We start from the raw sequence: 56965 nt of genomic DNA on the forward strand, positions 1-56965 counted from the left end.
GGCCACAGGCGCCGATCGTTGTGCCGGTGCCGCCTTGATCGGTGGGGCGGCCACCACGGCCACTTCTACGCGAGCTTGAGGGGCGGCTTTTACTGCGGCGACCACAGGTTCCGCTGCAGGGCCAGCTTGCGCACTTTCACGCAGGTTGCCGGCGCCTTCGACTTCGATGCGGATCAGTTCGCTGCCCACGGCCATGACTTCGCCAGGCTGGCCACCCAGGGCCAGGACCCTGCCGGCCACGGGGGAGGGGATGTCTACCGTGGCCTTGTCGGTCATCACATCGGCGACCACCTGGTCTTCGCTGACCATGTCACCGACTTTGACAAACCATTCCACCAGTTCTACTTGCGCAATGCCTTCGCCAATGTCCGGCATCTTGATAACGTGCGTACCCATTCAGACCTCCATAACCCGTTGTAGTGCAGCACCCACTCGCGCCGGGCCGGGGAAATAGGCCCACTCCTGGGCATGGGGATAGGGGGTATCCCAGCCGGTTACGCGCTCGATCGGCGCTTCCAGGTAGTGGAAGCAGTGCTCTTGAACCAGTGCGATCAGCTCGGCGCCAAACCCGCAGGTACGGGTGGCTTCGTGAACAACAACGCAACGGCGGGTCTTTTTTACAGAGGTGACAATGGCGTCCAGGTCCAGCGGCCAGAGGCTGCGCAAGTCGATGACTTCAGCGTCGATGCCGGTTTCTTCGGCGGCGGCCTGGGCCACATAAACGGTGGTGCCGTAGGTCAGGATGGTGACTTCAGTACCGGGCCGCACAATGGCGGCGCAGTCCAGCGGGACGGTGTAGTAACCGTCGGGCACGGCGCTGGCCGGGTGCTTCATCCAGGGGGGTACCGGACGGTCGTGGTGGCCGTCGAACGGGCCGTTGTACAGGCGTTTTGGCTCGAGGAAGATCACCGGGTCATCGTTCTCGATGGCGGCAATCAGCAGGCCCTTGGCGTCGTAGGGGTTGGATGGCATCACGGTACGCAGGCCGCAGACCTGGGTAAACATGGCCTCGGGGCTCTGGCTGTGGGTCTGGCCACCGTAAATCCCGCCGCCGCAGGGCATGCGGATGGTCATTGGCGCGATAAACTCGCCGGCAGAGCGGTAACGCAGGCGCGCCGCTTCAGAAACAATCTGGTCGGACGCCGGGTAGAAATAGTCGGCAAACTGGATTTCGGCCACCGGGCGCAGGCCATAGGCGCCCATGCCCACGGCGGTACCGACGATGCCACTTTCCGAGATCGGTGCGTCGAACACCCGCGAACTGCCGTACTTGGCCTGCAGGCCTTCGGTGCAGCGGAACACACCGCCGAAGTAGCCCACGTCCTGGCCAAACACCACCACGTTATCGTCGCGCTCGAGCATCACATCCATGGCCGAGCGCAGGGCCTGGATCATCGTCATGGTGCTGGTACTCACGGCGTTCTCCATCTGAATTTTATTGTTGTCGTTCATCTGGTTATAACCCCAATTCCTGGCGTTGCCGGCGCAAATGCTCGGGCATTTCCTTGTACACGTCTTCGAACATGCTCGCGGCACTGGGTATCTGCCCGCCTGCCAGGGTGCCGAAACGCTCGGCTTCCTTTTGCGCGCCAATGATTTCCGCTTCCAGCTCGGCACTGACGGCTGCGTGCTCTTCTTCCGACCAGTTGCCGGTGGCAATCAGGTGCTGCTTGAGACGAAGAATCGGATCGCCCAGCGGGAAGTGGCTCCAGTCATCGGCCGGACGATACTTGGACGGGTCGTCGGAGGTGGAGTGCGGGCCAGCACGATAAGTGACCCATTCGATCAGGGTCGGCCCCAGGTTGCGGCGCGCGCGCTCTGCGGCCCAGGCCGAGGCGGCGTAAACGGCGATAAAGTCGTTGCCGTCGACCCGCAGCGAAGCAATGCCGCAGCCCACGCCGCGTCCGGCAAAGGTGGTGGACTCGCCACCGGCAATGGCCTGGAAGGTCGAAATGGCCCATTGGTTGTTGACCACGTTGAGGATCACCGGGGCGCGGTAAACGTGGGCAAAGGTGAGGGCAGTGTGGAAGTCCGATTCGGCGGTGGCGCCGTCACCGATCCAGGCCGAGGCGATTTTGGTGTCGCCCTTGATGGCCGAGGCCATGCCCCAACCAACCGCCTGTACGAATTGGGTGGCGAGGTTGCCGGAAATACTGAAAAAGCCGTAGTCGCGCACCGAGTACATGATCGGCAATTGCCGACCCTTAAGCGGGTCGCGTTCGTTGGACAGCAATTGGCAGATCAGGTCGACCAGCGGCACATCACGAGCCATCAGGATGCTTTGCTGGCGGTAGGTGGGGAAGCACATGTCGTCGATGTTCAAGGCCAGGGCCTGGGCGCTGCCGATGGCTTCTTCGCCCAGGCTTTGCATATAGAACGACATTTTTTTCTGGCGCTGGGCGACCACCATGCGCGTGTCGAAAATGCGCGTCTTGAGCATGGCGCGCATGCCTTCGCGCAACACTTCGCTCGATACGCCTTCGGCCCACGGGCCAAGGGCCTGGCCCTTGTCGTCGAGTACACGGATCAGGCCTTTGGCCAAGTCTGCGGTGTCGGCAGGTTCCACATCGATCGGGGGTTTGCGCACCAGACCGGCATCGGTCAGGCGCAGGTAGCTGAAGTCGGTCTTGCAGCCTGGGCGGCCGGACGGTTCGGGAACGTGCAGGCGCAGCGGTGCATATTCATTCATGGCTTTCTCTACGCTCGATCTTGTCGTGTTTATAGGCGCGGGAGCTAGGTAGTACTGTCGAAGATCTGTCTGATAAAAACCAAGATCTTGTCCTACAACAATCATATTCCTGACGCCGAAGAATATTTCTCTGTAGTTCATTGTGCTTTGCAGCGTTTAAGGATAAGAATTCTGCATAAACATAAAAAACAGGTGCTTTTGTCTCATGCGCAAGCTAGATCGAACTGATATCGGGATTCTCAATAGCCTTCAGCAGAATGCGCGCATCACCAATGCGGACCTTGCGCGTTCGGTCAACCTGTCGCCGACGCCCTGTTTCAACCGGGTCAAGGCCATGGAAGAGCGCGGCCTGATCCGCGAGCAGGTGACCCTGCTTGACGCCGATATGCTGGGGCTGCATGTCAATGTGTTTATCCATGTGAGCCTGGAAAAACAGGTCGAGGAAGCCCTGCAGCATTTTGAAGCGGCGATATCCGATCGCCATGAAGTCATGGAGTGCTACTTGATGGCCGGCGACCCGGATTACCTGATCCGGGTGCTGGTGCCCAGCATCCAGGCGCTGGAGCGTTTCATGATGGACTTTTTGACCAAGGTGCCCGGCGTGGCCAATATCCGCTCCAGCTTCGCCCTCAAACAGGTGCGCTACAAAACTGCGCTGCCATTGCCTCCTGGCGGGCTGACGCTGGAGGAGTGAATTACACCCGCAAGCGCCAGCGCTCGTTGAAGCGCAGGTCGACCACCGCCAGTGGCTCTACGTCAATCAGGTTGAAGGAGGCAGTGCTCGCTGCCAGGGCGTGCAATATGGCAGCACGGATCACAAAAGGATGAGTCACCACGGCAAAATGACCCTCTTCGCGAAACTCGTCGAGCCAGGCGCTGACCCGCAGGCACAGGGCCTGTATCGACTCACCGCCATGGGGCGCGGCATCGGGGTTGCTGATCCAGTTGGCTAGCGCCTGGGGCATGCTTTGTTGCAGGTCTGACAGGCGCTGGCCCTGCCAGTCGCCGATATCGTAGTCGCCCAGGGCCGGGACAATCTCGATTTCGCCACCCAGTGCCTGCGCGGTTTGCAGGGTGCGGGTTTCGGGCGCGCAGAGTATGCGTACCGGCTTTTTCAGCCTGGCACTCAATTCGGCGGCCAACAGCAGGCCTTTCGGGTCAGCCGCCTCATCCAGTGCAAAGCGGCCCAGACGCTGGGCTTCTGTGCGGGCATGACAAATAAAGCTGAGGCGGGTGGGCATACCGGAATCCTTGCGGGGGAGACGTTGTGTTTGTGTTGTCTGCGCTCGCCCTTCAAATCAGTTTAGGCGAGTATTATGACCGTGTATTTCACTCTCAAGGTACTGTGCAATGGCTGCTGCTTTTTTGAAGAAAGTTCTTAATACGGCTGCGTTACTGACACTGATGACCGGGGCCGGCGCAGCGTTTGCCCATGCCCATCTGGAGCAGGCGACCCCCGCCGCCGACAGCACGGTGAACAGCGTCAACGAACTGCGCCTGGTGTTCAGTGAAGGCGTGGAGCAGGCGTTTACCCAGGTTGTGATCAGCCATGACCAGGCGCCGGTGCCGGTGAGCAGCATCAAGACCGAACCCGGCAACAAGAAAACCCTGATTGTGACACCGGCACAGCCGTTGCCGGCGGGTACCTATAACGTCAAATGGAACGCCGTGTCTGTCGATACCCACAAAAGTGCCGGCGATTACAGCTTTACGGTGAGCAACTGAGTTGATGCTCAGTGCAATGGTGATCTGCCGGTTTGTGCATTTCAGTGTGGTGTTGCTGATCTTCGGAGCCTGTGCATTCAGGCCTCTGTTGCGCGGGGCATGGCCATCCTTCGACATTGATGGCCAATTGCTTAAGGTCAATCGGGTGCTGGCCTGGGTGGCGCTGGCCAGCGGCCTTGCCTGGTTACTGTTGACCACCCACTCGATGGCAGGAAGCTGGCCTGAAACCCTGGCCCCGGCGACGTTGTGGCTGGTGTTGGGCAGTACCTTTTTCGGCCAGGTGTGGGCTTTTCATCTGCTGTTTTGCGTGCTGTTGTTGCTCGCCTTGTATGCCCGTAGCGGATTTAACCTTATCTGGTTGCTGGGTTTTCTGTTGTTGGGCACGTTGGCTCCGGTGGGTCACGGCGCGATGCTGGATGGCTGGCGTGGGCAATTGCTGATGCTTAACCAGTGGGTGCATCTGGCGTGTGTGGGGGCCTGGATCGGTGGTCTGTTGGGGTTGCAGCTTATCCTTGTGCGGCCTGTCGGTCAGGACGTGGGCGCTGTGTTGCAGCGCTTCAGCAATCTGGGGTTTATGTTGGTCGCCGGGATTATTCTTACCGGGCTGATCAATACCCGCGTGCTGACCGGTGCGCTCTGGCCTTCACCTTTGTTTGAAGGCTTCGCCCTGATTCTGTTGATCAAGGTGACCCTGGTGGGGGTGATGTTGCTGCTGGCGCTGTTCAATCTGCTGATGAGTCGTGCGGGCCGCTTCACCCTGTTGCGCAGAAGCGTTGCATTGGAATGGCTGTTTGGCTTGGCGGCAGTCGCCGCCGTGTCATTGCTGGGCACCTTGCCGCCGCTGGTGGTGTAGCGGCTGACGAGGTGCGAGGCTGCATTAAGGGCCACAGGAGTTTAAAAGTGCGGGCCCGCTACGCAGCCCTTCGCAGCTTCGTGCCTCGTAGCGGCTACAAGGCTAGACCAACAAAAACACACCCAGCAACCCGCCGAACACCAACCATTTTTCTACGTAGTAACGCGTGCGATTGCGCTTTTTCAGCTCTTTGCCGCGCAGGCGAATCTTGTATAACCGGGTAAATGCGCGGTTCAGGGCGCCGGTTTTGTCACTGGCATCGTTAGGCGAACTGGCGGATGCCATCACTGTGCGGCTGAACCACTGATTGAAGGCACTGGCCCAGCGATACTGCATCGGACGCTCGACATCGCAGAACAGGATGATGCGATTTTTATCGGTAGTGTTTTCGGCGTAATGGATAAAGGTTTCGTCAAACATCACCGCCTCGCCGTCACGCCAGGCGTAGTTCTGGCCGTCAACGTTGATATAGCAGCCTGGATCATTCGGGGTGTCCAGGCCCAGGTGAAAACGCAGCGATCCGGCGTAGGGGTCGCGGTGACGCACCAGTTTGGAGCCAGGGGGCAATTCGGCAAACATGGCGGCCTTGACCGTACCGATGCTGTTGAGCAGCTCAATGGTGCGCGGGCACAGTTCGACCGCCGAAGGGTGGTTGTCGCCATACCACTTCAGGTAAAAGCGCTTCCAGCCACTTTTGAAAAACGAGTTGAAGCCGACATCGTTGGGTTGCTCGGAACGCTTGATCTCGCCCGCCTGCATCAGGTTTCGCGCTTCTTCACGGATTTCCTGCCAGTGATCCTGCAAGGGTTGCAGTTCCGGGAAATCGGCAGGTTTGAGGTAGGGCTGGCCGGGCACTTTGGAAAACAGATACAAAAAGCAGTTGATCGGAGCCAGGAAGGAGGAGTGATCGGTCAGTTGACGCCCGAGCTTATGGCGAACCTTGCCCCGCAGGTGGACATAGGCGATGGACAAGACGTAGACAGCAATAATGATGAGTTTCAAGAGTATCTTCACAATTCAGGAGAAACGCAGCCCTGCAAACACGCACAAATGGCCCGACCTCTAGAAGAGTTATCGGGCGCTGGAGTTGCATTCCGTGAGCCTGGTTAGGGTTAAAACAGTATTTTGAATATTTTCTAACGTTTCATCATGTTTTTGCAGATGTTTTTTACAGTCTTTAGTCCTGTTGTGGGCAGGCCTATAGTCGTATTTGCATGTAGGGGAATTCTTTTTCGATCAATGAAAACCATTTTCGCCCAATAAACGATCAATTTCGCCAGCGCCCGGCGCTGTGGCAGGCCCCCGACGGGTCACGGCGATTGCCGCTGCTGCATTGGCCCGTTGCGCCGCTTGCGGTGCGGGATGCCCGGCCGCCAATGCGGCAATCAGCACGCCTGTATGAGCATCCCCGGCACCATTGCTGTCGATGCACTGCACCTTGAACCCGGCGATGTGTTGCTGACCGTGGCGGTCACTGATCCAGCAGCCTTGCGGGCCGTCGCGCACAACCGCAAGGCAGTGTGTGGGCAGGCGTGCGCTCAGGGCAGGCAGGGCGTCGGTCAGTGTGGGGGCATGGGTAAAACTCAGCGCTTCGGCAGTGTTGCCGGTCCACAGGTTCAGGCGCGGGAGCAGGGCGTCGAGCAGTTGCGGGTCAATATCGGTCAGTAACGGGCCGGGATCGAAGGTCACCTGGACACTCTGCGCCAGGCCCTGTATCCACTGCAAAAGCGGCCTCGCCTTGCCGACATGGAGCAGGCTGTAACCGCTGACATAGAGATGGTCGTCGGGCTGCACGCTGACGTGCGCGAGGTCGTGGGCAGACAACCCGCCTTCGGCACCAATGCAGGAAATAAAAGTACGCTCGGCGCTGGCTTCGGTGAGTGCGACGCACAGCCCGGTGTCTTTATGCGGGTCTACTGGCAGGGTCATGTGTATGCCCTCGGCGTGCATGGCCTGGCGAGCCATGTCACCGAACTGTCCCTGACCATGACGCCCCAGGTACACACTCTGCAGGCCGTTGCGCTGGGCAGCGGCCATTACGTTGAACCCGCCACCGGCGTGAAAGCTGGCGCTGTGGGCCAGCGCGTCGCCGCCGGAGGCGGGCAGTGTGTCCAGGCTCATGGCCAGATCGATGATCACCTGGCCTGTGTGCAGCAATCTAGGCATGGGCGCTGTCCTGTGCTGGCAGGCGGCGGTCTCTGGCGCCGCCCAGCAGCGCATACAGGCCGCCAGCCACGATGAAAGTCACGACCCAGCCGAGGCCGTTGTGGCCCAGCCAGGAATCGGCGAGCGGGCCGGTAAACCAGTCGGCATCGTTGCTGCCAACCCGGGTAAAGCATAACCCCAGCAGCAGGGCCACGGCCCAGGCACTCAAGGCCCGCCATTCGATGCCGCCGCTGTACCAGTAGGCGCTGCTGGGGCTGACGTTGAGCAAGTCGTTGGCGCTGTAGCAGTGACGGTGCAGCAGGTCGACGACAAAAATCGCTACCCAGGCGGTAATCGGGATGGCAGTGAGTGAAATAAAAGTGATGAAAGGGCCGTAAAAGCTGTCGGCAAATAGCATGAAGTAAATCGAACCACAGAAAATCGCCACGATATCCACGACGACGGCCTGCACCCGCTTGATCCTTACACCCAGGGTCAGGGTAGTGAGACCGGCCGAATAGACGGACAGATGATTGGACAGCAACAGGCCGCCAAAGGCGCTGACCAGGTAGGGAACCGCCATCCAGGAGGGCAGCAGGCTGCGGATTGCTGCAATGGGGTCGGTTGCGGATGCCAGCGCGTGGTTGCCGACCGTCAGCAACCCCCCCAGAGTAATCAGCAGAACCAGTGGAATCCCTGCGCCCCAGGCTGCGCTGGCCACCAGTTGCGCGGCGCTGACGCTGGATTTTTGGTAGCGCGACATGTCAGCCCCGGCGTTGGCCCAACCGATACCGGTGCCCGCGGCCATGATGCCAATCCCGATAATCACGGCGCTGACGGGTGCCGGGCTGGCGCTGAAGACGCCTGGCCAGTCGATGGTGGCGCACAGAAAACCGCCGACCAGCAGGTTGAGCGCGCCGAACACATAAGTTGCCCACTTCTGGATCAGCAGCAGCGTGGCGTGGCCCAGGCCTGAAACCGCAAGGGTCAGCAGGGTGAAGAGGGCGATAAACACCAGGGTGAGCACCGGTGCGCTTTTGGCTTCGGTGGGGGTATTGAACAGGATTGAAGACAAGGCCAGCAGCACAAATGCCGCGGTGGTGGTGTTTACGGTTTCCCAGCCGACACGGGAAATCAGTGAAACCAGCGTAGGACCTATATTGCCCCGTACGCCGAATATAGCTCGCGATAGGGTCAGGCTTGGTGCTCGGCCCCGTCGACCGGCGATGGATATGACGCCGACCAGGGCGAACGAGCCGCCAGCCCCGATCAAGGCGACGATGACCACCTGCCAGATGGCCAGTTGATGGAAGGCCACCAGCGTGGCGCCCAGTGGCAGGCCGAGGATGCTGATATTGGCAGCAAACCATACCCAGAACAGCTGCCCGGGGTTGCCGTTGCACTCGTTTTCGGGAACCGGCTCGATGCCGCGTGTTTCCAGTTGCCCGGCACTGTGCCCGGGGTCAGGGGAAGTCATGGCGTATGGCTCCTGATGCGCTTGTTATCGTTGTCGCAGGCTGTGTGTGGCGCTGACTTTGTGCCAGGCCCGTCGTGTTGCTGTCCATGGCAGGTTTTTTACGCAAGGCGCAGGGCTAACAGATCGCGTGCCAGAGGCTGCAGATGCAGGTCGTTGACCCTTGTGATCTGTTCGATCAGTGTCGCGGGCCACTGTTGCATTCCTCCACAGGCACCAAGCATGGCGCCGAGGATGGCGGCAATGGTGTCGGTGTCGCCACCGATGCTGGCGGCCATGCACAGGGCATCGAAACGGTTCAGCCCTGCGCTGGCCACGCGTTGGGCAAGGGCAAAGGCGACTACTACGGACTCCTGGGAGGCGACCGAAGTGCCAATCACGTCATAGAGCAGGTCGCCAAAATTGTCGGGGTTGCACTCGCTGCTGGCCTGCCTGGCCCAGCGAATACGCGGGCCGATGCGGCCCCCGGCAACCCAGTGACCCTGGTGTTCGGCGATAAAGGCCATTTCAGTGCCAGCATTGAGGGCGTGCTCAAGTTTTTTACCGTTTATGCCACTGGAGATGACGGCGGCCACTGCGGCTGCGCTGGCAATCCCCAGGCTGGTGTTGTGCGTCACCTGGCACGCCTGAACCACACAATGGATGAAGCGTTCCGGCTGGTTGATATCGCTGGCGATACCTACCGGAGCAATGCGCATGGCCGCGCCGTTGGTGGTGCCGTAGCGGCCCGATTCAGTGGGGCTGTGGCCAGCGAGGATCATCTCGATTGCGCGCTTGGTTGATGGCCCCAGAAGGTCCTGGGAACCCTTGGCCCGCATGCCGGACTCCCAACTGATCAGGCGCCGGGCAAGCTGGTGGGGGTCAATATTGCCTTTGCCTTCAACCAGCAGTTGGCCGACCAGTATTGCCTGCTCGGTATCGTCGGTGATTGAGCCCGCGGGCATATTTGGCGCAATGGGTTGATCGGCCGGGGCATTCTCAAGGGTTGTAATGCGCCCGAAGCGGGCCTGGATCTGTCCGCGACTGAACGATTGGGTCGGCATGCCCAGCGCATCACCCAGGGCCAGGCCGTACAGTGCGCCAAGGTCGAGATCCGGCTGCGTCATGTTGGCGTGCCAAATGAGTGGTACATGCGAAAGTGCACAGGATCCAGCCAGCTCTCGACCATTTCCATAAAGCGTCCTTGGCGGTCGTAGGTGGTGCGCAGGGCTTTGAGAAAAACTGTGCCGGCGGGGCGGCCGAGCAATAGTGCGTCTTCTTTACCCAGCGGCTCGGCGCCAATCCATTGGTCGCCACGATCACCGACAAAGCCGTAGGCCGCCAGCGTAATGGTGAGCGAGTCGTCAATCAGCCCTATACGTGGCAGGCCTTCCAGGCCACCTGTTGCGGGCACGAACGAGCGTTCCAGAGAAATCGCAGTGCCATCATCGCGGCGACGGCGGCGCTCAAGGATCACGAACTGGCTCAAGCCGAAGCGATGCAGGAGGTCCGCACGCTCTATGGCCTCGAGTCGCAGCAGTTCGGTGTGGATTCGGGCGCCGGTGTTGGCCAGGGCCTGTGTCCAGCCGTTGTTTTGGTCGAGCGTAATACCGTCGTAGGTGACGATGGCGCCGCCCTCGGTGCGTTTGGCAATGTATTTTCGCTTTTCCAGTTCGGCCAGTGCAGCTCGCAACGTACTGTGGCTGACACGCAGTTCTTGAGCCAATTGGTCTGCTTCCGGCAGCAGGTGACCGTCTGCCAGAAGCCCGCTTTCGATACGGTGGACGAGTTCGTCTACCACCCGTTGTTTTTTATTGAATCGAACCTGTTTGATCATGCCGAAAGTAATAGCTCAGCATTGTCGGTTCGGCAACATTCGCCCTCGGAATCCAGTCGGACAATGATTGGCCGAAAGCGAACGTCGAAGGGCAGGGACAGCACCTTGAACCGCAGTTTTAACCACGGCTCAAGGCGGGTGCAGGCAGGGGGGATTTCAACTGCAGGCTTTGAGGTTGACCGGGCCGACGAATTCGTTGCCACGGCCCATCACGCAGGCTACCGCCTGATTGCGCTGGCGCTCCCAGGCTTGAACCGGGTAGGTTTTGTTCCAGGCTTCGTAAAGCTGGCGGTCCTGCCTGGACAGACGCAAGTTGTATTGCTTGCTCATGTAAAAGTAGGTGCGCGCGATCATCCCGCGAATGGAGGGGCGGGGCATGACCTTTTTTGATTTGAAATCGACTTGTGTCAGGCACGAACCATATTGGCCTTTTTGCTCGGGCAACCAGCCAAAACTGAAATTGCTGCGGTCCCCGTTGACCTCGCCGATGCTGGGTACCAGGTTGTGCAAGTCGGCTTCAGCAACTTTGAACACCGGGTCGTTGCGAGTGCAGTTTTTTCGCCCGCCACTTTGCCAGCATTGGCGCTGATGGCCGATCTGCCAGGCGGGAACGATATGTTCCCACTCGATGCGTGCGGCACGGTTGGCATTTTTGCGCGGGATATAACCGCAGGCTTTCAGGTCGACGCGGTTGCCGGTGTATTTGCAACCGCAGTAGAACTCGGTGGACTGCGGCGCGTAGAGCTTCCAGGCAACCTTCTTGGCTTCGCTGAAGGTATTCGGGGCCGCGGCCTGTGCGCTTGCAACGGTGAAAAGACCGAGCAGTACCAGTAAACAAACCCTCATTGACTCAGTCTTCCTCAAGCACGGTCCAGAAAACATTCACGCCGCCATCATCGCGGTGGGCGACAGTGACGTTATCGTTTTCAGAAATTTCTTCCAGCAGGCGTTCCCAGAACTCAGGGTTATCGCCTTCGAGTCGCTCAAGCACCGCCATTTTGTCTTTTTGAGCTTTTGGCGAGCTGATGATTTTTTGTATACGTGTGCCGAAAATTTCATAGGGGCTTGGCGGAGTCGGCTCTTTTGCTGCTTTTTTAGCCATGATGCAATCCTTGGTGTGCTGTATGCGCATACAGTATTTAACTGCGCCACATTTGGCAACTGTTTGGTGCAACTGCCGGTTGTGCCGCAGCTTTTGTCCGGCCAATAAAAAGGCCGCCTCCCATAGGGGAGGCGGCCTTGCTTATTCAGCGCGCCAAGGCGTCAAGCAAGCACTCAGTATTCCCAGAAGATGCGCTGCAGCTCTTTGCTGTCCTGGGTCTTGGTCAGGGCGACCATGGCCAGGATGCGGGCTTTCTGCGGGTTCAGGTCATGGGCAACAACCCAGTCGTTTTTGTCGTCAGGCTGTTCTGCGTTACGCAGTACGAAACCGCCGTTGTTTACGTGGGAAGAACGAATGATTTGTACGCCATCCTTACGCAGGGCTTGCAAGGTCGGCACCACGCTGGAGGACACTGAACCGTTGCCGGTACCCGCGTGGATGATGGCTTTGGCACCGGATTGGGCCAGCGCTTTATAGGCGGTGTCGTCCACATTGCCGTAGGAGTAGGCGATGCCAACGTTTGGCAGGCTCTTGATGTTCTTGATGTCGAACTCGGAGTCCATGGTGTGGCGCTTGGCTGGCAAGCGGAACCAGTAGGACTTGCCTTCAACGACCATGCCCAGCGGACCCCACGGGCTTTTGAAGGCTTCGGTCTTGATGTTGATCATTTTGCTGACATCACGGCCCGACTGGATTTCGTCGTTCATGGTGACCAGCACGCCTTTGCCGCGCGCATCTTTGCTGCCGGCAACGGCAACGGCGTTGTACAGGTTCAGCATGCCGTCAGCCGACATGGCGGTGCCCGGACGCATGGAGCCGACCACCACGATGGGCTTGTCGGTTTTTTCGACCAGGTTCAGGAAATAGGCGGTTTCTTCGAGGGTGTCGGTACCGTGGGTGATAACGATGCCATCAACGTCGTTGCTGTCAGCCAGTTCGGCGACCCGGCGGCCCAATTGCAGCAGGTTTTCGTTGGTGATGCTCTCGGATGCAATTTGCATCACTTGCTCGCCACGCACATTGGCCAGTTGGCTTAGCTCGGGGACGCCAGCGATCAATTTGTCGATACCGACTTTAGCGGCCGTGTAAGTGGCGCTGTTGGCAGCGCTGGCACCTGCACCGGCGATAGTGCCGCCAGTGGCGAGGATGATGACGTTGGGCTTGGTGACAGCCTCTTGCGCTTGAGCGGTCGGCAGTGCCAGCAGCAGGGCCAGTGCGCCCGGAACAAAAGTTTTCAAAACAGCATTTTTCATTGTTTTTTCTCTTATTAGTGAGTATGCCGATGACTGCACACTTTGCTCGGCATGTGCCATTTATTGACCATGCATAGAGACTGGAAAGCACTATTTGTGCCACTAAGCGAAGTTTCTCGGGGCGCACACAACGTATTGATTTATGGGTCTTTATTTCCACGATCCGCTTTCTGGAAAAGAAACCGGACGGTTTTCCGAACAGAAGCGTTTTTTTTGTTCGGAGAGTCGAATATCGATGTGTCTGATCGCGTTTTTTTTCACATTGACAAATAACAGGTGGCTTTCCATAGTGAGGGCCTAGCAAACGTTTGCGCCGTTTTCTTGAGTCTGTATTTCTGGCAGTCAGGCAGGACCTGATGCCAGTCACCCAGCTTTTGGCGCTCAGGCGTGTGCGAGCAGGACGTTGCTCACAATAATCATAAGATCGGAGTTGCCCCCATGAAGCTGCCATTTGCTGGACGCCTTCTTGCTGTCGCCATGCTGGCTGCGGCATCCCTTACCCTCCCTGTCGCCAATGCCGATACGCCACAAAAACCCAAAGTCGGCCTGGTCATGAAGTCCTTGGCAAACGAGTTCTTTGTCACCATGCAAAAGGGTGGCGAGGATTATCAAAAGGCCAATGCCGCCAGTTTCGACCTGATTTCCAACGGGATCAAAAATGAAACGGACACTGCGGGCCAGATCGACATCATCAATCAGATGATCATCGCCAAGGTCGATGCGCTGGTGATTGCGCCCGCAGACTCCAAGGCGCTGGTGTCGGCCATCAAAAAGGCCAGTGACCGTGGCATTGTGGTGGTCAATATCGACAACCAGCTCGACCCCCAGGTGCTGAAAAGCAAAGGGCTCGAAGTACCCTTTGTGGGGCCCAACAACAGGCAGGGGGCTCGTGAGGTCGGCGAGTATCTGGCCACCAGGCTCAAGGCCGGTGATGAGGTCGGGATCATCGAGGGTGTATCGACCACGACCAATGCGCAAATGCGCACAGCGGGTTTCACGGATGCGATGAACGCTGCCGGGATGAAGATTGTGCCGGTGCAGTCGGGCAATTGGGAAATCGACGGTGGCAACAAGGTTGCGGCGGGCATGCTCAGCGAGTATCCAAACCTCAAGGCCATTCTGGCGGGCAATGACAGCATGGCGCTGGGCGCGGTGTCGGCTATCCGGGCTGCAGGCAAGGTCGGCAAGGTGCAAGTGGTCGGCTATGACAACATCGATGCGATAAAACCCATGCTCAAGGATGGCCGTGTGCTGGCAACGGCCGATCAGGCTGCCGCGAAACAGGCGGTTTATGGCATCGAAACGGCGCTCAAGCTGGTCAAAAAAGAACCGGTTGAAAACCTCAAGGACGGTGTCATCGATACCCCTGTCGAACTGGTCATCAACAAGTAATCCCACTCGCTGTCGCAGGCACTTGCCCGGTCGGGCAGGTGCCCGGAGAAATGTCATGTCTGCTCCTGATGCCAGCGTGATCCTCACGGTCAGCGGGATTGGTAAAACCTACACTCAGCAGCCGGTACTGGCTGCTATCGAGCTGTCGTTGCATCGCGGCGAAGTTCTGGCCCTGACGGGTGAGAATGGCGCTGGCAAAAGCACACTATCGAAGATCATGGGTGGCCTGGAGGTGCCGACTCTCGGGCACATGCAATTCAATGGCCAGGCCTATGCCCCGGGCAGTCGTGCGCAGGCCGAGCAATTGGGTGTGCGCATGGTCATGCAGGAACTGAACCTGCTGCCCACGCTGACGGTGGCGGAAAACCTGTTTCTGGACAAATTGCCCGGCCACCTGGGCTGGATCAGCCGCAAGCAGTTGCGCAAAGCGGCCATTGAGGCCATGAGCCAGGTGGGTCTGGAGGCGATTGACCCGGACACCCTGGTCGGGGAGCTGGGCATTGGCCATCAGCAGATGGTCGAGATTGCGCGCAACCTGATCGGCGATTGCCATGTGCTTATCCTCGATGAGCCCACGGCCATGCTCACCGCCCGTGAAGTTGAAATGCTTTTTGTGCAAATCGAACGGCTGCAGGCCCGTGGCGTGGCGATTGTGTATATCTCCCATCGACTTGAAGAGCTGGCACAGGTGGCGCAGCGGATTGCCGTACTGCGCGATGGTTGCCTGGTGTGCGTCGAGCCCATTGCCGATTACAACAGCGAGCAACTGGTCAACTTGATGGTGGGCCGCGAGTTGGGTGACCAGCTGGATTTGGGCGAACGTAGCTTGGGTGAAACGGCGCTTGAAGTCTGTGGTATCAGCCGCTCGGACAAGGTACGAGATGTATCGTTTAAAGTCAGAAAAGGCGAGATTTTCGGGATTTCCGGACTGATCGGGGCAGGGCGCACCGAACTGCTGCGACTGATCTATGGTGCCGATGTGGCCGACAGCGGCACGGTTGCAGTGGGTGCTCCTGTGCAGGTAGTGACCATCCATTCGCCGGCAGATGCTGTCCGGCAGGGTATTGCACTGATTACCGAGGACCGCAAGGGTGAAGGCTTGCTGCTGACCCAGTCGATCAGTGCCAACATCGGCCTGGGCAATATGGATCGGATTTCAAGCAGTGGCTTGGTCAACCGGGAGCAGGAGGCCGCATTGGCCCGGCGTCAGATAGACGCCATGGGCATCCGCAGCAGCGGCCCGGAACAAGTGGTGTCGCAACTGTCCGGTGGCAACCAGCAGAAGGTCGTCATTGGCCGCTGGCTGGAGCGCGACTGTTCGGTTCTGCTGTTCGATGAGCCTACGCGCGGTATCGATATTGGCGCCAAGTTCGATATTTACCGGCTGCTGGGCGAGCTGACGCGCAAGGGCAAGGCGCTGGTGGTGGTGTCGAGCGATCTTCGCGAGTTGATGCTGATTTGTGACCGCATTGGCGTGCTGTCTGCGGGCCGGCTGATCGATACCTTTGAACGTGACAGCTGGAGTCAGGAACAGTTACTGGCGGCAGCTTTTGCCGGTTATCAAAAACGAGATGCGTTGCTTGCTGAAGCCACGCCAAAGGAAGCCTCATGAACCCTACCCGCGTGCCGCATAAAAGTGCACATAACTACTACGGAATGGGCACCTACCTCGGGTTGGCGGGCGCCTTGCTGGCCATGATCATTCTGTTTTCCAGCCTGAGTGAACATTTTTTCTCCTATGACACGCTCAGTACGCTGGCCAACCAGATCCCCGACTTGATGGTGTTGTCGGTCGGCATGACCTTTGTGCTGATCATCGGCGGCATCGACCTGTCGGTCGGCTCGGTGTTGGCCCTGGCAGCGTCGGCGGTCAGCGTTGCGATTCTGGGCTGGGGCTGGAGTGTATTGCCTGCCGCTTTGCTGGGCATGGGCTGTGCGGCCCTGGCGGGGACCCTTACGGGGTCGATCACGGTGGCCTGGAAAATCCCGTCTTTTATTGTCTCGCTGGGGGTGCTGGAAATGGCCCGGGGCGGGGCCTACCAGCTTACAGGATCGCGCACGGCGTATATCGGCGACGCGTTCGCCTGGCTTGCCAATCCGGTTGCCTTTGGCATCTCGCCCGCGTTCATTATTGCGTTGCTGATTATTGTCATCGCCCAGGCGGTGCTGACGCGCACGGTGTTTGGGCGCTATCTGATTGGCATTGGCACCAACGAAGAAGCCGTTCGCCTGGCCGGTATCAATCCAAAGCCCTACAAGATTTTGGTCTTTAGCCTGATGGGGTTGTTGGCAGGAGTGGCGGCGCTGTTTCAGATATCCCGCCTCGAGGCGGCAGACCCCAATGCCGGTTCGGGCCTTGAACTGCAGGTGATTGCGGCCGTGGTGATCGGTGGCACGAGCTTGATGGGCGGGCGCGGTTCGGTGATCAGTACGTTTTTTGGTGTGCTGATTATTTCAGTATTGGCCGCAGGGCTGGCTCAAATCGGCGCGACGGAACCCACCAAGCGTATTATTACCGGTGCTGTCATTGTGATAGCAGTGGTATTGGACACTTACCGCAGTCAACGCGCACAGCGACGGAATTGAGCAATGGCAACGATTAAAGATGTCGCGGCAATGGCAGGCATTTCGTACACGACGGTTTCTCATGTTTTGAATAAAACCCGCCCTGTCAGTGAACCTGTGCGCTTGAAGGTTGAGCAAGCCATTGCACACCTGGAGTATGTACCCAGCGCGGTAGCACGCTCGCTCAAGGCCAAGACCACAGCGACCATCGGCCTGCTGGTGGCCAATAGCCTGAACCCGTACTTTGCCGAGTTGGCGCGAGGTATCGAGGATTACTGTGAGCGCAACAATTACTGCGTGATCCTGTGCAACTGTGATGATGACCCGGTCAAGCAGCGCAATTACCTGCGGGTGCTGCTGGAAAAGCGTGTGGACGGGCTGGTGGTCGCTTCGTCCACAGGCGACCTGGGGATGGCCAGCGGGTTGGTCGGCGTACGCACGCCGATGGTGATTGTCGATCGCAGCTTTGAGGGGGTTGAGGCTGACCTGGTGTGCATCGACCACGAACTGGGGGCTTATCTGGCTACGCGGCATTTGCTCGATCTGGGGCATCGTGCCATTGCCTGCATTGGCGGGCCCGCCGCCACCCGTGTCGCGCAGTTGCGTATGGCCGGGTATCGGCGTGCGCTGCTGGAGGCGGGTATAACGCCTCAGGGGCAGTGGATGGTCGAGAGTGACTTCAGCAGTGTCGGGGGCTACAACGCGGCGGTCGGCTTGCTGCAGCACAACCCGCCCTCGGCCATTTTTGCCTGCAACGACATGATGGGCATCGGCGTATTGCGAGCGGCGGCCGAGCGCAATATTCGGGTACCCCAGCAGTTGTCGGTGATTGGTTTTGATGATGTACAGATGAGCCGTTATGTCTATCCGTCGCTGACAACTGTCGGGCAGTCGATCCTGCAATTGGGCGAGATCGCTGCCCAGTTATTGTTGCGCCGCATTGCCGTACCCGGGCGGGCGGTGGAGCAGCGGATCGTCAAACCCGACATTGTGCTGCGCGAGTCCACCCGGGCTTATGCGCAAGCACCGTTGAAATCCCCCCCTACAATCACTGGATGAGTGTCGATACATGCAAGCGAATGTTGTGGTTGCAGGCAGTCTGAATATGGATCTGGTCACGCGTACCGAGAGATTGCCGCGCCCGGGGGAAACGGTGTTCGGGCAATCCTTTACCACCGTGCACGGTGGCAAGGGCGCGAACCAGGCGGTAGCAGCGTCGCGCCTGGGGGCCCGGGTGGCAATGCTCGGCTGTGTCGGCGGTGACGCCTATGGCGTGCAGTTGCGCGACGGCTTGCTGGCTGACCGGGTTGATTGTGTGGCAGTGCGCACCGTGCCTGACTGTGCCAGCGGCGTGGCCCTTATCACGGTGGATGCCTGCAGCCAGAACACCATTGTGGTGGTGCCGGGTGCCAATGGCTGCCTGGCCGCGGAAGATATCCGCGCCTTTGATCACGTCTTGCAAGGTGCGCAAGTGCTTGTTTGCCAGCTTGAAGTGCCGATGGAAACAGTCGGATGCGTGCTGGCGCGTGGACGTGAACTGGGCAAAGTGGTGATCCTCAATCCCGCCCCGGTCAGTGCTCCGTTGCCGGGGCACTGGTATGGCGCCATCGACTACCTGATCCCGAATGAGAGCGAGGCCTGGGCGCTTAGCGGTGTGCCGGTTGATTCCCTTGAGTCGGCCGGGCGGGCTGCCCGGCGGTTGGTCGAGCTGGGCGCGGGCAAGGTGATTGTCACCCTGGGCGCGCTGGGGGCCTTGTTTGTCAGTACCCACCGAGTGATGCACTTTACTGCGCCCAAGGTCGAGGCGGTGGATGCCACGGCGGCGGGCGATACCTTTGTCGGCGGCTTCTCTGCCGCGCTGGCGGCGGGTATGGAAGAGGACGACGCGATACGCTTTGCGCAGGTCGCCGCCGCGTTATCGGTCACTCGGGCGGGGGCTCAGCCTTCGATTCCATTGTTGCGTGATGTTCAGGGCTTTAAAGCACCATGAAAAAAACACCGCTGCTGAATATCGCCTTGTCGCGGCTGGTTGCCTCGCTGGGGCATGGCGACATCGTGGTGATTGCCGATGCCGGTTTGCCGGTGCCCAAGGGCATCGAACTGATTGATCTGGCCCTGACTCAAGGCGTGCCTGATGTTGCCAGCACGTTGCGCGCCCTGCTCAGTGAGATGCAGGTGCAAAGCCATGTGCTCGCCACTGAGTTGTTGCAGGCGCCATGCCCGGCGCTGTCATGTATCGACGAATATGCAGGCAAGGGGGAGTTGGGCTCAAGGAGCCTGCTCACCCATAATGCTTTCAAGGAACTATGCCTGCAGGCAAAGGTGATTGTTCGTACTGGAGAGTGTCGCCCGTACTGCAATATTGCCTTGGTCTCTGGCGTGACTTTTTAGACAAATAACCAGGGAGTTGTGATGCCACGTTTTACCCGGATTTTTCAGCCATTGATCAGGAGTGTCTTGTTCGTGTCCGCCATCACGATGTCGAGTGTTCAAGCCGCCGACAAGATCGATTTGATCATCGACACGGACCCCGGCGCCGATGATGTGGTCGCTCTGCTGCTGGCACTGGCTTCACCGGAGCAGTTACAGGTGCGGGCCATTACCACCGTGGCGGGCAACGTACGGCTCGACAAGACCTCGCGCAATGCCCGGCTGGCCCGGGAGTGGGCAGGGCGCGAAGACGTGCCGGTGTATGCCGGGGCGCCTAAACCCCTGGTGCGTACGCCGATTTACGCCGAGAACATTCACGGCCAGGAAGGCGTCACCGGTGTGCCTGTGCATGAGCCGGCCAAAGGTCTCGAAAAGGCCAATGCGGTCAATTACCTGGTTGATACCTTGCGTGCAGCCAAGCCAGGCAGCGTGACCATTGCCATGCTCGGCCCGCAGACAAACCTGGCCCTGGCCTTGATCCAGGCCCCGGAAATCACGCAGGGAATCAAGGAAGTCGTGGTCATGGGCGGCGCCCATTTCAATGGCGGTAATATCACCCCGGTTGCCGAGTTCAACCTTTATGCCGATCCGCATGCGGCAGACGTGGTGTTGAAGAGCGGGGTGAAACTGACCTATGTACCGCTGGATGTGACACACAAGATCCTTACCAGCGAGGCGCGACTGAAGCAGATCGCTGCACTGGGCAATACGGCCGGCAAACTGGTGGGCGATATTCTCAATGAATATGTGAAAGGCGACATGGTGCACTACGGACTGCCTGGCGGGCCTGTTCACGATGCCAGTGTCATTGCCTACCTGCTCAATCCTGCGCTGTTCTCCGGGCGTGAAGTCAACCTGGTCGTGGATACTCGCGAGGGGCCGACCTTTGGCCAGACTATCCCGGACTGGTACAACACCTTGAACCAGCCCAAAAACGCCTTTTGGGTCGAGAGCGGTGACGCGCAGGGCTTTTTTGACTTGCTTACCGCGCGTCTGGGCCGGCTCAAGTGAAGTGAGGTTGCGCGCCGTCAGGTCAGCCTGACGGGCTCGGCCGGTTTGTACTTTTCGAACACCTGACTGACGAACGCTCGGGCAGCTTCCGTGCCGAGCTCTTTAACCAAAAGGTCGATGCCGATAATGGCCAGCTCTTCAGGGCTGCCAGGGCTGTATGAGCACTGTCCTTGATGCCACTTGGCCTTGATATCTGCATCGATGCTGACTGTTGTCATGGGGTGCTCATGGGAAGGGGGCGTGAAAAGGCGATTTTAGCAAAAAGTCGTCATTTCGCTATGAATAGACCAAAGTAAATATTGGTTTTTGCACCCTCAACAGCCCATGACCCCCGCACTGCGTGCCACACTTGCACTTTTTGGGAGCGGTGCAGGCCATGCAAATTGATCTAAACAACCCTGAGGGCTTTACTCTTGGCGCTGTGCGTCAGTTGCTGGCCTCGGCCAGTGATGATGCCCATACACAGTTGCGCGTGACCAAGACGGGTATCGCTTATATATCTTCGGGTGTGGTGGGCGGTGTCGATATCGACGGTCTGCTTTTCAGGCTGGAGACCTGGGCGGCAGGTTCTGGCTATGTCGGAAAAGTTGCAGCAAGCGATGAGGTCTGGGTCATGCAGATATTCAATGCCCTCAAGGACAACTGGCCTAATCCGCCGTTCGATTACATTGATGTGTACTGACACCTGAACATATTTGGCAATGATTAGGGGTGCACGGTAAAAGTCGGCTCGGGCACACTTGCCGGTGCTGGCAAATCAGAAGGCGCTGAGAGGCGTCATGCAACCTATGTGCGAAAAAGCTGTCGCAAGGGTTCAGACTATTTATCTTAAGGAGGCTTCATGTCTTGGAAGCTAGTGTCATTGGGTTCGTTGTTGGCGGTCTTGGCACTGTCCGGATGCAGCACCGCAAGTTCGGTCAAGGAGCCTGTCGCCGAGGCGGGGCATAGCCGTTGCGATGCTAAATCAGCAGCATTTGCAGTCGGTCAAAAGGCTTCGGCGCAGCTTCTGGAGCAGGCCCGTATCAAGGCTGGTGCGCAGAACGCGCGTATTTTGATGCCGCATGACGTGATGACGCTTGAGTACCGCTCGGACCGTCTCAATCTCAATGCGGACGACGCTGGCATCATTACCCGGGTTAACTGCGGCTAACCTGGTCTGACATTGCGTCAGGCATAAAAAACCCCGTCACATGGACGGGGTTTTTTTGTTCGCGGGAGATTTACTCCGGACGAACCTGTGCAGCTTGCATACCCTTTTGGCCTTTCTCAGCCACGAAGGAAACGGTCTGGCCTTCTTTCAGGCTTTTGAAACCGTCGCTTTCGATAGCTTTGAAGTGTACGAACAGGTCGTCACCGCCACCTTGAGGAGTGATGAAGCCGAAGCCTTTTTCATCGTTGAACCATTTTACGGTGCCGGTTTGGCGATTAGACATGGTGTATCTCCAAGAAACTTATATTTTCAGTAGTACTGTGCTGCTCAGGCCAACTGGGCACACCGAGGTATCATAGTCGAAATGTGCGCTTTGGGAGCCCCCCTGAGCTACAGATTGCTGCAATGTTAACCCTCGTCTGCTCTTTGAAATGCTCAAGACCCCCGGTTTACGGGGGGTTGAGGGCTAAAGGCTGTTAGAAAAAAAGCAGTCGAGAATCAATATTTTTTACGTGCAAAAGCGTTTTTGACTGTTTTTGCTCTCCTCATGGCTCAATTCGAGCCGTGAGGAGGGTGGTTATTTCTTGGCCCGGCAAGCCTGGATGGCGTCCAGAGCCCGGGTGCGAAGCTCTGCGCTAGGCTGGGTTGTCTTGCTCATCAGCTGTGTGATTTCGGCGCTTGTGAACTTCTCGGACAGCTTGTCCGCACCGCATGCGCAATGCTGTTGGGCCGTTTTTGCGTCAACACTTTGGCTGGCTGCCGCTACGCAGTCCTTCATGTAGTCTTTTTTGGCGCCTGCAGGCCAGTTATCGGCCTGGGCGCTCAGGGGTAGCAGCAGCGCCAGGGGGGCTGCGAAGGCGAGTAAGCGGATCGTGCGCATAAGATGCTCCTTGTAGGCATTAAAACCGAGTGTGTATCACTGAGTATGTGAAAGGTAAGTGGAGCTCAAGTTCACCCTTTTGTAAAAAACCCCGTTTTCTCGCGGATGCGGGGAGGGGTGCGCAACAGGCGTATCCATCTGTGCTAGCATGCCGCCCTGGCTATTTCCTGCATTCGCGTGTTCCTTGAACCGTCATGCAGTGCCATTAACCTTTTTGATTTGAACTCCAGTCACTCTGGTTCGGTTTTAGGTTCGCCGCAAGGCTCCTGCCACTGTGAGGCAGGCATACCACCGAATCGCGTACTGGCTCATCCCAACCCACGTGACCTTTGGTAGGGGTCACCACTAGGAGAGGAGGCGCCATGCCAACTATTACTCTTCCCGACGGCAGTCAACGCTCTTTCGATCATCCAGTTTCTGTAGCCGAGGTTGCCGCTTCAATTGGCGCCGGCCTGGCTAAAGCCACCGTGGCCGGCAAGGTCAACGGCAAGCTGGTGGATGCCTGTGATCTGATTGAAAACGATGCCACCTTGCAAATCATCACGCCCAAGGATGAAGAGGGGCTGGAGATCATTCGTCACTCTTGCGCCCACTTGGTCGGTCATGCGGTGAAGCAGCTGTTCCCGACGGCCAAAATGGTCATCGGGCCGGTCATCGACGAAGGCTTTTACTACGATATCGCCTATGAGCGTCCGTTCACCCCGGATGACATGGCTGCTATCGAACAGCGCATGCAGCAACTGATCGAAAAAGACTACGACGTCATCAAGAAAGTGACGCCGCGTGCCGAAGTGATCGAACTGTTTGCTGCCCGTGGTGAAGACTACAAGCTGCGCCTGATCGAAGACATGCCGGACGAGCAGGCCATGGGCTTGTACTTCCATGAAGAATACGTCGACATGTGCCGCGGTCCTCACGTGCCGAACACGCGTTTCCTCAAATCGTTCAAGCTGACCAAGCTGTCGGGCGCCTACTGGCGTGGCGATGCCAAGAACGAGCAGTTGCAGCGTATCTATGGCACGGCCTGGGCTGACAAAAAGCAGCTGGCGGCCTACGTCCTGCGTATCGAAGAAGCCGAAAAGCGCGATCACCGTAAAATCGGCAAGCGCCTTGGCTTGTTCCACACCCAGGAAGAAGCCCCGGGCATGGTGTTCTGGCACCCGAATGGCTGGACCCTGTACCAGGTACTTGAGCAGTACATGCGCAAAGTACAGCGCGACAATGGCTACCTGGAGATCAAGACTCCTCAGGTCGTTGATCGCAGCCTCTGGGAAAAGTCCGGGCACTGGGCCAACTACGCCGAGAACATGTTCACTACCCAGTCTGAAAGCCGCGACTACGCGATCAAGCCGATGAACTGCCCTTGCCATGTGCAAGTGTTCAACCAGGGCCTGAAAAGCTACCGCGAGCTGCCGCTGCGTCTGGCCGAATTCGGTGCCTGTCACCGTAACGAGCCGTCGGGCGCCCTGCACGGCATCATGCGTGTACGTGGCTTTACCCAGGACGATGCCCACATCTTCTGTACTGAAGAGCAGATGCAGGCCGAGTCGGCTGCCTTTATCAAGCTGACGCTGGATGTCTACGCTGACTTCGGTTTCAAGGACATTGAGCTCAAGCTGTCGACGCGTCCTGAAAAGCGTGTGGGTTCGGATGAGCTGTGGGATCGCGCCGAAAGCGCATTGGCTTCAGCCCTTGATAGCGCTGGCCTGGCGTACGATTTGCAACCGGGCGAAGGTGCCTTCTACGGTCCCAAGATTGAATTTTCTCTGAAAGATTGTCTGGGTCGTGTCTGGCAATGTGGTACCCTGCAGCTCGATTTCAACCTGCCGATCCGTCTTGGCGCAGAATATGTGTCCGAAGACAACAGCCGTAAGCACCCGGTTATGCTGCACCGCGCGATCCTTGGATCGTTCGAACGTTTTGTCGGTATCCTGATCGAACATTACGAAGGCGCATTCCCTGCTTGGCTGGCTCCAACCCAGGCAGTGATCATGAATATCACTGACAAACAGGCAGATTTTGCTGCTGAAGTTGAAAAAACTCTCAATCAGAGCGGATTTCGTGCCAAGTCTGACTTGAGAAATGAAAAGATCGGCTTTAAAATCCGCGAGCATACTTTGCTCAAGGTTCCTTATCTCTTGGTTATCGGAGATCGGGAAGTCGAGATGCAGACTGTCGCTGTGCGTACACGTGAAGGTGCTGACCTGGGCTCGATGCCCGTCGCGCAATTCGCTGAATTCCTCGCACAAGCGGTTTCCCGGCGTGGTCGCCATGATTCGGAGTAATTATTATTAAGCGTGAAATGAGACAAGATAAACGAGCTGCACCGAAAGCCCCGATCAACGAGAATATCTCGGCACGCGAGGTTCGGTTAATTGGGGCTGAAGGCGAGCAGCTTGGGATTGTGTCAATTGAAGACGCGCTTCTTAAAGCTGAAGAGGCCAAACTGGACTTGGTGGAAATTTCCGCTGATGCAGTACCCCCAGTTTGCAAGCTGATGGACTACGGCAAATCTATCTTCGAAAAGAAGAAACAGGTTGCTGCTGCAAAGAAAAACCAGAAACAGATTCAGGTTAAAGAAATCAAGTTTCGTCCAGGGACGGAGGAAGGGGATTACCAGGTAAAACTGCGCAACCTGGTACGTTTCCTGAGTGATGGGGACAGGGCCAAGGTATCGTTACGATTCCGCGGCCGTGAGATGGCCCACCAGGAGCTGGGTATGGAACTGTTGAAGCGGGTTGAAGCTGACCTTGCGGAATACGGTACCGTCGAACAGCATCCTAAGATGGAAGGACGCCAGCTGATCATGGTCATCGCCCCGAAAAAGAAGAAGTAATCAATTGGGCACGGCAGGCCTTCTGATTATGTTTATCAACTGAATGCGGAGTATCCGAACATGCCAAAGATGAAGACTAAAAGTGGTGCTGCTAAGCGGTTTCTGAAAACTGCTAACGGTATCAAGCACAAGCACGCTTTCAAGAGCCACATCCTGACCAAAATGTCGACCAAGCGTAAGCGTCAACTGCGCGGTAGCAGCTTGCTGCATCCGTCTGACGTGGCAAAAGTCGAGCGCATGCTGCGCCTTCGTTAATTTTTGGTTAAGACTAGAGGAAGTAACTCATGGCTCGTGTAAAGCGTGGCGTTGTCGCCCGTAAACGTCACAAAAAAATTCTGAAACTGGCTAAAGGCTACTACGGCGCACGCTCACGCGTATTCCGTGTTGCCAAGCAAGCGGTAATCAAGGCAGGCCAATACGCCTACCGTGACCGTCGTCAGAAAAAACGTCAGTTCCGCGCTCTGTGGATCGCTCGTATCAACGCTGGTGCTCGTATCAACGGTCTGTCTTACAGCCGTTTCATCGCCGGCCTGAAAAAAGCTTCCATCGAGATCGACCGTAAGGTTCTGTCTGATCTGGCAGTGAACGAAAAAGCGGCGTTTGCTGCGATTGTCGAGAAAGCTAAAGCCACTCTGGCTTAAGTACCCCCGACAGTCACTTGGGCTTGCCTGTGTAAGCCCGGGTGCTAAACGTCATAAATAGGGGAAGAGCCTTCAAGCTCTTCCCCTATTTTGTATCTGGAGTCTGTACATGGAAAACCTGGATGCGCTGGTCTCTCAAGCACTAGAGGCTGTGCAAAGCGCTGAAGATATCAATGCCCTGGAGCAAATCCGGGTTCAATACCTTGGCAAAAAGGGTGAATTGACTCAGGTGATGAAGACCCTGGGCAATTTGCCAGCAGAAGAGCGTCCGCAAGTCGGTGCCCTCATCAACGTTGCCAAGGAGCGTGTCACAGAGGTTCTCAATGCGCGCAAGGCGTTGTTTGAAGAGGCCGAACTGGCCGCCAAACTGTCTGCCGAGTCCATTGACGTGACCCTGCCTGGCCGTGGCCAGACCTCTGGCGGTCTGCATCCGGTGACCCGGACTCTGGAACGTATCGAACAGTTCTTTACCCATATTGGCTACGGCATCGCCGAAGGCCCTGAGGTTGAAGACGACTATCACAACTTCGAAGCGCTCAACATCCCAGGCCATCACCCGGCCCGGTCGATGCATGACACCTTCTATTTCAATGCCAACATGTTGTTGCGCACCCATACCTCGCCGGTACAGGTCCGCACCATGGAATCCAAGCAGCCGCCGATCCGCATTGTCTGCCCGGGCCGTGTGTACCGTAGCGACTCGGATATCACCCATTCGCCGATGTTTCACCAGGTCGAAGGCCTGCTGATCGATCGCGATATCAACTTCGCTGACCTGAAAGGGACCATCGAAGAGTTCCTGCGGGTGTTCTTCGAAAAAGAACTGGCCGTGCGTTTCCGTCCGTCCTACTTCCCGTTCACCGAGCCTTCCGCTGAAGTGGATATGGAATGCGTGATGTGCAGCGGTAAAGGCTGTCGTGTCTGCAAGCAGACTGGCTGGCTGGAAGTCATGGGCTGCGGCATGGTTCATCCGAACGTGCTGCGCATGTCCGGGATCGACCCGGAAGAGTTCTCGGGCTTTGCCTTCGGCATGGGCGTTGAGCGTCTGGCCATGCTGCGTTACGGCGTGAACGACTTGCGTCTGTTCTTCGACAACGACTTGCGGTTCCTCGCGCAATTTCGCTAGTCGTAACGAATTCTTAGGAGAGCAGGATGAAATTCAGTGAACAATGGCTGCGTGGTTGGGTAAACCCGCAGGTAGGTCGCGACGAGCTGGTTGCTCGTCTGTCGATGGCCGGTCTTGAGGTCGACAGCGTTACGCCGGCCGCCGGTGTATTCAGTGGCGTGGTTGTGGGCGAGGTGCTGAGCACCGAGCAACACCCTGATGCTGACAAGCTTCGTGTTTGCCAGGTCAGCAATGGTGCCGAGACTTTTCAGGTAGTGTGTGGTGCGCCCAACGTGCGCCCTGGCTTGAAAATCCCGTTCGCCATGATCGGTGCCGAACTGCCGGGTGACTTCAAAATCAAAAAGGCCAAGCTGCGTGGCGTTGAGTCCAACGGCATGCTGTGCTCGCAAGCAGAACTGCAAGTGGGCGAGGGCAATGACGGCCTGATGGAGTTGCCGGCCGATGCACCGGTGGGCGAGGACATCCGCGTCTATCTGGGTCTTGAAGACGCCAGCATCGAAGTCGACCTTACGCCGAACCGTGGAGACTGTCTGTCGCTGGCAGGTCTGGCGCGTGAAGTGGGCGCTCTGTATAACGCCCAGGTGACTCGCCCGGTGGTTGCGCCAGTTGCTGCGGTACACGAGGAAGTGCGTCCGGTTGAAGTGCTGGCACCTGCTGCTTGCCCGCGCTACCTGGGCCGTGTGATCCGCAATGTCGACCTGTCCCGGCCAACGCCGCTGTGGATGGTTGAGCGCCTGCGTCGCGCTGACGTGCGCAGCATCGATGCCGCTGTCGACATTACCAACTATGTCATGCTGGAACTGGGTCAGCCGTTGCACGCGTTCGACCTTGCCGAGATCAATGGCGGCATTCGTGTACGCATGGCTGAAGAAGGCGAGAAGCTGGTACTGCTCGACGGCCAGGAAGTCACCTTGCGCAGCGACACGCTGGTGATTGCAGACCATACCCGCGCTTTGGCCATTGCCGGCGTAATGGGTGGCGAGCACAGCGGTGTGACCGACAAGACCCGCGACATATTCCTTGAAAGCGCTTTCTTTGATCAGATCGCCGTTGCTGGCAAGGCCCGCTCCTACGGCCTGCACACCGACGCTTCGCACCGCTACGAGCGTGGCGTGGACTGGAAACTGGCCCGTGAAGCCATGGAGCGCGCCACTGGTCTGCTGCTGGAAATCACTGGCGGCGAAGCTGGCCCGATCGTTGAAACCGTCAGCGAGCAGTATCTGCCGTCGATTGCACCGATCACCTTGCGTGCAGCGCGTATCAGCCAGATGCTCGGCATGGAAATGGACGCGGCGGAAGTTGAGCGTCTGCTCAGCGCCCTGGGCCTGACCATCACCGCTGAAGGGGCAGGGCAATGGCGCGTAGAAGTGCCAAGCCATCGCTTCGATATCAGCCTGGAAGTTGACCTGATCGAAGAACTGGCGCGCCTGTACGGCTACAACCGCCTGCCGGTCCGTTACCCGCAGGCCCGTCTGGCACCGCAAGCCAAAGCAGAGGCGCGTAGCGACCTGCCGGAGTTGCGTCGTTTGCTGGTCGCTCGTGGTTATCAGGAAGCAATCACCTACAGCTTTATCGACCCGAAACAGTTCGAACTGTTTAGCCCGGGTGTTGAACCGCTGTTGCTGGCCAACCCGATTTCCAACGACATGGCTGCCATGCGTGCCTCGTTGTGGCCCGGCCTGGTCAAGTCGTTGCAGCACAACCTGAACCGTCAGCAAGATCGCGTTCGCCTGTTTGAAAGCGGCCTGCGTTTTGTTGGCCAGCTTGAGGGTCTGAAACAAGAGCCGATGCTGGCGGGTGTTGTTTGCGGCAGTCGTCTGCCTGAAGGCTGGGCTCAAGGTCGTGATGTTGTCGACTTCTTCGACGTCAAGGCTGATGTAGAAGCGGTGCTGGGTTTTGCCGGTGCCCTGGACGCGTTTACCTTCGTGCCGGGCAAACATCCTGCTCTGCATCCGGGCCAGACTGCACGTATCGAGCGTGACGGTCGCGAAGTTGGCTATGTCGGTGCCATCCACCCTGAGCTTTCAAAAAACCTTGGTCTTGACCGTCCAGTGTTTGTTTTTGAACTGGTTCTGGCAGAAGTGGCGGCAGGTAAAATGCCGAAATTCCATGAGTTATCGCGCTTTCCTGAAGTGCGTCGTGACCTGGCGTTGTTGGCCGATCGTGACGTTGCAGCCAGTGCTGTGCTGGATGTAATTCGTGAAAATGCAGGCGAATGGCTGACAGACCTAAGGTTATTTGATGTTTACCAGGGTAAAGGCATTGATCCGCATAGAAAAAGCCTTGCAGTTGGCTTGACCTGGCAGCATCCATCGCGCACTCTTAATGACGATGAGGTGAACGCCGCAACGCAAAATATCCTCACCTCGCTTGAACAAAGGTTGAACGCCACGCTAAGGAAGTGACGTATGGGGGCTCTGACAAAAGCTGAGATGGCGGAACGTCTTTACGAAGAGTTGGGCCTGAATAAACGCGAGGCCAAAGAATTGGTCGAGCTGTTTTTTGAAGAAATCAGGCACGCTCTTGAAGACAACGAGCAGGTCAAACTGTCAGGTTTTGGCAATTTTGATCTGCGTGACAAGCGACAGCGGCCTGGCCGCAATCCGAAAACGGGAGAAGAAATCCCGATCACGGCTCGCCGTGTAGTCACTTTTCGTCCAGGGCAGAAGTTGAAGGCCCGAGTAGAGGCTTATGCTGGAACCAAGTCATAACGACGAGCTCCCGCCGATCCCAGGCAAACGCTACTTCGCCATAGGCGAAGTCAGCGAGCTGTGCGGTGTAAAGCCGCATGTGCTGCGCTACTGGGAGCAAGAATTCCCTCAGCTCAACCCCGTAAAACGTCGCGGAAACCGCCGGTATTATCAGCGCCAGGATGTGCTGATGATCCGGCAGATTCGTGCGCTGCTTTATGACCAGGGTTTCACCATTGGAGGTGCGCGCTTGCGGCTTTCCGGTGATGAAGCCAAAGATGACACCACGCAATACAAGCAACTGATCCGCCAAACGATCTCCGAATTGGAGGATGTCTTGCTGGTACTGAAGAAATAACCAAGGCATTTAAAATACTTTCGTATTTCAAAAGCTTAAGGTATATTTCTCAACGTTCTAGCAAGTTGTAACGCCTAGTCGGGGCGTAGCGCAGTCCGGTAGCGCACTAGCATGGGGTGCTAGGGGTCGAGTGTTCGAATCACTCCGTCCCGACCATATTTTTCAATGACTTAGCCAGGTTTGGTAACAGCCTGGCTTTTTCATGTCCGCGATTTGGCTGTTCTGGTAGTGAATTGGTAGTGAATTGAGATTGTCTTGTGGTGGTTCGCATCTGGCGATCGGATAGCCATACGCCTCTAGGCCGTTTATCACGACTGTCAGCTAAGTCTCCCGGAGCTGCTAAGCAGCTGCTCCTGCCAAGCGTGGGTTGGCGTCTATGGCTCACCAGACTATGAACTATCGAGCGATAAGGCTTCATACCTGGCGCACCTGACGTAGCCGGAGGGTGATATCGAAAAAGCTATTTGGGGTTCTCGGCAGCGCTGAGTCTGTGGCGTAGCGTTGCCCTAGACTCAGTTTCCCCTTGACTTTTCGAGCTTCCTCTTTGTTTCAGCTTTTTCGGCCTTGAGTACTGCTTGCGTGATCAGATCCTCCAGCATTCCAGATATCGTTTTCTTTTGTCTTTCGGCTAGGCGGTCAAGCTGAACCTTTACTGCCGTATCAAGAGTGAAGCTGTAGGACTTCTTATCTACTTGTCGATCTCTGTGCCGCTTCTGGCGCCAGGCGGCTGTCATATTCCTGATTAGCAGCTCATTGGCTGGCGTGTCTCGTAGACATTGACTCCATTCGGTGAGGCTATCTTCAGGAGAGGACAGTAAGCCCTTAGAAAGCGTCTCCCCCTTTGTAGTCAAGTAGTCAATTGACCACAGGTGCTGGGCTCTATTTCGAGGGTTAAGCCACTTAAGAACCATAGCCTCTAGCTTTGTAACCGCCGGTTCTGATAGGTCTACGGTGGGCAGGTCTGATGGGTCTATGGTGGATAGGTCTATGGTGGATGGGTCTGATAGGTCTACGGCGGTTATGAATGTAGTATTTTTATCGCTCAATGTAATGTTATCCTGTACCAGATATTGATTCGTTACTATGTGATGGTTTGCCGTATCGTCACATGGTGACGAAACGTGTGACGAAACGTGTGACGAAACGTGTGACGAAACGTGTGACGTAACCATGTAACGCTACGGAGAGGTGTTCAGTGTGACGTTACCTGTTTAATTTAGCTTATATGTCCAATTATGAAAGGCTTTATCCTGAAATATCCTTGGTTCTGTTAATAAAAAATAACCAATTTAATATGCGATTCTGCTCTGAATGGCATCTCGAAACCCGGGTGAAGGGTGTCACATATCCACTTGTGAAGAACGGTAATCAGGAGTGTCTTTGATCTAGCGCTTCCATCTCCAGCGTGGCGCTAAACGGTCGGCGGCTGCAGTCAGAGCGACTTGCCGCAGCAAACTCAACATTATCGCGGGCCGTGCATACGCGCTCGAGCTGGCTGCTAGTCGGTTCCCATCAAAGTGGTAGACCTATGGCTACGCTGATTCATCCTCATTCAGAGAGTTCGGAGGTTTGGGCAGGAACTGGTGGAACAGGCTCTGGCGATGATCGGTTCGCAATGTGGTCGATCGGCTTCGAAGTATTTTTTTACAGGCTTTGCGAATCCTCTGAACGATATGAGAGGAGCCCGTTCATGAGGATCATCCGCCTGAAAGAAGTTATCGACTGCACCGGACTGGGCCGGTCTACTATCTACAAGTACATCAGCGAGGGGAGTTTTCCGAAATCAGTATCATTGGGCGACAGGGCTGTTGGCTGGGTTGAAAGCGAGGTGCATGATTGGATCCTGGCAAGGATCGAAGAGCGCGACCTGACCTAGGGTGCTGCCATGACCGGTTTGCAGCCGGTCATGGCAGTTATGCCGGCTGGACCTTGCCAGCGCTTACCGGGATTGACTGGAAACTCTCTATATATACCAGGCAGTGTTGCTTCCATTGCCTCGGCCTACTGGGCTTCAAACCGGATCAGGGCATGGTTTTTTACCGGAGTGATAGCGGAATAAATATGTAAGCGTGGCGGGAGCAGTCGGGTCTCAGTTCCCTCAGTTTTCTGGAGAGGGCTTTCTCGGTGTGGGTATTATGCTTTTAGTAGCTCTCACTACCCGCAGGGTTGGTACCGGTCGGCATGGCGGCTACTGGCTTTAGGAGCCAGTAGCCGGATATCACGTAGGCAGTGTCCTACAAGGCTGTGATTAAAAAAATACACACTGGGCATTGGTTATGAACCAAATCCCAATGAGTAGTAACCATGCTTCGTCATCCCGATAACACCAACCTCCGCCTGCACCACGACGACACCTTTGAAGGCCTGCCAGTGATGGTCGAGAAAGGCCCCTTCGTCTGGCAATACCTATCCCGCTTGAAGCACACCGTAGATCTGGCACTTGAGCAGTACTCCAGGCTTCTGGCCTTTAGAGTGGATCTCCGTCTGCCTGTCGGTGTCGATCTACCTGATCATGCATACACGAACAAAGTCATCAGTAGGTTCGTCGCTTCCTTCAACGCGAAGATCGAACATAACCGTGACAAGGCCCGTGAGCGGAACTTGTACGCCCATGACTGCAAGGTCCGCTACGTCTGGGCCCGGGAGGTGGGATGGGGTGGGCGACCACACTACCACCTGCTGATCTTGCTTAACCGAGATGCCTTCTACACTGTGGGACGACTACGATCTCTAGTCCCCAACATGATCAGTCGCATGGAGGAAGCCTGGGCCAGTGCCCTGAGGCTATCGGTAGATCAAATGAAAGGCTTGGTAGAGATCCCTAATAACGCGGAGTATCGAATAGACCGGTATGCCTGTCCTGGTGATGTCGATCAGTTGCCGGCGCTATTTCATCGTGCCAGCTACCTGTGCAAGGCAGCTACCAAGTCGTTTGGGAGCAACCACCATGGCTTTGGATGCAGTAAGAGTTAATAACTGGACTGTTCTTTCTTCGTGTGAGCAGCAAACCGGCAGGAGCACAAACCTTTCGCACTGGTCGCGTTCGACGAGCAACTGCTTGAGTGCTATCGATCAGTCGATGGCTATTTCCCCCCCCTTCTGAGCGAATGTCCTGTTTCCTGACTGGCTGATTGCCACTACAGTGGTGCCCTTTTACTAGGAGGGCACCATGGCATCAGTGATTGAAGTACTCAGGATGTGATTTACGAGCTGTCAGGCGAGAAGGTAACCATCCCGGCAGATTCGATCGTTCAGTCCCCATCTGAGCTGGTGGAGGCTCCCGAATTCGAGGGGGGTAGTGAAACCTATGTGACTTTGTTCACAGGGACTACCCAAGCAGGACTTGTCATATGGCGTGTCACGGCTGATTACGGCTTCACAACTCCAAGCGTCGACGCGGTCGAGTTGGTGGAGTGCCCTGAAGGTATCGAGATTATCCAAAGCTTAGCGGTTGAAATAGTTCAAGTTGAATCGAAAGTCGTTTCGATTTGAGCCACTGCTTACCACCTTATGGAAGCGCTGATCAGAAGCTGATAGCTGCGGGTTTCCTGTATGGGCTATCAACAGGTATTTGTCAGTACTGACCCTTAAAATCAGTTTTAACCTTATTAAATCCGACGAAAACGGCTAAAATCTGCGGATCTTTTTTATCAGCAGATTTAGCTATGACTGACCGTTGGCTCAGCGTTGATGAAATTTCCGAACATCTCGGCGTCAGTAAAGACACCGTTTATGCATGGATCGGTAAACGCAGCATGCCAGCCCATAAGGTGGGTAGGTTGTGGAAGTTCCAAAAGGTTGAGGTGGATACCTGGGTCAAAGCAGGCGGGGCCAGTGACGAATCGCAGCAGGTGAAAAATGATGGCTGAGCGCTATCGTCTGTCGTTCACCACGAGTGGGCTGTTTCTAAAGGAGGCACCCCTGGTAGCCGAGCGCTATCTGAAGCTACGTGATTGGGGGCGTACCCGACAGCAGGTGCGTGGTGAGAACCTGCTTCAGGTCCGTACAGCTGCCGCTGCTATGCGTATCAGCAAGGAGCTCATTGCACGGCTGGAATTGTTGGATCACGAAGAGTTGGAGTTTCTCGTGGACGGCAGCCCGCGCGAGCAGGGCTACCTTCTGTGGGCTGCCGCCTGCCGGCGCTATGCCTTCATCCGCGACTTCGCTCGCGAAGTTCTGCGCGAGCATTACCTGCTTATGCGCCGCCAACTTACGACAAGCGATTACGATGCCTTCTGCAATGCCAAAGCTTTGTGGCATGCCGAGCTGGATGAATTGGCTGCGTCCACGCAAAGCAAGTTGCGGCAAAACCTGTTCCGCATGTTGCGGGATGCCGACTTGATCAGCGCACAGCACCAGATCCAGCCTGTGTTGATAAGTCCAGCGCTGGCCCATTTACTGGCTCGCCACGATAACGAGCAATTGCTGATATTCCCGGCAACTGACCATGAACTTGAAAGGTGGCTGCAATGAGCCAAAAAATCAGTCAGCAGCCGCTGGCAGCCCGCTTTGAACACCTATTGAACGTCATGAGCGGTCAGCGCTTTCTGGAAATGAAGGGGCTGAATAATGATCTGCCGTTCTACATCTGCGAATTCAAGGCGGCTGAAGCCTTTGAGATACAACGCATGCAGCGGCAACTGGTCAACACGTTGGCCGGTCTGCGTATCGATTGTTTGCAGGGGCGTGGTGTGAAGGTATTGGAAGTCAGCCTGTACGATCTGACCATCGACCTGCTAAAGGCTCGTGAGGGCAGTGACGAAGGTGTCAGCTTGTGGGAGCAGATCCGGGCGGTTGAGCCCGATGTGGATAAAGAAGGTCTGCTGGAGCTTTTGCAGGGTGTATTGGATATCAAGGAACACCTGGTCCCGGCTATTGGCGAACGTATTGCCCAGGCAGATTACGACGTGCTTTTCCTTTCCGGCATCGGTGAAGTGTTCCCCTATATTCGCTCGCACAACGTGCTCAACAATCTGCAAAGCACGGCCAAGGACAAACCCACGGTGATGTTCTTCCCCGGTGAGTATCGGCATTCGCTGGAGCAGGGCGCGTCTCTGGAGCTGTTTGGCTTGCTGCACGATGACAAGTACTACCGCGCATTCAATATTTTCGAGTCTCAGGTGTAAGGAAGCAGTCAATGGAACTCAATGGCATTTTCAAAAACTCCGTCGGCCGACCGATTGAAGGCGTCATCAAAGCTGACGACGAGACCAGCCTGTACAACGAGCTGAGCGAATACGTACTCACTAACGAAGTTGCTAAGCGGCTGGATCCCTTCCTGGATGCCTACACCGACTATCACCATGCCAACGGCGTCTGGGTGTCCGGTTTCTTTGGCTCGGGTAAGTCGCACCTGCTGAAAATGCTTGCCTTGCTGCTGGAAAACCGCAAGGTCGATGGCACTACCGCACTGGATATCTTCCTACCCAAGATCAAAACCGACGACGAGTTACTACGCGCCAAGTTTAAAAAAGCCGTCGCAATTCCATCGAAAAGTATCCTATTTAACATTGACCAGAAAGCCGACATCATCAGCAAGACTCAAATCGACGCCTTGCTCTCGGTATTCGTCAAAGTCTTTAACGAGATGTGCGGTTACTACGGTAAGCAGGGCTATATCGCCCAGTTTGAGCGTGATCTGGATAGTCGCGAATTGTTTCGTCCGTTCAAGGAAGCCTACCAGAGCATCGCGAACAAGTCCTGGGAGCGTGGTCGCGAACAGGCGCTGCTGGAGGCCGGTAACATTGCCAAAGCCTACGCTCAGATCACTGGCGAAGACCTGGCACTAGCTAAAGGAATCCTCGACAAATACCGCGCCCAACACAGCGTTTCCATTGAAGACTTCGGCAACCAGGTCAAGGAATGGCTGGACAAACAGCCGTCCAACTTCCGCCTGAACTTCTTTGTCGATGAAGTCGGCCAGTACATTGCCGATAACACCAAACTCATGACTAATCTACAGACTGTGGCTGAAAGCCTGGCCACCAAGTGCCTAGGGCGGGCGTGGATTATCGTCACAGCACAGGAGGATATGGACTCCGTGATGGGTGATATGAGCAAGCAGCAAAGCAACGACTTCTCTCGTGTCCAGGCGCGCTTTGCCAATCGCCTCAAACTTACCAGTGCCGACGTAGCTGAAGTGATCCAGAAGCGCTTGTTGACCAAGAACGATACCGGTACGGAGCTGCTGAAAACCGTCTACGAACAACAGTTCAATAACTTCAAAACTCTCTTCGAGTTTGCCGACGGCGGCCAGCACTATCAGAACTTCCGCGATCTAGAGCACTTCACTTACTGCTACCCATTCGTGCCGTACCAGTTCCCGCTGTTCCAGTCGGCTATTCGTGGAATATCCATGCACAACGGCTTTGAGGGCAAGGCCAACTCGGTGGGCGAACGCTCCATGCTCGGTGTATTTCGCGAAGTGGCCATGGCTATCGACAACGAGCCAGTGGGCCGGCTGGCCACCTTCGATCGCATGTTCGAAGGCATTCGCGGCGCGCTGAAAAGCGCTATTCAAAGCGCCATCAACAATGCCGAACGGCACCTTGGCGACCCATACGCGGTGCGCGTGCTCAAAGCATTGTTCTTGGTCAAGTACGTCAAGGAGTTCAAGGCCACTCTGCGCAATCTCAATGTGCTGATGCTGGAGCGTTTTGGCGAAGACATTCCAGCCCAACGCAAGAAGCTGGAAGCGGCGCTCAACTTGCTGGAGCAGCAAACTTACATCCAACGCAATGGCGAGCTCTACGAGTACCTGACCGACGAAGAGAAAGACATCGAAGAAGAGATCAAAAACACTGAGATCGAATCCGCCGATGTTATCAAGGAACTGGAAACCTTACTTTTCGACGGTGTGATCAAACAGCGCAAAATTCGCTATGAAAACGGCCAGGACTACGCCTATACGCGCAGAATGGACGACCGTTCGCTCAGCCGCGAGTTTGAGTTGGCCATCCACATTGTCACTCCGCTAAGTGACAACTTCGATAACCTCACCGTGCAGCGCATGCAGAGCATGGGACGCGATGAGCTGCGCGTAGTGCTGCCGGCTGATGCCCGGTTCATGCAGGATCTCACCCTGCACAAGCGCACTGAGAAATACATCCGACAGAACAGCAGTACCCAGCAGGAAGCAGTCAAACGCATTATCGATGCCAAGGGCTTTCAGAATACGGAACGTTTGGCCGAACTGCAGGGTCGTGCCAGAGAGCTGCTCGGCAAAGCGCACTTGATCATCAACGCTGCCGATGTGGATGCCAGCAGCAACGACGGTCAGGCCCGTATTCTCAAAGGCATCTACCAGCTGATCGAAACTACTTATCCGAACCTACGCATGCTGCGCGATGTGCCGTTCAACGAGAACGACATCGGCAAGTACCTGCGCCAGGCCCAAGACGGCCTGCTTGGCAACGACGCCACCAGTCTGACCGAACCAGAGCAGGAGCTGCTGGCTTATATTCAGAGTAACGCCCGCGGCGGTGTGCGCACCACGGTCAAAACTCTACTTGAGCGCTTCGAACGCAAAAACTACGGTTGGTACTACGCGGCCATCCTCTGCAACCTCGCATTTCTTTGCGCACGTAGTAAGGTGGAAGTACGGCAAGACAGCAACCCACTGGAAGGCGACAACCTGGAGCGCAGTCTGCGTAACACCAACGCTCACTGCACATTGGTGCTGGAGCCGCAAATCGAGTTCAGCGCCTCCCAGGTGCGCCATCTAAAAGAGTTCTTTGCCGATTTTTTCGACCGTCCCGCCAGCTGCAACGAAGCCCGCGCTCTGGCGCGTGAAACCATCGACGCCATCAAAGAGCTGGAGATTGATTTAGCCGACCTGCATGGGCAAAAAGCCTTGTATGGTTTCCTCAGCGTGCTGGATGGTGTGATGGCTACCCTAAAGGAAATCGCCGGCAAAAACGCCAGCTGGTTCCTTACCGACCTGTCCCGCGCCTCCGATGCCATGCTCGACACCAAAGAGCAGATCATTGAGCCGCTACGTCGCTTCATGGGTAGCCCGCAAAAAACTATTTACGATCAGGCTCGCCAACTGGTGCAGGAGCAGGAAGACAATTTCGCCTATGTCGCCACGGGTGAGGTTGAAGCCATCAAGGCATTACTCACCGAGAATAAACCCTGGCAAGGTAACCGCCTACAGCAGGCCAAACCGCAACTGGAGGCCCTGCAAAAAGCCATTGCCAATCAGCTAGCCAGTGAAAAGGCCACTGCAGTCAGCCGTCTCGCTGAGTTGGAGCTGCGCCTGCAGGGTGGTAACGAGTACAGCAGCCTTAAGCCCGAGCAGCAGGCTCAGCTCGCAGCTCCGTTTATTGAAGCTCGGCAGTCAATGCAAGGACAGAAGCGAATCGCCATGATCCGCGATCAGCTGCGTGCTTTTGAGGACAATCAATACGCGCAGTTACTGCTCAAATTGGAGCAACTGTCTCGTCCGCAACCGGTATCTGCTCCAGTCCCGCCCATTTCTCCGCAGCCATCGGGAAATCAGGGCATCGACTGTCCGCCACCACAAAGCGCAGAACCACCCCGAGTGGTCGAACCACCGCGCCTGGTGTCCGCGCGTACCATTAAGGTGGCTTACAGCAAACCTTGGCTGGCCAGTGAAGCCGAGCTGGATGACTACCTGCAGCAGCAGCGCGAAGCTTGGCTGAAAGAGATCCAAGCAGGCAACCGCGTACAGATTTGAAACGGACAATTGCCCCGATCATTTTTGTGAAAACAGATAAATGATTGAGCTGGCCCATAAAGAGACGAATGATGGAAACCACCAAACTCAAGAAGTTCGCCCAGCACGCCCGCCGTCTGTTGCTGGAGCAAGTCGGCGCCAAGCTCGCCTTGGTACTCGATGTCAGCAGCGCCGCCCGCCGCGAGAATCCGCAGGCCGTGGCCCAGTTGGAAAAGCAGATTGCTGCATTCAGCCGCGAGCAGCTCATCGACAAGGTGGCCTACACTTGGTTCAACCGCTTCTGTGCCCTGCGCTTTATGGATGTGAATGCCTATACGCGCATCCGCGTGGTATCGCCCGCTGACGAAGGCCAGTTCCAGCCGGAAATACTGGCTGAAGCCAAAGCTGGCCACATCGATGAAGATCGCGTGCCCGAAAAAATCAGCCGGCAGATTCAAGCCCTGCTCAGTGGCACCGCGCCTAGCCACGACCCGCAGCAAGAGGCCTACCGCCTGCTAGTGGTGGCCGAGTGCAATAGCTTCCACAGTTCCATGCCTTACCTATTCGAGCGCATCGCGGATTACACCGAGCTGCTGATGCCTGATGACCTGCTCTCGGGCAATTCTGTTCTGGCCTATACCCGTGAAGCCCTTACGCCAGACGCTTGCACGGATGTTGAGGTGATTGGCTGGCTCTACCAGTTTTACATCTCTGAGAAAAAGAACGCTGTGTTTGAAGGGTTGAAAAAGAACCAGAAGATCACGCCTGAAAATATCCCCGCCGCCACCCAGCTGTTCACCCCGCACTGGATTGTGCGTTACCTAGTGGAAAATTCCCTAGGACGTCTGTGGATGCTCAACCACCCTAGCTCGTCACTGGTCGGGCAGATGGACTACTACATCAAACCCGAGGCTCTCGAAACCGACTGTTTCAAGATCACGCGGCCCGAAGACATCAAAGTCTGCGACCCGGCCTGCGGCTCTGGCCACATGCTCACCTATGCCTTCGACCTGCTTTATGCAATCTACGAAGAAGTTGGGACGGACCCGAGTGAGATCCCCGAGAAAATCCTTACCCACAACCTCTACGGCATCGAGCTAGATGAGCGAGCAGGGGAGCTGGCCGCTTTTGCCCTGACCATGAAAGCCCGCGCCAAACAGCGCCGCTTTTTCAACAAGGCCATCAAGCCAAACATCTGCGTGCTGGAAAAGGTGGCGTTCAGTCACGATGAGCTGGATGAATACATTACGGCCGTGGGGCGCGACCTGTTCACCATCGACCTGCGCGAAACCCTCAAACAGTTCGAGGAAGCCGACAACTTTGGCTCGCTGATTCGCCCTAATCTCACCAGCGTGCAGAACGTATTGCCGGTACTGGAAGCTAAGGACATGGTGGGCAACCTGTTCCTTGCCGGAACCCACGCCAAGGTGCTGCAGGTGCTGCGCATGGCCGATTACCTGAGCCCGCGCTACGCGGTGGTGATCGCCAACCCGCCGTATATGGGCGGCAAGGGCATGAATGGGCGGCTGGGCGCCTGGGCCAAGGAAAACTATCCCAGCAGCAAGTCCGATCTGTTTGCCATGTTTATCGAACGCAATCTTGATCTGGCCGTGCCAGCAGGTGCAGTGGCCATGATCACCATGCAAAGCTGGATGTTTCTGTCCTCGTTCGAGTTGCTGCGTGCTCGCATTCTGGGACAGCACACCATCCTGTCCATGGCGCATTTGGGGGCACGAGCATTTGACAGTGTCGGTGGCGAGGTGGTCTCCACCACAGCCTTTGTGCTGGAGAACCAGCACAAGCCTGAATACAAAGGTGCGTTTGTGCGCCTAATTGATGGAAATTCTGAAGCGGAGAAGGCGGTAATGCTCAAAGAGGCCATTCAATGATTACCCGCCTGGAACTTAAGAAATTCACCGCTTTCACTGACCTGAGCATTGATTTCTCCCCCAAGATCAACGTAATCATTGGCGAGAATGGCAACGGTAAAACCCAGCTTCTCAAAAGCGTTTATGCCTTATGTGTGGGTGGCGCCTTGCAGGTTGGCAGCACTGGCAACGAACTTGCGCTAGCCCTTACCCGCAAACTGGTTCGGCTTCTCATGCCGTTGGATGACAAGCTAGGCAACATGCGCCGTCCCGGTGCCCGTGGCAATGCGCAGCTTAAAGCAACGTTTGCGCTAGGCGAAGAACTTGCCCTTACTTTCAATGGCTCTTCAGAAGTAGCCACCGTCAACTCCAACGCTGCGTATGCAAATTATCGGGCCGAGCCGATATTTGTACCTACCAAAGAAGTTTTGTCGCTGGTGCGTGGTATGACTGATGCCAATCATGACCAACGCACAGTCGAGTTGATCTTCGATGACGGTTATCTGGATCTGGCGCAGATGTTGTTGCGCAAGAGCGTGGATGATCCTGAGTCCAGGATCAATTTAGATCCGCGCTTTGACAGTATCGTACCGAAGCTTGCCAATCTGATTGGTGGTCGCTACCAACTGGAAAACGGTGGCTTCAGTTTTCAGTCTGGGACGTATGTTGAAACATTGGGGCAAAGCAGTGCTGAAACAAAAGCCCCGCAAGTATTTCAAAAGGCCACTACGCGATTTGTGCCTGCCAAGACTGCAGTGCTATCAAGCGGCATGACCGCAGAGGGCTTCCGTAAGATCGGCATGCTCCAGCGTTTGCTAACCAACGGTACTCTCAACCCCGGTGTCAGTGGCCCCCTGCTGTGGGATGAGCCCGAATCGAACCTCAATCCTAAGCTGATGAAGCTTCTAGTGGAAATTTTGCTGGAACTCTCCCGCAACGGCCAGCAAGTGATTCTGGCGACGCATGACTATGTGTTGCTGAAGTGGATCGACCTGCTGATGAATAAGGGCAAGGGCGATCATGTGATGTTTCATGCCTTATATCGAGATGAAAAAACAGGCGAGGTGAAGGTAGATAGCATGGATGATTACCGTGCCATCACCCCTAATGCGATTGCCGACACCTTCAACGATCTGACGAAAGAACAAGTCAATCGAAAGATGGGGGGCTTGGGAAAATGAAGCTCCGCGAACGCGATCTTGAGATTGACTTTACCGATGCAGTGGATGCCATTGTCTTTGATCAAATGAAGCCAGAGCGCCCGAACTATCACGGTCTGGCAGAGATGCACCGGGTGGATTTTGTCGTCGAATTCGAGCAGGCTATTGTGTTTGTAGAGGTCAAGGATCCGGGCAATCCGAAGGCTCAGGCCAAAGGCCTAGAAAAGTTTCGTACTGAACTTAATGATGGCACCCTCAGCAGTACATTTGCTGCCAAATTTCTTGATTCGTTCATCTATCGCTGGGCTGAAGCTCGGCTTGATAAGCCCGTTCACTACTTAAATTTGGTCACATTGGAGAGCGAGTTGCTGCCCAACTTTTCCGACGAAATCGAGCGGATGCTCCCTCCTAAGGGTAAAGCTGTGCCGCGCTGGAAGCGACAGTTAGTCGTGAATTGTCAGGTATTCAATATAGAAACCTGGAACGAAAACTTCCCCAAGTGGCCCGTCATCCGCTTGCCCGCTGCAGAAGCACGGCCATGAAAATTATGGCATTGCTAGGTGCCCGCGGGTGCGTCGACGTTCAGGCGCTGCGCCAGTTTCAGTCCAGCCACCGCTCGCCGAGCGGACCATTTAAGCCCGTGCCGGATGGCTTTACGCCCGCCCACGCGAGAAAAACCCTGCCCAAGGGGGGAGAGTAATGAGTCAGGAAAATCAAAAAAAAATGGAGCAGCATTTCTTTCGGGGTTCTGCGGCGGATTTCAAAAAGATTCCGGGGAGTCCAATTGCGTATTGGGTGAGCCCTAAAAGTGCTGATCTTTTTGAAAGTTTCGAACGTTTGGGATCATATTCTGATATTAAAACGGGTATGCAGACGGGCGATAATGAGAAATTCCTTCGATTATGGCCAGAAGTTTCGGCCAGTTGTATCAATAGACCTAACGCTGAGTTGGGTGGGGAGCGATGGCACTTATACTCAAAAGGCGGTGATTTCAGACGTTGGTATGGCAATGTTGAACATGTAGTCGACTGGAAAAATGACGGGAATGAAATAAAAACCTTAAAGGTTAATGGCTCATTGCGATCAAGGGTTAGAGACCTATCCAATTATTGTCAGAAAGCTGCGTCTTGGTCATTTGTTAGCTCCGCATCTTTTGGATGTCGATACAAAGAGCCTGGAGTATTTTTTGATGTTGCGGGCTCCTGTGCGTTAGAAAAATCTACGCCCATCGAGCAAGTTCTTGGCTTCTTATGCTCTAAATTATCGTCAGTTTTTCTCAACGCTCTTAACCCTACACTCAATTTTCAGATTCAGGACATCTCAAACCTCCCTTATAGGTCAATTATCTCTGGCGTCACGGAAGTAAAACAATTAATTGATATTTCAAAAAACGATTGGGATTCCTACGAAACATCCAGTAACTTCACCAGTCAGCCGTTATTGATACTGGATTTCCACCAGCCAAACCTGAAACACACTTACCAGAAACTACGCGTCCGCTGGCTCGCGATAACGCAAAAAATGCAGCGTCTCGAAGAAGAAAACAACCGCATATTTATCGAAGCCTACGGCCTGCAGGACGAGTTGACGCCCGAGGTGCCGCTCAAGGAAATAACGCTCACATGCAATCCGCATTACCGCTACGGTGATGATAAGACTGAAATCGATCTGGAGGCGCAGCTGCAGAGCGACACCATGGCTGAGTTCCTCAGCTACGCTGTAGCCTGCATGTTTGGCCGCTATAGCCTAGACAAACCTGGGCTTGTGCTGGCCAACCAAGGCGACACTCTGGCTGAGTATCTACGCCAGATTCCTGAGCCTCGCTTTATGCCGGACGAAGACAACGTTATTCCGCTGCTGGATGGCGAATGGTTTGCCGACGAGGTGACTGAGCGCTTCCGTACATTTTTGCGCGTTACCTTTGGCGAGGCCCACTACGAGGCTAATCTGGCCTTTATTGAACAGTCACTGGGCAAGGACGTGCGCAAGTACTTCCTCAAGGATTTTTACGCCGACCACGTGAAGCGCTACAAAAAGAGGCCCATCTACTGGCTGTTCTCCAGCCCCAAGGGCACTTTCAGTGCGCTGATCTACCTGCACCGCTACCGTCCGGATACGGTGAGCGTGGTGCTGCGATACTTGCGCGACTTCCGTAAGAAGCTAGCTGCACGGCTGGACTACCTCCAGCAAGTCGGCATCAGCACCTCCGCCAGCCAAGGCGAAAAGACCCGTGCCCTCAAGGAAATCGAAACGCTCAAAAAGCAACTGCTGGAGCTGGACGACTACGAGCGTGACACCCTCTACCCGTTGGCTACTGAGCAGGTGGCGCTGGATCTCGATGATGGCGTTAAGGTGAACTACCTCAAGCTAGGCTCGGCGCTCAAGAAGATCATCGGACTGGATGCCAAGGAAGACTGAGATGTCAGGACGCTTCGAGAAGGCGATCACGATTCGCCAGGCGATACGCAACATCGATGACCGGACGTTTCTGCTCCCGGCGATCCAGCGCAATTTTGTCTGGTCGCCCCAGCAGATCTGCGTGTTATTTGATTCCCTGATGCGCGAGTATCCGATCAATACATTCATGATGTGGGATGTGACGAGCCCGGAGATCAAGAACAAATACCGCTTCTACAGCTTCCTAACCGACTACTGTCAGCGATTCAAGGAGTCCAATGACTACGTTCCGACTCAGGGCGACTTCAAAGACTTCAAAGCAGTCATCGATGGACAGCAGCGGCTGACTTCCATCTACATCGGTTTGAAGGGCACTTATGCCTACAAGCAGCCCCGTGTCTGGTGGCCCAATGCACGTAACGACCAAGTGCTGCCGCCACGTCGACTCTATCTGGATCTTGCCAAGGGGCTGGACGGAGCGGACAACGACTCGATGGCCCACTACCATTTCCGATTTCTGACCGAAAAGCAGGTGTCGGCGTTTAGTGATGACCCTTCCTCGCGCTGGTTTGAAGTGGGTAAGGTGTTGAGCCTGCCTGACGTGCGCTCTGTAGATGAGATTCCGTTCGAGGTGGTCTTGCCCTACCTTGAGAAGCATGGACTGGCCTCCAACAGCTTTGCGCGTAAGGCGTTGACCCGCCTGTACTATCTCGTCAGGCATGAAGAGGTAATCCACTTCTACAACGAGGAAAGTCAGGATATCGATCACGTACTGGATGTATTCATCCGCACGAACAGTGGCGGTACGCCGCTGGCGTTTTCGGACTTGTTGATGTCGATCGCCATCGCTAACTGGGATGGGGATGCTCGCAAAGATATAGACGAACTGGTGACCGAGGTACGGCAAAGCTCGGAGATGCAGTTCTCGATTGGCCGTGACTGGGTGCTTAAGACCTGTCTGATGCTGACGGGGGCTGATGTGCGGTTCCGGGTCAAGAACTTCGACTCCGATCAGGTGAGCATCATCCAGCAGCAGTGGCCGGAGATCAGGGCTTGTGTGGTCGCAACCTTCAAGCTGCTGCGCAAATTCGGCTTAAACGACCAGTCGCTGAGAGCCAAGAACGCGGTCATCCCGCTGGCGTTCTATATGTACAAGCAGTCCTTCCGTGACAAGCCGCTGTATCACACCATCAACAACATCAACTACCTACGCGAAGAGCGCTTGGCGCTGTCCCGCTGGTTACATATGGTGCTTTTGCGAGGGATATTTGGTGGGCAGGCTGATGGTGTTCTGACCAAGATGCAGCGATTGTTGGCTAGGCATTTGGACAAGGGGCTGTTCCCCTTGGATGAAATCATTGAGGCCTTCACCGCAACCAACAAGGATCTTCGTTTTGATGAGGCCTATCTGAGGGGGCTCCTTGATATCCAGTATGAGGATTCAAGGTGCCGTTCGGTCCTAAGCCTGCTATTCCCCGAGATCAATGAGAACCTGCAACTGGACATCGATCATCTGCATCCGAGCAGCGCCTTTGCAAAGGCTGCTCTAGCCAAAAAGGATTTCCTTCAAAAAGATCCCGGTTTGATGGCGTTCTATCAGAGCTCCATTAACTGGAACTCGATTGCCAACCTGCACCTGCTGAATGCTTCGCAGAACCGCTCGAAGAAGGATCTGTCACTGGCCGACTGGATGACAGAGAAGGACACCGGATTCAAGCCGGTCGACCTGCTACTGAATGACGACGACAGTCTGCATTTTGCTCACTTCCAGACGTTCTGTGAAAAGCGTCGGGAAGCGTTGATGCAACGGCTGCGCCGCAATGTCGTGGTTAGCGGAACGCTTTCGATGATCGAGGAAGTGCTGGACGAAGATGAAGAGATCGAGGCCGTGGCATGAGTAACCCCAAAATCAGCCAGGCCCTGAGCAACCTGTTCGACAAGCAGCGCATAGTGTTCTGGTATGACACTCGCCTGGAATTTCGCGCTGATTTCGAGACGCTGGAGTTGCCGGATGTCGAGAAAATCGAGCTGGCTAACAATGAGTTTGGCGTGAAATACCGCCTCCTGCGCGAGCAACCGGAACAGAAGTTTCTGCTCTACCGTGAAGGTGCTGAGCCTCCGCATTTGCACAATTGGCTGTTGGATGTGCAGCTCGCCAGTGGCAATTGCTTCCGTACCGATCAGGTTGCCTTGTGGCTGGCTGAGCTGGAGTTGGGACCGGACTGCTATCCGTTGTTGGAAGCGCATGTGGCGTTTTTCGAATCAGCCAAGCGCCGCGAGGCACTCGGTAAGTTACTGGAACCGGGTGATTCGCAGAACCTGCTGCAACGCAAAATGCTTGCTGTATGCGCCGGCAACGAGCCGCGCCTGGATGTGATTCTGGAAAACCTGCTGGGTGATCTGGCCGCTAGCAAAGATGTGCGGGTCAAGTTAATCGAAAGCAGCGGCTTGAATGTCTATCTGTGGGAGCAGGTGAAGCGCGCCTATGGCTATAGCTCCGAGCAACCAGGGTTACACGATTTTGTTATCGAGCTGTTTAAGGCTTGTTTCATGCTTGGGATCGACCCGGCTTACAAAGCGAGACTGTCCGCTGATGCGCTTGTGTTCCTCAAGCGCTGGAAAGACAGTCGTTCGCATGAGCAGAGTTTCGAGATACTGTCTGAGCAATGCGCGGCGGTGCTCCAGATCGACGACAAGCTGCAAACTCTGGACTGGCGTAGCCTGCTGGAACTGGATTATTTCGAGCTGATCGACCGCAAGATCCTCAGTGAGCTGGTACGTGCCGTAGTTGCCCGCACAGTGACCGCTCAGGAGGTGGAACAGTGGGTACGCCAGCGCCGTCAGAGCCACTGGTTTGAGCGCTTCAAGGATGTATACCTGGCGCTGGAGCATGCGGCGCAGTTCATCCAGGTGCTGGACATAACGCAGCTGCAAATGGAATCGCTGACTGATGGCGTGCAGAAGTACGCCAGCCAGTGGTTCAGGCTGGATCAGCGTTACCGCAAGTTCGTCTATCACCTGCGCGAGTCCGGCCAGGCTTCGTTGCTGGGTGAGTTGGCTATGCAGGTCGAGAATCTGTACGGCAACAACTACCTGAGCCGTCTTAACGACCGCTGGCAGCAGCACGTGGATGTGGCGCAGCAGTGGGAGGCCGCGCCCGTAGTGCTGCAGCGCAATTTCTTCAGCCGCTATGTGCAGCCCTTTGTGGAGCGCAGAACTAAGGTGTGCGTGCTGATTTCCGATGCGTTCCGCTATGAGGTAGGCGAGGAGCTGCAAAGCCTGATTCGTCAGGAAGATCGTTTCGAGGCTGATCTGGAACCGATGCTGTCGATGCTGCCGAGCTATACCCAGCTGGGCATGGCGGCGCTGCTACCCAACAGCAGCCTGCAACTGGCCGACAACGACAGTGGCGATGCCATAGTGGATGGTCAGAGCGCTCAAGGCTCGGTCAACCGGGGCAAGATTCTGGCGACTAGGGTGCCAGCTTCCCAGGTGGTACGAGCCAAGGATCTAATGGCGATGAACCAGGCCGACTCTCGTGCCTTGCTGCGCGACAATGAGGTGGTTTACGTTTATCACAACCTGATCGACAAGACCGGCGACACCCGTGATACCGAAGAGCGAGTGTTTGCGGCGGCCGAGGAAACGCTCAGTGAGCTGATCCGTCTGGTGAAGAAGCTGACCAACGCCAATGCCAGTAACCTGCTGATCACTGCCGATCATGGCTTCATCTATCAGAATCATCCGCTGCAGGAGAGCGATTTCCTCAGCGGTGAGCCGGAGGGCGATGAGGTCCTCTACCGTGACCGGCGTTTTGTCCTGGGTCGTGGCTTGCGCGAAGGAGCCAGCTTTAAAACCTTCAACCCGATGCAACTAGGCCTGACGGGTACGCTTATGGTGCAAATTCCCAAGTCCATCAACCGTCTGCGGCTGAAAGGCTCTGGCAGCCGCTTTGTGCACGGCGGTGCCACCCTGCAAGAGGTGGTGATCCCGGTCATCCGCATTAACAAGAAGCGCCAGAGCGATGTGGGTCGGGTGGATGTGGAGTTCATCGGTGGCGGTGGCAAGACCATCACCACCGGGCAGTTGGCCGTGGTGCTCTATCAAACCGAGGCAGTGACCGAGAAGCTGCAGTCGCGTAGGTTGCGTGCAGGTCTTTTCACACTGGATGGTGAGCTGGTATCCGATCAACATGAGCTGTTGTTCGACTTCAGCTCTGCTAACCCGCGTGAGCGGGAGTTGCCGGTACGCTTCATTCTCAGCCGTAAGGCGGATGAGGCGAACAATCAGCAGGTGGAGCTGCTCCTTGAAGAGACCGTGGAAGGCACTTCACACTTCACACGGTACAAAGCCGCGCGTTACTCCATTCGCCGCTCGTTCAGCAGCGAATTCGATTTTTAAGCAGGAGCTCCAATGAGTCAGCTCGACGACAAGATCAACCAGTACTTTGCCGGCCTGGTGGTGCGCAAAGACCTGGTCAAAGCGGTGAAGGGCAACGCCATTGTGCCGTCGTATGTGCTGGAGTACTTGCTGGGCCAGTACTGCGCGACCAATGACGAGGCGACGATCCAGACCGGTATCGAGACGGTCAAGGAGATCCTACGCAAGCACTATGTCCACCGAAACGAAGCAGGGCTGGTGCGCTCGACCATCAAGGAGAAGGGCCGGCACAAGGTTATTGACCGTATTAGCGTCTCATTAAACGACAAGGATGACGTGTACGAAGCTGAGTTCGCCAACCTAGGCATCAAGAAGGTGCTGATCGACTCCAACACCGTCAAGGCCCACCAGAAGCTGCTGGTAGGTGGTGTTTGGTGCATTGCGGATGTGGAGTATGAATACACCGAGGACAAGTCTGCCTCACCTTGGATTCTGGCCTCGCTAAAGCCAATTCAGATTTCCCGTTTTGATTTCGACGGCTATCTGGAGGCACGTAAGCAGTTCACCACTGATGAGTGGATTGACCTGCTGATCCAGAGCGTAGGTTTCAATCCGCAGATGTTCGGCAAGCGCAATAAGCTCGCTCAGCTTATCCGCCTTATCCCGTTCTGCGAGCGCAATTACAACCTGATAGAGCTGGGGCCGAAGGGCACCGGCAAGTCGCATGTTTATTCCGAGTTTTCACCCCACGGCATTCTTATCTCCGGTGGCGAAGTGACAGTTCCCAAGCTGTTCGTCCATAACGGCACGGGTAAGCTCGGTCTGGTGGGTTACTGGGATGTAGTGGCTTTCGATGAGTTCGCCGGCAAGCAAAAGCGAGTGGACAAGGCGCTGGTGGACATCATGAAGAACTACATGGCCAACAAGTCGTTCTCGCGGGGAGTGGAAACCTTGGGAGCAGAGGCCAGTATGGTGTTTGTGGGTAATACCGATCACACCGTGCCGTACATGCTTAAGCACACGGACCTGTTCGACCCGCTGCCGGAAAAGTTCCACGACTCAGCCTTTCTCGACCGCATTCACAGCTACATCCCCGGTTGGGAAGTGGATGTCATCCGTGGTGAGATGTTCTCCAGTGGTTATGGCTTCGTGGTGGACTACCTGGCCGAGATCCTGCGCTCGCTTCGTAGTCATGACTACTCAGATCGCTACAAGGGACAGTTCAGGCTATCCGACGATATTTCGACGCGCGACCGCGATGGAATTAACAAAACCTTTTCTGGTTTGATGAAGATCCTGTACCCGCATGGCGAGGCGACAGACGCCGAAGTGGAAGACGTATTGCGCACTGCAATTGAAGGGCGCAAGCGGGTGAAGGATCAGTTGCTACGCATTGACGCGACCTATCCGGCAGTTCGTTTTGCCTACCAGGGTGCTGATGCTCAGGAGCGTTTGGTGCGCACTCTGGAAGAGGATGAGTATCCTAATCAATACCATCGTCGGGGAGCGACTGAAGTTTCTACTGCAGACTTATCCCAAGTCGACACTGACCCTTTGCCGCTTTTCGAGGCAGCGCCAGCCATGCAAGGGCCAGCTTCACGCCCAAGCAATCCTGTGCCGATGGAGTCAGTGCTGAAAGAGCAGCATTTGGTCTTCCACGAAAATCAGCGAGGACTGAGTTTTGACAAGTTGTTCAGTCCCTATCTGGTAGGTGCCAAGCGCATCATCATCACAGACCCCTATTTGCGTATGTTCCACCAGTTGCGCAACCTGATGGAGCTGATGGAGACAATCAGCAAGCTTCAAGGCGTTGAAGATGAGGTGGGTGTACACGTAGTGACCGTCGAAGATGAATTCAACGGTGAGCGTCAGACCGAAAGCCTGCAGAAAATTGCAGATGCTTGCACAGGTGTTGGAATTCACTTTACCTGGGCTTACGACACATCTGGCACCAAGCATGACCGTGACATCACCACCGATACGGGTTGGAAAATTGTGCTTGGTCGTGGCTTGGATGTGTTTCAGCGCTTTGAGCTGAATGATGCCTTCAGTTTTGCCAATCGTTTGCAGCAGCATCGGCAGTGTAAAGAGTTCAGCGTGACCTTTGTCAGGCTTGAGCCGGCTGCTGACTCGTAAGTTGTTTATGGTGACCAACTAGTTGGCAGTCTGATTGCTGCTTGGTGCCAGGCATAAGAAAAAAACAGGCTGATAGCGAACGCCCACGGGCGTTCGCTTGTAAGCGACCCATAAACCACGCATGGCAAAAAAACGATGTGTGTATTTAGCGCGAGATAGTCAGGGAGCAGTTCCACGGCAGCAAGGCTTCAAAGTATTCAATCGAAGCCGCCAGCGTCAAACGCTCCAGTACGTGGTGCAGCCACGTATAGGGTTCCTGGCTTTTGGCCGTTTTGACCAGGCTGTAAATTTACGCGCTGGCAGTGGCGCCCTTGGGCGTGTCGCGGAGTAACCATTCCTTGTGCTTATGCCAACGTTGGCATAAGCGCAAGATTTGGTTGTTTACCGGGTCAGAGCGCGCGGGTCGTCGGGCGGCGGCGATCCAGAGTTTGCTGGCGACAGCCAAATTGAACGGTATCGAGCCGAGTGCGTGGTTGAAAGACACGCTGGAGAAGTTGCCGACCTGGCCGAATAGCCGGCTGGATGAGCTGCTGCCGTTGAGATCCGCCACCGAGTAAAGGTGGCTGGGCTGGAGGCTTACGCTACAAGGATGTCTCAAAGTCCTCAGGAAAAGCCTCCCGTATCCCCATCCACAACCCTAACCACCTGGTTTCTACGGAGTCACTCTTGGGCTTCGCCCGACGTCGGGTCAGGATTTTCAACTCACTTTTTTCGCACTGCTTGGCTTCAACAGATAAGACTTTCAACCACACAGGCTTAGAGTCGCCCCAAGGGGTTTTCCACTCATCCGGGGTCTCCAGCTTGGCGGCCCGTATTGATACATGGGCAGGTGCTGAGTCTCGTCGGAGTACTAACCATGCCTGCAATGCTTTTCGGCACTCCGTCTCGAGAGTCTTGTAGTTGTCGATCGTGAATTCGATTGCATAGTCGTCCGCGTCAACCAGGCGGACACGAAACCGTCGCGGCTTTTTTTCGGCCAGTCTGTCCTTGCTAGCTTTGTCGGTATCTTGCGCAACAGACAGTTGGTACTGCTCTGCCCAGAGCAAACGCTTGCTGCGGAGTCGCTGCCGGTGGGTGTAAAGATAGCGGCCCAGAGCGACAGCCTGTTGCCGAACCTTCTCCAGGTCGCGTTGTTCGCTGTCGACCGATGCTTGGCGTTCGCGCAGCATGTCGCCCTGGATGTGCAGATCTGGCATTACGACGCCTGCCATATTGGCATCCGCCAGTAGTTGCAAGGCCCAAGCCGTGCTGGCTTCACCAACGAGCCCCACATGCAGTGGGAGACTGCCTGTCACGGCATGGTTTTCATGGCCTTCACACGCCGAGTAGGTGAAACAACCTACCGCAGATAACCCTTTGACCAGCAGGGCAATATGTGTGTCGAGTACGGCGACAGAGATCTTCTGGCCATGCACACGGCGTTTGAAATTGCTTGGTCGAGCCTCAAAGAGGTTATAACCGGACTCCTGTCGTACATGCTGAGAGCGAAACAGCTTATCAACTTGCCAAGGCGCTAGGCGCTGATCACATGCATCTAGGCGTAATGGCCGGTTGGCGGACGATGTCTTTTTTAAGCCACCTAGATCGAGTTGTTCGAGCATTTTCCGAAGAAAGTCACTATCCGCCTGGTCGTGACCGCCTTGAAGACTAAGGCGGCTGCCGCTCTTGTAGTCGTGCAAATACGCATTATCAGTCAGGTAAATATCCTGACCGATGGTTTCGATTAAAAAGCCCCGATCCAGTAGTGCAGACGAGAGGAAAGAGAAAAGTTCACTCATTGGAAGCTCCAGAAAACGCCTTATGCCGCCGTAGAACGTACGGATCGATGAAAGCGAGCCAATCATGGCTGGAACACTAGGTGCAGGTCTCTACGCTCCCAGTTTGGTGCGATTGCTACCACGTCGCTTGCCGTGAGCAATGAAGTTCACTTTTCAAAATGTCACGGCGCGCTTTCAAAAAGTTGCGATGTGGTTCCACTCTGCTAGCAGGTTGATTTCAGGCAGGGACATGGCAATGGGTGTCTTAGCTTCGGTACCAGTCGGATCTGAAACAGGCAGGTTCGGGATGCCAATAACCAGCCTCGTTTTTGTACAGCCAGCATTGTTCCACTCTCACTCATATCCAGCCGCAGCACTCCTCAACTTCTCCGCGATCTGCGCGCGCAGGTTCAGCGGCCTCTCAACCACCAGAGCATCGCCCAGCGACAGGATCCACCACTGCAGTTGCCAGCTATCGCTGATCGTTGCCGTGACTCGATAGCCATTGCTATTGCCAAGGTCGGTTAGAGCCATATCCGCGCTCAGCGGAGTTTCTCGTAGCAGGCGTGCCTGTTTCTCGCTTAGCCAGGCCTGGAAGGCGATTTTTTCGGTCTTGCCGAATTGCAGCGCATCGGTACTCAAGTAGGCCTGTAGATTGAAATCCTTTAGCCCCTGCGTTGCGGTGGGCATGAGGGTTAGTTCGCGGAATCTGTGTAACGCGTACTGGCGCACGTCAGTGTAGGAGTGGGCGGTGCCGATTAGGTAGGTGATCAGCCCGCGTTGCACCAAGGCCAGTGGGTTGAGTGTCAGCTGGCTCATTTTGTCGGAGTGCGCGGAGTAGTACTGGCACTGCAACTGCTTCTCCTCCAGCAAGGCCTGTTGCAACGTTTCCAGGATTTCCTCGGGAATATCCGGCGCTTGCAGGTTCAAGTCCGGGCGTACGCTAGCTACTTTATCCAGCCAGCGAGCGGCGTGATTATCCTCGCTCAAGGTCTTGAGTTTTTGCCGAGCATGGTTGAAACGAGGCTCCAGTACTCTGAGCATGCTGTTCGGCAGTAGCGGGCGGATCGCGTCTTCTACTAAGGCCAGGCTCAACGCCTCGGTTAGTGTGATGCCCTGCAGCTCGACGCTGATGCCGGGTTGCCAGTACCAACCGTAGGGTGCGCTTGCGTCGTTGCATTGCAGGGGAAACATCAGCGACAGATCAATCAGGTCGCGTTCAATCGTGCGCCTGCTGATTTTGTAACCGGCCGAGTGCAGGCGCGCGGCGAGTTCTGCGGTGGTAATTCCGGGTGATTTCGACGGCAACTGACGAAGCAATTCCCACTGACGACTGACGGTGGAGTGGGCTTTGGCGGAGGGCAAGACGGGCTTCCTTGTGTAGTGCTTTAGCTCAGCATGGCGGCAAGGGCGCTATATGGCAATATGCCAGTCAGCGCCCGGCGCGAAATCGGCGCTGTCAATGAATGAAGCCGATAGGTCGCTGCTGGCCAGCATTCTTCAGGCGTGTTTCAGCGATCAGCGCACTGGCCAGGTCGTTCGCATTCGTGAAGGGCTTGAAGCGCGCCCGCCTGGCCACCAACGCAAAGTCACCGGGCGTCAATTGCTGTTCGTTTTTCAATCGCATACCGGCTGTCTTGGCTGGATCCTTGAGCTTGAGTGCCAAAAGGTGTGCACCGAACAACTGTTGCACCTGCGGCTGACCGAGGTAGCCAAAATGAATCTTCATATCGAAGCGGCGTAGTGACGCTTCGTCCAGATCGCGGATCAGGTTGGTCGAGGCGATGAACAGGCCGCGATAGCTTTCCATCTGGGTAAGCATTTCATTGACGGCTGTTACCTCCCAGCTTTGTCTGGCCTTGCGCCGATCTTGCAGAAAGCTGTCGACTTCATCCAGGAGCAACACAGCGTCGTCCTGACTGGCTTTTTCAAAAGCTTTAGCCAGATTCTGTTCGGTCATGCCGACATAAGGTGAAACCAGGTCTGATACACGCTGCACCATCAGTGGCTTGTCCAACTCCTGTGCCAGCCAGCAGCCGAAGGCGGTTTTGCCCGTGCCGGGCGGTCCATAGAAACACAAGCGCGCTTCTCCATGTTTGCGCAGGCCTTCGACCAGTCCGTCGAGGGACACGTCGGTGTTGATCAGATCGGGTGAATAGAAGCTCGGCAGCCGCTGGCCATGTACGGATTCCAGCTTTTCAAAACCTTGGGCTTTGAGCGTGCTATCGACCAGGCACTCGATCGTCGCATCGAGTGCTTTGCCGGCGCGGGGATTCAGGCTGCGGGCGATGCGCACTGCGCGGGTGATCACTGCCGGGGTCGTATGCTCGTGATCGACGAGTCTCTCCACGAGTTCGCTGCCTAGCTTGTTGTCGCTGCAGTTTCTGACGATTTGCTCGCGCTGCGCCCGGGGCGGGTTGGGCAGCTCAATGACCAGATCGAAGCGGCGGATATGTGCAGCATCCAATGACTCGACGCTGTTGCTCAGCCAGAAGCAGGGCAGGGTGTTTTCCTCTAGCATCCGATTGATCCATCCTTTTTGCGCCTTGCTTCGGGCGCCGATCCCCATAGGCATGGGGCTATCGAAAATATCTTCGATTTCGTCCAGGACCAGTAGCGATTTTTGCGAATGCAGGACGCTCATGGCAGAGCGCAATGCACACAGGCGTTGGCTGGCGCTGACCGGATCACCGTCGCTGTCGGCGCAGGCGATCTCATACAGGGTCGTATTCAGTGTCTTGGCGAGCAAGCGGCTGAGTTGCGTCTTGCCCGTCCCCGGCGGGCCGTAGAGGAGAATGTTCACCCCGGGACGGCCTTCAGCCAATGCCTTGCCCAGGTAGGCTTGGGCAATACCGACGTGCTGACGCAGATGTTCGTAGTTATCGAGCTGCAGTGTGCCCGGCGGGCTGAGTCTGAACGCATACTTGAACAGCTCGATGGGCTCGTCCTGATTGAAACGCATCAGCCCCGGCAGATCAGAGTTACCCACGCTCAAGCGGCTGCTCAGGGTGGTGACCGCCGAGGACATGGTATTGACCTCAAGCAAACCCGCCCGGACCAGTCGACCGTCATTGCTCAGGTAACGTGTCAATTGCAGTTGCGGAATTTCCAGCAAGGCGCTGAGAACAGCGATCATGCGGTTGAAGCCGAGCATGCCCAGTAGGTCGGCAGCGTTATTGAGCGTCGGATCGGTTTGCATCAGGACACAAAAACCGAGAATTCGCAGTTCTGCTGCATCCAGGCTGAGCAACTCTCCCAATGCGTCGAGATTATCTTCCAGCAGGTCGGGGTAATCGCAGTCGGTAAACGTTTCATCAAACAACTTGCGCTCGCCCTTCAGGCGCAGCAGCGCCTGGCGCGGATGGAAGTCTTCTTCATCGATCAGGGCTTGCAGTCCCAACTCGATGGCCAGTTCGTCATCGTTGAAGCCATGGCGCTGGATAAGATTCCGATGCCCGCCCAACTCGAGCATCATTATGAAAGACCACTTGAGCGTCAGGGTGCAGGTATCCGCGTTGTGCGGGCCGGAACTACGTACTTTGCTGCGGTTCAGTGAACGCGGGATGGGCACGGCGACTACTCCTGATACTGACGAGACACAATCATGAGCCAGGGGGGCGTCGTAATGTGTCGCGGTCTTCATCAGGCTCGGAACAGCAGCAGAATTGCCAGGAGCAGGCTGGCATCGGGAGGGCGGTCAGATCGCTCGCGACTCATTCCGTCGTGGCCAGAAGTCACTCTTTTGTTTGTTGAATGATCGCTGATAATGGCTAATTGCTATGAAATAGAGCCTGCGGCATGCTGACGCACGATTTTTAGCAAGGATGTCGTCAGTGGGACGCCATGGGAAAGGGTCATCGGTATGCTGAATAAAAGTGAAATGGGTTGGGTGGATTTTTCATCCGAGGACAGGGATCGGGTGAGGGATGTGATCAAGCAGCTCTCAGAACCTGGAACCCTTGATGAACTCGGAATCGGTGCCTTGCGCGATGGTTTTGCCGACCTTATGTTTCCTGGGTTTTCGACCATTCAAACCCGCGCTAAATACCTGATAACCATTCCACGGATCATTCGCGATTATCTGGCGCTCAAGCCAGCGCAACAACGCAAGCAGTCACCGCAGCAGTATCTTGAACAGCAGGAAAATCAGCTTGCCAGGGCTCTGACCCTGCAACACCAGAATGAGGGTGTGACCGGCATCATCGGCTCAACGATGAAGGAAGGCGAATCGGTTGCACGATTGCCATCGTCTGTCTATTGGGTGGCATTACGTACTTGGGGCATTATCAATACCCAGGCTTCGCTTAATCAATTCTTGCAGTCAGTCAAACCTCCCGAAAGCAGCCTGGGAAGCAGCCTGCTAGATGAGGCCGACGATGCCGATGGTGTCTCGACTGATAGCAGAGTTCACCTCGATCGATACGATCCGCAATGGATCGAGGATGTTCATATCA

53 protein-coding genes, 1 tRNA gene and 2 pseudogenes (1 of these 56 cut by a window edge) are annotated in these 56965 nt (G+C 56.0%); 36 read left to right on the forward strand and 20 right to left on the reverse strand.

Annotation, left to right across the window (positions count from 1 at the left end; genetic code table 11):
* From GHO42_RS06740 to GHO42_RS06750, 3 genes are all read right to left on the reverse strand, one after another.
* Positions 1-396: biotin/lipoyl-containing protein (locus GHO42_RS06740; RefSeq protein WP_306108754.1), on the reverse strand; the 396-nt coding region annotated here is incomplete at its 3' end.
* Positions 397-1452 (reverse strand): alpha-ketoacid dehydrogenase subunit beta, encoded by a 1056-nt coding sequence (locus GHO42_RS06745; RefSeq protein WP_153327409.1) that lies wholly within the window; start codon positions 1450-1452, stop codon positions 397-399.
* A gap of 4 nt (positions 1453-1456) precedes the next feature.
* Positions 1457-2689, reverse strand: a complete 1233-nt coding sequence (locus tag GHO42_RS06750) for a 3-methyl-2-oxobutanoate dehydrogenase (2-methylpropanoyl-transferring) subunit alpha (protein ID WP_095018567.1) — start codon at positions 2687-2689, stop codon at positions 1457-1459.
* Positions 2690-2894: 205 nt separating this feature from the next.
* Between GHO42_RS06750 and bkdR the strand changes: the two genes are divergently transcribed.
* Positions 2895-3383, forward strand: a complete 489-nt coding sequence (bkdR, locus tag GHO42_RS06755) for a Bkd operon transcriptional regulator BkdR (RefSeq protein ID WP_016781430.1) — start codon at positions 2895-2897, stop codon at positions 3381-3383.
* Between the two features lies 1 nt (position 3384).
* Here the strand turns inward: bkdR and GHO42_RS06760 are convergent, their stop codons facing one another.
* On the reverse strand, positions 3385-3930 hold the full coding sequence (locus GHO42_RS06760; protein WP_095018568.1) for a histidine phosphatase family protein: 546 nt from the start codon (positions 3928-3930) through the stop codon (positions 3385-3387).
* 109 nt (positions 3931-4039) lie between these two features.
* On the opposite strand from GHO42_RS06760, the gene copC reads away from it, so the two are divergent.
* A complete protein-coding gene (gene copC / locus GHO42_RS06765) occupies positions 4040-4414 on the forward strand; it encodes a copper homeostasis periplasmic binding protein CopC (protein ID WP_095001993.1) in 375 nt (124 codons plus the stop codon).
* 4 nt (positions 4415-4418) lie between these two features.
* A complete protein-coding gene (gene copD / locus GHO42_RS06770; protein WP_095018569.1) occupies positions 4419-5267 on the forward strand; it encodes a copper homeostasis membrane protein CopD in 849 nt (282 codons plus the stop codon).
* 102 nt (positions 5268-5369) lie between these two features.
* On the opposite strand, the gene lpxO is transcribed toward copD, so the two are convergent.
* The 8 genes from lpxO to GHO42_RS06810 all read right to left on the reverse strand — a co-directional run bounded on the left by lpxO (position 5370) and on the right by GHO42_RS06810 (position 13057).
* A complete protein-coding gene (lpxO, locus tag GHO42_RS06775; protein ID WP_095001991.1) occupies positions 5370-6269 on the reverse strand; it encodes a lipid A hydroxylase LpxO in 900 nt (299 codons plus the stop codon).
* A gap of 234 nt (positions 6270-6503) precedes the next feature.
* Complete coding sequence (locus GHO42_RS06780) at positions 6504-7433, reverse strand: PfkB family carbohydrate kinase (protein ID WP_095018570.1); 930 nt, start codon at positions 7431-7433, stop codon at positions 6504-6506.
* Positions 7426-8889, reverse strand: coding sequence for a cytosine permease (locus GHO42_RS06785; RefSeq protein ID WP_095001989.1), 1464 nt, complete (start codon positions 8887-8889; stop codon positions 7426-7428). Before GHO42_RS06785 ends, GHO42_RS06780 begins: the two co-directional genes overlap by 8 nt.
* Positions 8890-8987: 98 nt before the next feature.
* Positions 8988-9992: an ADP-ribosylglycohydrolase family protein gene (locus GHO42_RS06790; RefSeq protein ID WP_153327411.1), complete on the reverse strand. Its 1005-nt coding sequence runs from the start codon at positions 9990-9992 to the stop codon at positions 8988-8990.
* Positions 9989-10702: a GntR family transcriptional regulator gene (locus GHO42_RS06795; RefSeq protein WP_095001987.1), complete on the reverse strand. Its 714-nt coding sequence runs from the start codon at positions 10700-10702 to the stop codon at positions 9989-9991. The genes GHO42_RS06790 and GHO42_RS06795 overlap by 4 nt, the downstream gene beginning before the upstream one ends.
* Before the next feature lie 156 nt (positions 10703-10858).
* Positions 10859-11548: an endonuclease gene (locus GHO42_RS06800; protein ID WP_095020767.1), complete on the reverse strand. Its 690-nt coding sequence runs from the start codon at positions 11546-11548 to the stop codon at positions 10859-10861.
* 4 nt (positions 11549-11552) lie between these two features.
* Positions 11553-11804 (reverse strand): DUF1654 domain-containing protein, encoded by a 252-nt coding sequence (locus GHO42_RS06805; protein ID WP_095001985.1) that lies wholly within the window; start codon positions 11802-11804, stop codon positions 11553-11555.
* A 173-nt stretch (positions 11805-11977) separates the two neighbouring features.
* A complete protein-coding gene (locus GHO42_RS06810; RefSeq protein WP_095023608.1) occupies positions 11978-13057 on the reverse strand; it encodes an asparaginase in 1080 nt (359 codons plus the stop codon).
* Positions 13058-13495: 438 nt separating this feature from the next.
* Between GHO42_RS06810 and GHO42_RS06815 the strand changes: the two genes are divergently transcribed.
* Genes GHO42_RS06815 through GHO42_RS06845 form a run of 7 tightly spaced genes read left to right on the forward strand, consistent with a single transcriptional unit; the run spans position 13496 to position 20455 of the window.
* Entirely contained in the window at positions 13496-14449 is a 954-nt protein-coding gene (locus GHO42_RS06815; protein ID WP_095001983.1) for a sugar ABC transporter substrate-binding protein, read from the forward strand.
* 55 nt (positions 14450-14504) lie between these two features.
* Entirely contained in the window at positions 14505-16061 is a 1557-nt protein-coding gene (locus GHO42_RS06820) for a sugar ABC transporter ATP-binding protein (protein ID WP_153327413.1), read from the forward strand.
* Positions 16058-17035 carry an ABC transporter permease gene (locus tag GHO42_RS06825; RefSeq protein ID WP_095001981.1) on the forward strand — a complete coding sequence of 326 codons (978 nt, stop codon included), beginning with the start codon at positions 16058-16060 and terminating at the stop codon, positions 17033-17035. The genes GHO42_RS06820 and GHO42_RS06825 overlap by 4 nt, the downstream gene beginning before the upstream one ends.
* 3 nt (positions 17036-17038) lie before the next feature.
* Complete coding sequence (locus tag GHO42_RS06830; protein WP_095018575.1) at positions 17039-18073, forward strand: LacI family DNA-binding transcriptional regulator; 1035 nt, start codon at positions 17039-17041, stop codon at positions 18071-18073.
* Positions 18074-18083: 10 nt separating this feature from the next.
* Positions 18084-19004 carry a ribokinase gene (gene rbsK / locus GHO42_RS06835; protein WP_153327414.1) on the forward strand — a complete coding sequence of 307 codons (921 nt, stop codon included), beginning with the start codon at positions 18084-18086 and terminating at the stop codon, positions 19002-19004.
* A complete protein-coding gene (rbsD, locus tag GHO42_RS06840; protein ID WP_095001978.1) occupies positions 19001-19405 on the forward strand; it encodes a D-ribose pyranase in 405 nt (134 codons plus the stop codon). Before rbsK ends, rbsD begins: the two co-directional genes overlap by 4 nt.
* Positions 19406-19426: 21 nt before the next feature.
* Positions 19427-20455 (forward strand): nucleoside hydrolase, encoded by a 1029-nt coding sequence (locus tag GHO42_RS06845; RefSeq protein WP_095023610.1) that lies wholly within the window; start codon positions 19427-19429, stop codon positions 20453-20455.
* 17 nt (positions 20456-20472) lie between these two features.
* Here GHO42_RS06845 and GHO42_RS06850 read toward each other — a convergent pair whose 3' ends face one another.
* Complete coding sequence (locus GHO42_RS06850) at positions 20473-20673, reverse strand: hypothetical protein (RefSeq protein WP_095001976.1); 201 nt, start codon at positions 20671-20673, stop codon at positions 20473-20475.
* Positions 20674-20831: 158 nt separating this feature from the next.
* Here GHO42_RS06850 and GHO42_RS06855 point away from each other — a divergent pair, with 158 nt between their 5' ends.
* Both GHO42_RS06855 and GHO42_RS06860 read left to right on the forward strand, forming a co-directional pair.
* Positions 20832-21137, forward strand: coding sequence for a hypothetical protein (locus tag GHO42_RS06855; protein ID WP_095001975.1), 306 nt, complete (start codon positions 20832-20834; stop codon positions 21135-21137).
* Between the two features lie 159 nt (positions 21138-21296).
* Positions 21297-21605, forward strand: a complete 309-nt coding sequence (locus tag GHO42_RS06860; protein ID WP_095001974.1) for an I78 family peptidase inhibitor — start codon at positions 21297-21299, stop codon at positions 21603-21605.
* Between the two features lie 70 nt (positions 21606-21675).
* Here GHO42_RS06860 and GHO42_RS06865 read toward each other — a convergent pair whose 3' ends face one another.
* Positions 21676-21888 (reverse strand): cold-shock protein, encoded by a 213-nt coding sequence (locus GHO42_RS06865; protein WP_003179963.1) that lies wholly within the window; start codon positions 21886-21888, stop codon positions 21676-21678.
* A 294-nt stretch (positions 21889-22182) separates the two neighbouring features.
* Entirely contained in the window at positions 22183-22485 is a 303-nt protein-coding gene (locus GHO42_RS06870; protein WP_095001973.1) for a hypothetical protein, read from the reverse strand.
* Between the two features lie 362 nt (positions 22486-22847).
* Here GHO42_RS06870 and thrS point away from each other — a divergent pair, with 362 nt between their 5' ends.
* The 9 genes from thrS (at position 22848) to GHO42_RS06915 (ending at position 30292) form a co-directional block, all read left to right on the forward strand.
* Positions 22848-24770, forward strand: coding sequence for a threonine--tRNA ligase (gene thrS / locus GHO42_RS06875; protein WP_095001972.1), 1923 nt, complete (start codon positions 22848-22850; stop codon positions 24768-24770).
* Positions 24770-25321: a translation initiation factor IF-3 gene (gene infC / locus GHO42_RS06880; RefSeq protein ID WP_169916631.1), complete on the forward strand. Its 552-nt coding sequence runs from the start codon at positions 24770-24772 to the stop codon at positions 25319-25321. The genes thrS and infC overlap by 1 nt, the downstream gene beginning before the upstream one ends.
* 60 nt (positions 25322-25381) lie before the next feature.
* Positions 25382-25576, forward strand: a complete 195-nt coding sequence (rpmI, locus tag GHO42_RS06885) for a 50S ribosomal protein L35 (RefSeq protein WP_002553160.1) — start codon at positions 25382-25384, stop codon at positions 25574-25576.
* Between the two features lie 29 nt (positions 25577-25605).
* On the forward strand, positions 25606-25962 hold the full coding sequence (rplT, locus tag GHO42_RS06890) for a 50S ribosomal protein L20 (protein WP_003442184.1): 357 nt from the start codon (positions 25606-25608) through the stop codon (positions 25960-25962).
* A gap of 109 nt (positions 25963-26071) precedes the next feature.
* On the forward strand, positions 26072-27088 hold the full coding sequence (gene pheS / locus GHO42_RS06895) for a phenylalanine--tRNA ligase subunit alpha (protein ID WP_095001971.1): 1017 nt from the start codon (positions 26072-26074) through the stop codon (positions 27086-27088).
* A gap of 26 nt (positions 27089-27114) precedes the next feature.
* Positions 27115-29493, forward strand: a complete 2379-nt coding sequence (gene pheT / locus GHO42_RS06900; RefSeq protein WP_095001970.1) for a phenylalanine--tRNA ligase subunit beta — start codon at positions 27115-27117, stop codon at positions 29491-29493.
* Between the two features lie 3 nt (positions 29494-29496).
* On the forward strand, positions 29497-29799 hold the full coding sequence (ihfA, locus tag GHO42_RS06905; protein ID WP_002553164.1) for an integration host factor subunit alpha: 303 nt from the start codon (positions 29497-29499) through the stop codon (positions 29797-29799).
* Positions 29780-30136 carry a MerR family transcriptional regulator gene (locus GHO42_RS06910; RefSeq protein ID WP_095001969.1) on the forward strand — a complete coding sequence of 119 codons (357 nt, stop codon included), beginning with the start codon at positions 29780-29782 and terminating at the stop codon, positions 30134-30136. The genes ihfA and GHO42_RS06910 overlap by 20 nt, the downstream gene beginning before the upstream one ends.
* Before the next feature lie 79 nt (positions 30137-30215).
* A tRNA-Pro gene (locus GHO42_RS06915) sits at positions 30216-30292 on the forward strand.
* Between the two features lie 356 nt (positions 30293-30648).
* Here GHO42_RS06915 and GHO42_RS06920 read toward each other — a convergent pair.
* Positions 30649-31182 carry a hypothetical protein gene (locus GHO42_RS06920; RefSeq protein WP_153327416.1) on the reverse strand — a complete coding sequence of 178 codons (534 nt, stop codon included), beginning with the start codon at positions 31180-31182 and terminating at the stop codon, positions 30649-30651.
* Between the two features lie 644 nt (positions 31183-31826).
* Between GHO42_RS06920 and GHO42_RS06925 the strand changes: the two genes are divergently transcribed.
* The 13 genes from GHO42_RS06925 (at position 31827) to brxL (ending at position 50754) form a co-directional block, all read left to right on the forward strand.
* On the forward strand, positions 31827-32012 hold the full coding sequence (locus GHO42_RS06925; protein WP_060765721.1) for an AlpA family transcriptional regulator: 186 nt from the start codon (positions 31827-31829) through the stop codon (positions 32010-32012).
* Positions 32013-32440: 428 nt separating this feature from the next.
* The gene (locus GHO42_RS06930; RefSeq protein ID WP_060765720.1) at positions 32441-33109 is read left to right on the forward strand and encodes an inovirus Gp2 family protein; all 669 of its coding nucleotides are present in this window, start codon (positions 32441-32443) and stop codon (positions 33107-33109) included.
* Between the two features lie 692 nt (positions 33110-33801).
* Positions 33802-34005 carry a helix-turn-helix domain-containing protein gene (locus GHO42_RS06935; RefSeq protein WP_060765718.1) on the forward strand — a complete coding sequence of 68 codons (204 nt, stop codon included), beginning with the start codon at positions 33802-33804 and terminating at the stop codon, positions 34003-34005.
* Positions 33998-34609, forward strand: a complete 612-nt coding sequence (locus GHO42_RS06940) for a DUF1819 family protein (protein ID WP_060765717.1) — start codon at positions 33998-34000, stop codon at positions 34607-34609. The genes GHO42_RS06935 and GHO42_RS06940 overlap by 8 nt, the downstream gene beginning before the upstream one ends.
* Positions 34606-35262: a DUF1788 domain-containing protein gene (locus GHO42_RS06945; protein ID WP_060765716.1), complete on the forward strand. Its 657-nt coding sequence runs from the start codon at positions 34606-34608 to the stop codon at positions 35260-35262. The genes GHO42_RS06940 and GHO42_RS06945 overlap by 4 nt, the downstream gene beginning before the upstream one ends.
* A gap of 11 nt (positions 35263-35273) precedes the next feature.
* The gene (gene brxC / locus GHO42_RS06950; protein WP_153384138.1) at positions 35274-38834 is read left to right on the forward strand and encodes a BREX system P-loop protein BrxC; all 3561 of its coding nucleotides are present in this window, start codon (positions 35274-35276) and stop codon (positions 38832-38834) included.
* Positions 38835-38905: 71 nt separating this feature from the next.
* Positions 38906-40702: a BREX-1 system adenine-specific DNA-methyltransferase PglX gene (gene pglX / locus GHO42_RS06955; RefSeq protein ID WP_060765714.1), complete on the forward strand. Its 1797-nt coding sequence runs from the start codon at positions 38906-38908 to the stop codon at positions 40700-40702.
* Positions 40699-41862, forward strand: a complete 1164-nt coding sequence (locus GHO42_RS06960) for an ATP/GTP-binding protein (RefSeq protein ID WP_060765713.1) — start codon at positions 40699-40701, stop codon at positions 41860-41862. Before pglX (GHO42_RS06955) ends, GHO42_RS06960 begins: the two co-directional genes overlap by 4 nt.
* Positions 41859-42383 (forward strand): hypothetical protein, encoded by a 525-nt coding sequence (locus tag GHO42_RS06965; protein ID WP_060765712.1) that lies wholly within the window; start codon positions 41859-41861, stop codon positions 42381-42383. The genes GHO42_RS06960 and GHO42_RS06965 overlap by 4 nt, the downstream gene beginning before the upstream one ends.
* A 157-nt stretch (positions 42384-42540) precedes the next feature.
* The gene (gene pglX / locus GHO42_RS06970) at positions 42541-44259 is read left to right on the forward strand and encodes a BREX-1 system adenine-specific DNA-methyltransferase PglX (RefSeq protein ID WP_153327419.1); all 1719 of its coding nucleotides are present in this window, start codon (positions 42541-42543) and stop codon (positions 44257-44259) included.
* 1 nt (position 44260) lies between these two features.
* Positions 44261-46135, forward strand: coding sequence for a DUF262 domain-containing protein (locus tag GHO42_RS06975; protein ID WP_150073352.1), 1875 nt, complete (start codon positions 44261-44263; stop codon positions 46133-46135).
* The gene (gene pglZ, locus GHO42_RS06980) at positions 46132-48639 is read left to right on the forward strand and encodes a BREX-1 system phosphatase PglZ type A (RefSeq protein WP_150073353.1); all 2508 of its coding nucleotides are present in this window, start codon (positions 46132-46134) and stop codon (positions 48637-48639) included. The genes GHO42_RS06975 and pglZ overlap by 4 nt, the downstream gene beginning before the upstream one ends.
* A 12-nt stretch (positions 48640-48651) precedes the next feature.
* A complete protein-coding gene (gene brxL / locus GHO42_RS06985) occupies positions 48652-50754 on the forward strand; it encodes a BREX system Lon protease-like protein BrxL (protein WP_153327421.1) in 2103 nt (700 codons plus the stop codon).
* Positions 50755-50899: 145 nt separating this feature from the next.
* On the opposite strand, the pseudogene GHO42_RS06990 reads toward brxL, so the two are convergent.
* Positions 50900-51094, reverse strand: a pseudogene (locus tag GHO42_RS06990) (transposase domain-containing protein); the annotation flags it as partial.
* A gap of 25 nt (positions 51095-51119) precedes the next feature.
* Here GHO42_RS06990 and GHO42_RS06995 point away from each other — a divergent pair.
* Positions 51120-51311, forward strand: a pseudogene (locus tag GHO42_RS06995) (transposase domain-containing protein); the annotation flags it as partial.
* A gap of 24 nt (positions 51312-51335) precedes the next feature.
* Here GHO42_RS06995 and GHO42_RS07000 read toward each other — a convergent pair.
* From GHO42_RS07000 to GHO42_RS07010, 3 genes are all read right to left on the reverse strand, one after another.
* Positions 51336-52532, reverse strand: a complete 1197-nt coding sequence (locus tag GHO42_RS07000; protein WP_153327423.1) for a hypothetical protein — start codon at positions 52530-52532, stop codon at positions 51336-51338.
* Between the two features lie 333 nt (positions 52533-52865).
* Positions 52866-53876 carry a YafY family protein gene (locus tag GHO42_RS07005; protein WP_153327425.1) on the reverse strand — a complete coding sequence of 337 codons (1011 nt, stop codon included), beginning with the start codon at positions 53874-53876 and terminating at the stop codon, positions 52866-52868.
* A 94-nt stretch (positions 53877-53970) separates the two neighbouring features.
* Positions 53971-56082 (reverse strand): AAA family ATPase, encoded by a 2112-nt coding sequence (locus GHO42_RS07010; RefSeq protein ID WP_368668046.1) that lies wholly within the window; start codon positions 56080-56082, stop codon positions 53971-53973.
* 291 nt (positions 56083-56373) lie between these two features.
* Between GHO42_RS07010 and GHO42_RS07015 the strand changes: the two genes are divergently transcribed.
* A protein-coding gene (locus GHO42_RS07015) for a DUF6361 family protein (protein ID WP_256670560.1) crosses the window boundary here: on the forward strand, positions 56374-56965 show its 5' end (the start). 617 nt of this gene lie beyond the right edge of the window; the window shows 592 of its 1209 coding nt (coding positions 1-592); it begins with the start codon at positions 56374-56376; its stop codon lies beyond the right edge, outside the window.

The organism is Pseudomonas sp. FSL R10-0056 (genome assembly GCF_009600105.1).
Lineage (GTDB): Bacteria > Pseudomonadota > Gammaproteobacteria > Pseudomonadales > Pseudomonadaceae > Aquipseudomonas > Aquipseudomonas bubulae.

What these genes read in the sequence shown, in the direction of transcription:
- bkdR (WP_016781430.1), top strand. Translation starts at nt 2,895, where the DNA reads ATGCGCAAGCTAGATCGAACTGATATCGGGATTCTCAATAGCCTTCAG.
- GHO42_RS06820 (WP_153327413.1), top strand. Translation starts at nt 14,505, where the DNA reads ATGTCTGCTCCTGATGCCAGCGTGATCCTCACGGTCAGCGGGATTGGT.
- pglX (WP_060765714.1), top strand. Translation starts at nt 38,906, where the DNA reads ATGGAAACCACCAAACTCAAGAAGTTCGCCCAGCACGCCCGCCGTCTG.
- GHO42_RS06805 (WP_095001985.1), bottom strand. Translation starts at nt 11,804, where the DNA reads ATGGCTAAAAAAGCAGCAAAAGAGCCGACTCCGCCAAGCCCCTATGAA.
- GHO42_RS06830 (WP_095018575.1), top strand. Translation starts at nt 17,039, where the DNA reads ATGGCAACGATTAAAGATGTCGCGGCAATGGCAGGCATTTCGTACACG.
- GHO42_RS06810 (WP_095023608.1), bottom strand. Translation starts at nt 13,057, where the DNA reads ATGAAAAATGCTGTTTTGAAAACTTTTGTTCCGGGCGCACTGGCCCTG.
- GHO42_RS06745 (WP_153327409.1), bottom strand. Translation starts at nt 1,452, where the DNA reads ATGAACGACAACAATAAAATTCAGATGGAGAACGCCGTGAGTACCAGC.
- GHO42_RS06935 (WP_060765718.1), top strand. Translation starts at nt 33,802, where the DNA reads ATGACTGACCGTTGGCTCAGCGTTGATGAAATTTCCGAACATCTCGGC.
- copD (WP_095018569.1), top strand. Translation starts at nt 4,419, where the DNA reads ATGCTCAGTGCAATGGTGATCTGCCGGTTTGTGCATTTCAGTGTGGTG.
- pglZ (WP_150073353.1), top strand. Translation starts at nt 46,132, where the DNA reads ATGAGTAACCCCAAAATCAGCCAGGCCCTGAGCAACCTGTTCGACAAG.
- GHO42_RS06750 (WP_095018567.1), bottom strand. Translation starts at nt 2,689, where the DNA reads ATGAATGAATATGCACCGCTGCGCCTGCACGTTCCCGAACCGTCCGGC.
- rbsD (WP_095001978.1), top strand. Translation starts at nt 19,001, where the DNA reads ATGAAAAAAACACCGCTGCTGAATATCGCCTTGTCGCGGCTGGTTGCC.
- rbsK (WP_153327414.1), top strand. Translation starts at nt 18,084, where the DNA reads ATGCAAGCGAATGTTGTGGTTGCAGGCAGTCTGAATATGGATCTGGTC.
- GHO42_RS06965 (WP_060765712.1), top strand. Translation starts at nt 41,859, where the DNA reads ATGAAGCTCCGCGAACGCGATCTTGAGATTGACTTTACCGATGCAGTG.
- GHO42_RS06780 (WP_095018570.1), bottom strand. Translation starts at nt 7,433, where the DNA reads ATGCCTAGATTGCTGCACACAGGCCAGGTGATCATCGATCTGGCCATG.
- pheS (WP_095001971.1), top strand. Translation starts at nt 26,072, where the DNA reads ATGGAAAACCTGGATGCGCTGGTCTCTCAAGCACTAGAGGCTGTGCAA.
- GHO42_RS06930 (WP_060765720.1), top strand. Translation starts at nt 32,441, where the DNA reads ATGCTTCGTCATCCCGATAACACCAACCTCCGCCTGCACCACGACGAC.
- brxC (WP_153384138.1), top strand. Translation starts at nt 35,274, where the DNA reads ATGGAACTCAATGGCATTTTCAAAAACTCCGTCGGCCGACCGATTGAA.
- GHO42_RS06800 (WP_095020767.1), bottom strand. Translation starts at nt 11,548, where the DNA reads ATGAGGGTTTGTTTACTGGTACTGCTCGGTCTTTTCACCGTTGCAAGC.
- GHO42_RS06760 (WP_095018568.1), bottom strand. Translation starts at nt 3,930, where the DNA reads ATGCCCACCCGCCTCAGCTTTATTTGTCATGCCCGCACAGAAGCCCAG.
- GHO42_RS06785 (WP_095001989.1), bottom strand. Translation starts at nt 8,889, where the DNA reads ATGACTTCCCCTGACCCCGGGCACAGTGCCGGGCAACTGGAAACACGC.
- GHO42_RS06975 (WP_150073352.1), top strand. Translation starts at nt 44,261, where the DNA reads ATGTCAGGACGCTTCGAGAAGGCGATCACGATTCGCCAGGCGATACGC.
- GHO42_RS06855 (WP_095001975.1), top strand. Translation starts at nt 20,832, where the DNA reads ATGCAAATTGATCTAAACAACCCTGAGGGCTTTACTCTTGGCGCTGTG.
- rpmI (WP_002553160.1), top strand. Translation starts at nt 25,382, where the DNA reads ATGCCAAAGATGAAGACTAAAAGTGGTGCTGCTAAGCGGTTTCTGAAA.
- GHO42_RS07000 (WP_153327423.1), bottom strand. Translation starts at nt 52,532, where the DNA reads ATGAGTGAACTTTTCTCTTTCCTCTCGTCTGCACTACTGGATCGGGGC.
- GHO42_RS06860 (WP_095001974.1), top strand. Translation starts at nt 21,297, where the DNA reads ATGTCTTGGAAGCTAGTGTCATTGGGTTCGTTGTTGGCGGTCTTGGCA.
- GHO42_RS06865 (WP_003179963.1), bottom strand. Translation starts at nt 21,888, where the DNA reads ATGTCTAATCGCCAAACCGGCACCGTAAAATGGTTCAACGATGAAAAA.
- GHO42_RS06850 (WP_095001976.1), bottom strand. Translation starts at nt 20,673, where the DNA reads ATGACAACAGTCAGCATCGATGCAGATATCAAGGCCAAGTGGCATCAA.
- thrS (WP_095001972.1), top strand. Translation starts at nt 22,848, where the DNA reads ATGCCAACTATTACTCTTCCCGACGGCAGTCAACGCTCTTTCGATCAT.
- GHO42_RS06870 (WP_095001973.1), bottom strand. Translation starts at nt 22,485, where the DNA reads ATGCGCACGATCCGCTTACTCGCCTTCGCAGCCCCCCTGGCGCTGCTG.
- GHO42_RS06815 (WP_095001983.1), top strand. Translation starts at nt 13,496, where the DNA reads ATGAAGCTGCCATTTGCTGGACGCCTTCTTGCTGTCGCCATGCTGGCT.
- ihfA (WP_002553164.1), top strand. Translation starts at nt 29,497, where the DNA reads ATGGGGGCTCTGACAAAAGCTGAGATGGCGGAACGTCTTTACGAAGAG.
- brxL (WP_153327421.1), top strand. Translation starts at nt 48,652, where the DNA reads ATGAGTCAGCTCGACGACAAGATCAACCAGTACTTTGCCGGCCTGGTG.
- GHO42_RS06910 (WP_095001969.1), top strand. Translation starts at nt 29,780, where the DNA reads ATGCTGGAACCAAGTCATAACGACGAGCTCCCGCCGATCCCAGGCAAA.
- GHO42_RS06795 (WP_095001987.1), bottom strand. Translation starts at nt 10,702, where the DNA reads ATGATCAAACAGGTTCGATTCAATAAAAAACAACGGGTGGTAGACGAA.
- GHO42_RS06790 (WP_153327411.1), bottom strand. Translation starts at nt 9,992, where the DNA reads ATGACGCAGCCGGATCTCGACCTTGGCGCACTGTACGGCCTGGCCCTG.
- GHO42_RS06925 (WP_060765721.1), top strand. Translation starts at nt 31,827, where the DNA reads ATGAGGATCATCCGCCTGAAAGAAGTTATCGACTGCACCGGACTGGGC.
- rplT (WP_003442184.1), top strand. Translation starts at nt 25,606, where the DNA reads ATGGCTCGTGTAAAGCGTGGCGTTGTCGCCCGTAAACGTCACAAAAAA.
- GHO42_RS06960 (WP_060765713.1), top strand. Translation starts at nt 40,699, where the DNA reads ATGATTACCCGCCTGGAACTTAAGAAATTCACCGCTTTCACTGACCTG.
- GHO42_RS06945 (WP_060765716.1), top strand. Translation starts at nt 34,606, where the DNA reads ATGAGCCAAAAAATCAGTCAGCAGCCGCTGGCAGCCCGCTTTGAACAC.
- pheT (WP_095001970.1), top strand. Translation starts at nt 27,115, where the DNA reads ATGAAATTCAGTGAACAATGGCTGCGTGGTTGGGTAAACCCGCAGGTA.
- GHO42_RS06940 (WP_060765717.1), top strand. Translation starts at nt 33,998, where the DNA reads ATGGCTGAGCGCTATCGTCTGTCGTTCACCACGAGTGGGCTGTTTCTA.
- copC (WP_095001993.1), top strand. Translation starts at nt 4,040, where the DNA reads ATGGCTGCTGCTTTTTTGAAGAAAGTTCTTAATACGGCTGCGTTACTG.
- pglX (WP_153327419.1), top strand. Translation starts at nt 42,541, where the DNA reads ATGAGTCAGGAAAATCAAAAAAAAATGGAGCAGCATTTCTTTCGGGGT.
- GHO42_RS06845 (WP_095023610.1), top strand. Translation starts at nt 19,427, where the DNA reads ATGCCACGTTTTACCCGGATTTTTCAGCCATTGATCAGGAGTGTCTTG.
- GHO42_RS06825 (WP_095001981.1), top strand. Translation starts at nt 16,058, where the DNA reads ATGAACCCTACCCGCGTGCCGCATAAAAGTGCACATAACTACTACGGA.